This is a genomic window from Streptomyces sp. NPDC033845 (genome assembly GCF_055576225.1).
Genome location: NZ_JBVIRI010000001.1, coordinates 853,617 through 900,119, shown reverse-complemented (window position 1 = coordinate 900,119; position 46,503 = coordinate 853,617). Strand labels below are relative to the sequence as shown.

Genomic DNA, 46,503 nt, shown 5'->3' with positions numbered 1-46,503 from the left:
AATGGACAGGTCCACCCCGTCCAGGACCTTGTGCTCCCCGTATGCCTTGCGCAGACCGGTAGCCGTGATGGCCGTCATGACAATCCTCCTCTGAATGAACTGGAAATTCTGTCGGTCAGGTGAAAGGCGAACTTTCGATGTCTGAAGAAGACCGCGTGGGCGGAGTGCGAGAAAGTCCCGCGCCGGCCCCCGGAATTCATCGCGGCCGGCCCGCTCGGCGCCGGCCGACGAATGCGGCCAGCCGGGCCGCGATCATCCTGGAGACCAGGAGGGCGGCGGCGCGGATCCCCATGTCGAAGTTCGGCGAGAACTGCCGGGTGCCGCCGTGGGTGCTGCTCACGGCAGGCTCGCCATCAGCGTGGCCGCGGCCCGGTGGCGGGCGCAGTCCCGTTCGCTGAAGGACCGGTGCACCCGGTCCTGGATCTCCGGCGCCTGTTCCTGGCTGAGCTTGAACATTCCGTCGGCCCCGGTCACGGTGAACCGGAAGGCCCCCACATCGGGGAGGATCTTGCGGAAGTAGGGGATCGACCCGGTCATGTCCCAGTGGTCCCCGAAGTCCTTCTCGAAGGCCCGCACGGTGGCCTTCACGACCTCCAGGGTGTCCTCGGAGGGGCCCGGGGAGTCGATCTTCTCGATGGTGCCGCGGACGTGCACCGAGGTGAAGTTCCAGGTCGGGGCCGCGGTGGCCTTCCCGTACACGGTGGGCGAGACATAGCCGTGCGGGCCGGTGAAGGTGAGCAGGGCCACCTCTCCGGACTCCACCGCCGCCCAGTGCGGGTTGGACCGGTTCATATGGCCCAGCAGGGTGGAGCCGGCCAGGTCGGGGGCCCACTCCCCGGTCGTCGCCGGATCCCAGATCACCGGCAGGTGGGTGGCGAAGGGGCCGGTGAAGGGGCTTCCGTTGTGGACCATGAGGGCCAGCGGATTGTTCCGTATGAGGTCGACCATCCACGAGCCCGATGGCTCGCGGTATTGGGGGGGTACGAACATCGTGGATCCGTCCTTTCGGCGGCGGGTTGTTCCGTCTGCCGAGAACACTAGGGACGGCTGATTTTGATTCGTTATCGGACCGGCTTCCCCCTTGCCGAAAGGAATCCGATACCGAAAGGGAAACCGCTCGGCCTAGCTTCGCCTTCGGAGTCGGCACCGCTCCGTGTCGAAGTCAGGAGAGAAGCATGTTCCATGTGGATTCTGAGATCGGTGTACTGAAACAGGTCATCCTGCACGAGCCCGGTCTCGCGTTCGAGCGGCTGACCCCGGCCAACAAGGACGAACTGCTCTTCGACGACGTCGTATGGGTGTCCCGGGCCCAGCAGGAGCACCGGGCGTTCCAGCAGCTCATGCGCGACCGCGGGATCACCGTCCACCTGCTGCACGAACTGCTCGCCGAGACCGTCAAGGACGACCGGGCCGTCTCCTTCGTCCTGGACCGGGTCCTCGACGAACGGCAGCCGCACCTCGGCCCCGCGCTCGCCCGGCTCACCGGCCAGGTGCTGTCCGCGATGGGCCCGGACGAGCTGGCCACCCATCTGCTCGGCGGCCTCAACAAGCGCGAGCTGGTGGAGGCCCTGGGCGAGCGCGGCCCGCACGGTCTGCGGTCGCTGGGCCTGGACCTGATGCGCGAGGAGGACTTCGTCCTCGCCCCGCTCCCCAACTCCCTCTTCACCCGGGACACCAGCTGCTGGGTCTACGACGGGGTGTCGGTCAACCCGATGATGATGGCGGGCCGCAAGCGCGAGACCGTCAACTACGAGGCGATCTACACCTACCACCCGATGTTCGCCGAGTCCGGCGCACAGCGCTGGCTGGACGGCGAGGCCACCGCCCCGGCCTCGATCGAGGGCGGCGACGTCCTGGTCCTCGGCCACGGCACCGTCCTCATCGGCCTCGGTGAACGCACCACCCCGGCCGGGGTGGAGCTGCTGGCCCGCCGGCTGTTCCGGACCGGCTCCGCGCACCGGGTCATCGCCGTGGAACTCCCCAAGGCCCGCGCCTACATGCACCTGGACACGGTCCTCACCATGGTGGACCGGGACGCCTTCACCCTGTTCGCCGGACTGGACCGGAACGCGCTCCGCTCCTGGACCCTCACCCCCGGCCGGCACCAGCACCCCCGGGTCACCGAGAACAAGGACTTCTTCGGAGCCGTCGGCGAGGCCCTGGGCCTGGACCGGGTCAGGGTCCTCCAGGCCCGCCAGAGCGGTTACGCGGCCGAGCGCGAGCAGTGGAACGACGGCTGCAACCTGCTGGCCCTCGCCCCCGGCACGGTCATCGCGTACGAGGTCAACGAGAACAGCAACCGGATGCTCCGTGACAACGGCATCGAGGTGCTGGAGATCCGCGGCGACCAGCTCGGCCGCGGCCGCGGCGGCCCCCGCTGCATGAGCTGCCCCATCGAGCGGGATGCCGCCTGAACCGGTGCTGAATGCGGCGATAACCAAACGAAAACCCCGCCGCATAGCGTCGCCGGAAAGAGAGAAATCCCGCCATCCCGCCCTCCGAGAGGAAGAGGACCCTTGTCCGAGCCCCAGCCGATCCGGCCCGCCAGGCGGGCCACCCCCCGCCACTACCTGATGTGCCGTCCGACCCACTTCGACGTCACCTACGCGATCAACCCCTGGATGGACCCCGGGAAGCCGGTCGACACCGATCTGGCGGTGGCCCAGTGGGAGGCCCTGCGCCGGCTCTACCTGGACCACGGCCACACCGTCGAACTGGTCGAACCCCTGCCGGGCCTGCCCGACATGGTCTTCGCCGCCAACGGCGCCACCGTGGTCGACGACCGGGTCCTGATCGCCCGCTTCCGGCACCCCGAGCGCACCGCCGAGGCCCCCGCCTACCACCGCTGGTACACCGACCGCGGCTATCCCGAGGTCACCGAGGCCGAGTACGTCAACGAGGCCGAGGGCGACTACATCGTGGTCGGCCGGACCGTGCTCGCCGGCACCGGGTTCCGCACCGATCCGCGGGCCCACGCCGAGGCCGAGCGGGTGCTCGGCGTCCCCGTCGTCAGCCTCACCCTGGTCGACCCCCGCTACTACCACCTCGACGTGGCCCTGGCCGCCCTCTCGGACACCGAGGTCATGTACTACCCGGGCGCGTTCTCCGAGGAGAGCCGCGCGGTGCTCCGCGAGCTCTACCCCGACGCCGTCCTCGTCGACGACGCCGACGCCGAGGCCTTCGGCCTCAACGCCGTCTCGGACGGCCTGCACGTCTACCTGCCGGAGACCGCCACCGGCCTCGCGGCCCGGCTGCGCGACCACGGGTTCGAGCCCGTCGGGGTCGACCTCTCCGAGCTGCTCAAGGCCGGCGGCAGCGTCAAGTGCACCACCCAGGAGATCCGGCACGCGGCACCCGCCGCGTGAACCCCGGTCCCCAGCACCCGAAATCCACCCCCTCCATGCCCGTGGGAGAGTCATCCATGAACGCTCGCGAACACGAGATCTACGACGTCGTCGGCATCGGCTTCGGCCCGTCCAACCTGGCCCTCGCCATCTCGCTCGAAGAACACCGCGCGAACGTGCTCACGAACCCGATCACCTCGGCGTTCTTCGAGAAGCAGCCCCGCTTCGGCTGGCACCGCAACATGCTGCTGCCGCAGGCGACCATGCAGATCTCCTTCCTCAAGGACCTGGTCACCTTCCGCAACCCGGTGTCCCGGTTCAGCTTCGTCTCCTTCCTGCACTCCTCCGGCCGGCTCGCCCGGTTCGTCAACCGGCAGGACTTCTTCCCGACCCGCGCCGAGTTCCACCAGTACCTGGAGTGGGCCGAGTCCAGCATCAGCAACGCCGTCACCTACTCCTCCCCGGTCACCGGCATACGGCTGCCCCCGGAGGCCGCCCACGGCACCCCCGAGTACCTCCAGATCGACGTCGGCGACCCGGCGGGCGGGGTCCGCACCGTCAACGCCCGCAACGTGGTCATCTCGACCGGCCTGGTCCCACGCTTGCCCGAGGGCATCACACGGCACGAACGGGTTTGGCACAGCTCGGAGTTCCTCGCCCGCTACGCCGAGGCCGAGCCGGACCGGCTCCGCCGGGTCGCGGTGGTCGGGGCCGGCCAGAGCGCCGCCGAGATCACCAAGTTCCTGTACGACAGGCTGCCGCACGCCGAGGTCACCGCGATCATGCCCTCGTACGGCTACTCGGTCGCCGACGACACCCCCTTCGCCAACCAGGTGTTCGACGCGGAGGCGGTCGACGAGTACTACCACGGCACCGAGGAGGCCCGGGACGCCTTCTGGCGCTACCACCGGAACACCAACTACGGCGTGGCCGACGACGCCATCATCCGCGAGCTCTACCAGGTCCAGTACGAGGAGGAGGTCCGGGACAGCCGCCGGCTGTCCTTCCGCAACCTGACCAAGGTCCGCTCGGTGGAGCACACCGCCACCGGCACCCGGGTCCACCTGGCCTCCCAGCTGGAGGGCCGGCCGCCGGTCCTGGACGTGGACCTCATCGTCTTCGCCACCGGCTACGACGCCCTGGACCCGGCCGTGCTGCTCGGCGACCTCGACCGCTACTGCCTGCGCGACGAGTCCGGCCGACACCGCCTGGAGCGCGACTACCGGCTGGTCACCACCCCCGACCTGCCGGTCGGCATCTACCTCCAGGGCGGCACCGAGCACACCCACGGGCTGACCTCCTCGCTGCTGTCGAACATCGCCGTCCGCAGCGGGGAGATCGCCGACTCCATCATCCAGCGACGGGCCGAGCGCGAACTCGCCCCGGCCGTCGCCCTCCAGACGGCCGCCGAGTAACCCGCTCCCGCCGCCGTGCCCCCCGCGCCGACCCGTCCACCCGACGCGGTCCGCGGGGGGCTTTCTGCTGGACCCCGGCCCGCCGGGCAGAAGCCGGAACACCCCGATAGACCACGGAAAACGCCGGAGCACTCCCCGGAAAGCACCGGAGGAAGACGGAGGATTTCCTCCATGGCGCCCGCGCCCGCGCGCGCGTAGATTCGCCGATAATCGCTGCCACTTTCCCACCCGAGAAGGAGTTCGTCATGGAATCCACCGCTGGAGCGGTCCTCGCCGGATCCACCCTGCTGGCCGGCGCCGCCCTGGTCGCCACCAGCCTGCTCTGGCTCTCCAACGGCCTGGCCCGGGAGCGCCGTACGGCAGAGCGCGCCGAGGCCGACCGGCACGCGCTGCGCACCGAGGTGGCCGGCCTGGCGGACCGTATCGGTGCCATGCACCGCCTCCTGGAGGGCGTGGACTGACCCTTCCCCCCGGACCGTCTCTTTCCGGCCCCCGACCCGCCCAGAATTCTCCGCATTCCTTCCGCATCACTCCCCGCGCGCCCCCCCGGAAGTGGACCGATATCGGCCTGATAAGACCTCTGCCTAATGTCTTCCCCATGAAGACGTGACGCCACCCCGGCGCACGCGGAGGCCCAGATCCTGGTGGAGGCGACGCACATGACCGACGACACGGACGAGCACGGCCCGACGGCCGGCGGTCTGCCCGGTACCGATACCGAGCGGAGACTCGCCGGACTGTGGGCCGAGGCGCTCGACGTGCCTGTGCACCGCATCCAGCGCACCGACAACTTCTTCCGGATCGGCGGCACCTCACGGGCCGCCGCCCGGCTGGTGATCGCGCTGGAGCGGCGGCTGTCGATCGACGAGTTCGCCCGCACCCCCACCCTGACCGACCTCGCGGCCCTGATCGACCGGCGCACCGCCGTACCGGTCCCGGGCTGAGGTCCGCCGGGCGTCCACGCGGTACGAAGCCGACGAAACCATGGGAGACAGCGGAAGATGACGACCGTAATCGAAGCAACGGCGGCGGAGCGGTTCCCGGACGCGTCCCCCGTGGGGCCGGCCGCACCGGACGGCACCGACCCGACCGGCACCGACCCGACCGACACCGGACTGTGGACCCCGCAGCGGCGGGCCGCCGCCCAGCAGCCCGACTGGCCCGTACGGTCGGCCGTGGACGTGGTCCGGGCCCAGCTCGACGCGGCCCTCCCGCTGGTCTCCGCGGCGGAGTGCCGGACCCTCAAGGAGCGGCTGGCCGCCGTCTCCCGGGGCGAGGCCTTCCTCCTCCAGGGCGGCGACTGCGCCGAGACCTTCGCCGACGTCACCGCCGAGGCGGTCCGGGCGAAGGTCCGCACCCTGCTCCAGATGGCCCTGGTCCTCACCTACGCGGGCAGCGTCCCGGTGGTCAAGATGGGCCGGATGGCCGGCCAGTACGCCAAACCGCGCTCCCAGCCCACCGAGACCCGCGACGGCATCACCCTGCCCGCGTACCGAGGCGACGCCGTCAACGGCCACGAGTTCACCCGCACCCAGCGCATCCCGGACCCGGGCCGCATGCTGCGCATGTACCAGGCGGCCGCGTCCACCGTGAACCTGGTCCGCGCCTTCACCACCGGCGGCGACGCCGACCTCCACCAGGCCCACCTGTGGAACCGGGACTTCGTCCGGAACTCCCCGGTCGGCGCCCGCTACGCCCGTCTCGTCGACCACATCGACCAGGCCCTCTCCTTCATGCGGGCCTGCGGAGCCGACGAACGCGCCATGCAGGCGGTGGAGTTCTTCGTCAGCCACGAGGGCCTGCTGCTGGAGTACGAGCAGTCCCTCACCCGGACCGACCCGGCCGACGGCCGCCCCTACGCCTCCAGCGGCCACCTGCTGTGGGTCGGCGAGCGCACCCGCGACATCGACGGCCCGCACATCGACTACTTCTCGAAGATCGCCAACCCGATCGCGGTGAAGCTCGGCCCGACCACCACCCCGGACACGGTCCTCGCCCTGATCGACAGGCTCGACCCCGAGCGCGACCCCGGCAGGCTCACCTTCGTGGTCCGGATGGGCGCCGGAGCGGTCCGCGAGCGGCTCCCCGCGCTGGTGGAACGGGTCCGGGCGGAGGGCGCGCCGGTCGCCTGGGTCTGCGACCCGATGCACGGCAACACCTTCCAGGCGCCCTCCGGGCACAAGACCCGGCACTTCGACGACATCGTGGACGAGGTCACCGGCTTCTTCGAGGTCCACCGGGGCCTGGGAACCCACCCGGGCGGAATCCACCTGGAGTTCACCGGCGACGACGTCACCGAGTGCGTGGGCGGCGGGGCCCGGGTCCGCTTCGGCGACCTGACGGACCGCTACGAATCCGCCTGCGATCCGCGCCTGAACCGCTCCCAGTCCCTGGAACTCGCCTTCCTCACCGCCGAGATGTACCGCAGGCGTTGACCCCGATCCAGCCCCCGACCCCGATCCAGCCCCCGACCCCGATCCAGCCCCCGATCCCGATCCAGGTCACGGCCTAAGGAAGTGATCCACCATGAGACTCGTCATCGCCGAAGGCTCCGCGATCCTGCGGGCGGGTCTGGCGCACGTGCTCGGCGACCGGGGACACGAACTGGCGGCGGCGGTGCACGACGCCAGGGTGCTTCCCGCCCTGATCGACACGCATCGCCCCGACGTGCTGCTGGCCAACGTCCGGCTGGCGCCCACCTGGAACGACGAGGGGGTCGGCGCGGCGCTGGCCGCCCGCGAGGGGCACCCGGGCACCGGGGTGCTGCTGTTCTCCTCCGCACCCGAACCCCAGCACGTGGCCCGGCTGTTCGCCGGTGACGGGGCCGGCACGGGCTATCTGCTCCAGGACCGGATGACCGACGCCGAGCAGCTGCTCGGCGCCCTGGACCAGATCGCCCGCGGCGGCACCGTGGTCGACCCGAGGATGGTCGGCGCCCTCGCGACCGGCGCCTCCCACGGCCTCGGCGGCCGCCCGGCCGAAGGGCTCGGGCTGCTCAGCGAACGCGAGCTGGAGGTGCTCTCGCTGATGGCCCAGGGCCGCACCAACAGCGCCATCGCCGAGCGGCTGGTGGTCTCGGCGGGCACGGTGGAGAAGCGGGTCGCGGCGGTCTTCGACAAGCTGGACATCCCCGGCAGCCCCGGTGACAACCGCCGGGTGCTGGCGGTGCTCCGCTACCTCACGGACCGGCAGTCGGCCCGGGCGAACACCGTCGACTTCACCCGGGAGCGCCGCCGCCGGATCCTGGAGCGGGTGGCCTAGAAGCCGGCTCCAGTGCGGCCGGAGAGAACTTGACAAGGTATCAGTGCCCACCTTCAGGCCATGCGGCCTGACGGAAAAGGATGTGTCCTCCAGCGTGCACACAGTCGGCTGAAATGAGGACGTGCTCGTGAACCTGGCCAACAGCACCGGTGTCGGAACGAAAACGCCCGCCCGTCCCGGCCCGCAGGTGTCGAGGCTGATTCCCCCGCAGCGCACGATGCGCCCAGGACAGCCCGGGACCGAGCAGGTGCTCACCACCAGAGTGGGCCTCCAACTGCCCGTGGTGTTCACCTTCGAGGAGTGGCAGCGGGCCGGCCGCCAGCTGGCCGGGGTCGTGGACTCCTCCTCCTGGTGGCTGGGCGACTGGCTGGCCTACGGCAAGGACCACTACGGGGACCGCTACCAGCAGGGCATCCAGGCCGCCGGCCTGCGCTACCAGACCCTCCGCAACTACGCCTGGATCGCCCGCCGCTTCGACATGGGCCGGCGCCGGGCCAAACTGACCTTCCAGCACCACGCCGAGGTCGCCTCGCTGGCGGTGGAGGACCAGGACCGCTGGCTCACCCTGGCCGAGGAGGGCCGGTGGACCACCAAGCAGCTGCGCTCCGCGCTGCGCGAGGCCCGCGGCGTCGAGGATCCGCTGCGCGACCGCCCGGCCCCCCGGCGCCAGCTCGCCGTCCCCGCGGAGCGCTACGCCTCCTGGACGAAGGCGGCCGAACGCCTCGGCACCGACCTGGACGAATGGGTCCTCGCCACCCTGGACTCGGCGGCCGAACGCGTCTTCGACTCCCTGGACCCGGCCGACCCGGCCGCGGTGGACCCGGTGGCGGTGGACCCTGTGGCGATGGCCCCGGTCGTGGTGGACATCGACGAGGAGATCCGCGCCCTGGCCCGCGAATCCCGCCGCACCACCCGTGAAATCCACGGCATAGCCGTCTGACCAGAGGCTTGCGCCACCACTGCGGCGCACCGGTGAGGGTGCCGCTCACCTGCGTGAACGGGTCAGCCCAGCAGTCCGAGCAGCCGCCCCATCGCCTCCACGACGGGCCTGCCCACCTCGCCCACGGTCGCCGCGATCTGCGCGACGGACGCGAGGATCATGCCGCGCTCGCGCAGGGCGTCCCGGTCGGGGGTGAGCGCGGGCAACGCGTTCTCCACGGTTTGGGCCTGGTCCGGGGTGAGTTCGGGGCGCAGCTCCTCCAGGAGGCGGATGAGGTCCCTCACCGCGGCCTGCAGCTCGGTGTCCTGGGCGGTGCCGTGGTTGTGGACGACGGTGCCGTGGTTGACGGCGGTGTTTCCCGTGCCGCCGTTCATGTTGACGACGGTGCCGAAGTTGTTCGATGTGTCGCTCACAGTTTGATCCCCGTGTTTCCTCTGCCGCCGTTCATGTTGATGACGGAGCCGAAGTTGTTCGTGGTGTTGTGCTGTTCGAGGACAGCGGAGAACTCGTACTCCGGGTGGTCGATCGCGTACACGATCTGGCCGGCGATCGCCCGTAGTTCATCCATGGTCGGCAGGGTCAGGACCGCCCTGGAACCGCTGTTCAGCTCCACGACCAGTACCGGCTTCCTCGACGAGAGCAGGACGGCGCAGACCACGACCAAGGCGAACAGGGCGAGGACGGCCGGGCCGGAGCCGCCGATCCGGAGGCCCAGGCTTGTGGAGTCGAGCCGGGAGACCAGGGCGGCGACGAGCACCAGCAGCAGGAAGAAGCCGCCGGCTTTGCCCCAGGCGGGTTTCAGCCGGAACACTTCGACCCAGCTGACATTGCGCAACGGCACCGCAGCCGACCCCACCCACAGGATCTGCCGCTGTACCCGGAGTTCCAGCGGCTTTCCCCTGCGGGGAGGCAGCGGCATCGGAGGGATCTGAGGAGGCGGCTGAGCCGGGGGCCGGGCCGGAAGCTGCGGAGGAGGCCCGGGACGTGTCCCGGGAGGTGGTACGCCGGTGCCGTCTGCGTGATCCATGATCCCCCGTGCTGTCGTCGCCACCGTCTGCGCAGTGCAGGCGCGGGAGCATCATTAAGCCTGTACGGGGGCGGGGGGCGGCAGACGAGATACGGCCAATGTCACCGCCGGCGCGGTGACGAGCAGCCCTTCGCGAGGGGCGTTCGACACCGGCCTTACTTCACCGCTACCCGTGGTGCGCTAGTGTGCCGCTGACCTGCACGGAAGCCCTCCGCTGGGAGGGCTTCGGGGTGGTGCGTGGAGTGCCCCCGGCAGGACTCGAACCTGCGGCCAAGTGCTTAGAAGGCACCTGCTCTATCCACTGAGCTACGGGGGCCGGAAGGTGACCGTGAGCCGGGTCAAGGATAGGGCTCCCGTCGCCTTGTCCCGGTTGCTTCACCCGCGTGCCACGATGTGGAGGTTCGGTGAAGCGGTCCCGATAATCGCAGGCAGATGCGATTCGCGCATCGCTTTTGCGCCGCGTCGCCTCGGGTGTTGTGCACTCGTTATGCCTGCGCCCCAGTCGCACCATGTCTCCGCTATGTCCGTTCGGAGTGGCGGTCGGCGCGCAGAGGGCCTATAAGCTTCAAAAAGGCTCTCAAATTGGGCATTCTTCGCATGTGGTGACCTTGGATGTTCGGCCTCAGCTGCTCGATGCCCTCTCGGCCCTGCGCGACCGGGTCGCCTCCGTGCGTCTGCCGCTGCCCCTTCCGGGCGCTCCGCGCGCCCGCCAGACCAGAACGGAGCTGCTCGCGCAGCTCGACGACTACCTGGTGCCCCGGCTGAAAGCCCCCGAGGCCCCGCTCCTCGCCGTGGTGGGGGGTTCCACCGGCGCGGGCAAGTCCACCCTCGTCAACTCCCTCGTCGGACGGCAGGTCAGCGAGGCCGGGGTGCTCCGGCCCACGACCCGCACCCCCGTCCTCGTCTGCCATCCGGACGACCACCACTGGTTCGCCGGGATGCGGGTCCTGCCCGATCTGATGCGGGTCTGGGGCGACGGCACCGAGGAGGACGGCAGCCTCCTGGGCGGATCCGTCGGCCGCTCCGGCGGCCCCGGCTCCACCTCCGGGGGCAGCCGCACCAGCGGGCGTACCGGCAGCCGCACCGGCTCCGCGACCCGCGGCCGGACCGGCCGCGGCGCCCGGCGCACCGGCCCGTCCGGCGCCGCCGGCCCCCGCGAGCTCCGCATCGAGACCGTCGGCAGCCTGCCCCGCGGCCTCGCCCTGCTCGACGCCCCCGACATCGACTCCCTGGTGGTGGACAACCGGAACCTGGCGGCCCAGCTGATCTGCGCCGCCGACGTCTGGGTCATGGTCACCACCGCCTCCCGCTACGCCGATTCGGTCCCCTGGCACCTGCTGCGCACCGCCAAGGAGTACAAGGCGACCCTGATCACCGTCCTGGACCGGGTGCCGCACCAGGTGCTCGGCGAGGTCTCCCGCCAGTACGGGGCCCTCCTCACCCGGGCCGGACTCGGCGACGTACCCCGCTTCACCGTCCCCGAACTCCCCGAATCGGCCGGCGGCGGCGGACTCCTGCCCGCCACCGCCGTCGCCCCGCTCGCCGCCTGGCTGATCCACCACGCCCAGGACCCGGCCGCCCGCCAGCAGGCCGTCGGCCGGACCGCCAACGGGGTCCTGGACTCCCTCCGCCGCCGGCTGCCTGCCCTGGCCTCCGCCGTCGCCGCCCAGCACGCCGCCGCCGTACGGCTCACCGGCGCCGTCGAGGACGCGTACAAGAAGGAGGGCAAACGGGTCCGCACCCGGCTCGACCAGGGCGCCGTGCTGGCCGGCGACGCCCTCACCCGCTGGCGCGGCTACCCCCTCGACACCAGCGCCGACGAACTCCTCGACTCGCTCGCCGAGAGCCTCACCGCGCTCATCCAGTGCGCCGTGGCCGCCGCCGACGAACGGATCGCCGCCGCCTGGCGCCGCGAACCGGCCGCCGCCGGCATCCCCCTGCCGGGCCCCGACCGGGAGGCGGGCGAACGGATCGGGATGGCCGTCCGGCGCTGGCGCCGGGTCCTGGAGGAACTCGCCGAGGAGGAGGTCTCCCGGCTCGACCGGCAGCCCGCCCCCGACCCCGACGGGGTGGCCGCCCTGCTGGTCGCCGCCCTGCTCGGCGGGAAACGGGCCCGGGCCGCCGGCGAGAAGCTCGCCGAGCGGATGGGCGCCCAGGCCGCACTGCGCCTGCGCGACCGCGGCGGGGAACTCGTCGGCGAGCACCTGGACGCGGTCCTGCGGGCCGAACGCGACCGCAGGCTCGCCCCCCTGGACGCACTCGAAGTCACGGCGGAGCCGCAGGCCGAGCTGATCGCCGCGCTCTCCGTACTCCAGAAGGAAAGGTGATGAGGTGACCGCGCTCACCGAGGACACCGACGACACCGACGACCGCTGGGACGACCGCTGGGACGACGGGCTGATCGCCCGCCGGCTCGCCGAGGCCGAGGACGGGGCGGACGGTGCGGACGACGGCACCGACGAAGCCCTCGTCCGCGCCGTCTCCGGCGCCGGCAGCGACGGCGGGAAGACCCCCGCCCCGCCCCCGCTCAGCCCCGAGGGGCAGGCCCTGCGGACCCGGCTCGACGCGCTGCGCCAACTCGTCGGACTGTCCCGGACCCGCCTCGACGGAAAGACCCTCGCCGAGGCCGGCCGGGTCCTGGACGAGGCCGCGGCCCGCCGCGGACTCTCCTCCCAGCACACCGTGGTGGCCGTGGCCGGGGCCACCGGAAGCGGCAAGTCCACCCTGTTCAACGCCCTCGCCGGGGTGCAGATCTCGGAGACCGGTCTGCGCCGGCCGACCACCGCCGCGCCCATCGCGTGCAGCTGGACCGACGGCGCGGCCGGGCTCCTGGACCGGCTGGAGATCCCCGGCCGGCTGCGCCGCCGCCCCCGCGACACCGCGGACGGCGACCTGCGCGAGACCCTCCAGGGACTGGTCCTCGTCGACCTGCCCGACCTCGACTCCGCGGTCGGCGCCCACCGGGACCACGTGGACCGGGTGCTGGCCCTGGTCGACGCCGTGGTGTGGGTGGTGGACCCGGAGAAGTACGCGGACGCCGTGCTCCACGAGAAGTACCTGCGGCCGCTCGCCGGCCACGCCGAGATCACCTTCGTGGTCCTCAACCAGATCGACCGGCTCCCCGGGGACTCCGCCGACCTGGTCCTCGACGACCTGCGCCGGCTCCTCGACGAGGACGGCATCGCCCTCGGCGAGCACGGCGACCCCGGCGCCACCGTGCTGGCCCTGTCCGCCCTCACCGGCGAGGGGGTCGGCGAGCTCCGCGAACTCCTCGGCCAGTTCACCCAGGAACGCGGCGCCGCCACCCGGCGGATCGCCGCCGACGTCGACCGCGCCGCCGGACGCCTGCGCGCCCTGTACGTGGAGGAGGGGCACACCGCCTTCGCCCCCGAGATCAGCGAGGGCGCCCGCGCCGAGTTCGAGGACCGGCTCGCCGAGGCCGTCGGCGCCTACGCCGCCGGGCTCGCCGCCGAACGGGCCTGGCGGCGCAACGCCGGCACGGCCTGCGGCACCCCCTGGCTGCGCCTGTGGCGCTGGTACGAGGACCGCCGCGCCCCCCGCGGACTCAGCGGGCTCGCCGCCCTGGCGGCTCTCGGCGGCCGGAACTTCGGCGGCGAGCCGGAACCGCCCGCGGAGGAGGAGGTCACCGCCCGGCAGCGGGTGGAACAGGCCGTCCGCACCGTCGCCGACGAGGCCTCGGCCGGACTGCCCGACCCCTGGGCCCAGGCCGTACGGGAGACCGCCGTCCGCGGCGCCGAACGGATGCCCGAGGCCCTGGACGAACTCGCCGTCACCGTCGGGGTGCCCACCGGCAAGCCGCCGCGGCCCGCCTGGTGGCCGGCGGCCGTGCTCGGCCAGGCCGCCATGACCCTGCTGCAGATCTTCGGCGGACTCTGGCTGGTCGGCCAGATCGCCGGACTCCTCGAACCGCGCCTGCTGCCGCCGGTCCTGCTGATGGTCGCCGGGATCATCGGCGGCCCGCTGGTCGAATGGGCCTGCTCCATCGCGGCCCGCGGACCCGCCCGCCGCTACGGCCAGGACGCCGAACGCCGGCTCCGGCAGGCCGCCGCCGGCTGCGGCCGCGCCCGGGTCCTGGAACCGGTCGCCGCCGAACTGCTCCGCTACCGGGAGGTCCGGGAGCAGTACGCCACCGTCGCCGCAGGGGGGAACCGGTTGTCCACAACCCGGCAGTAGTCCACAGGGCGGGAGGGGACGGGGGCGGCCCGGCGCAGCATGGTGATGTGCCGGCCGCCGCGCCGGTGGACGAGACCGAGGGGGAGGGGTTCCCGGATGCACGAGACCGTGGTGACGCTGGTGGGGCATGTGGCCACCCAGGTCGACTATCGCGAGACACCGAATGGAGCATTGGCCAGATTCCGTTTGGCCGTGACCCCGAGGTTCAGGGACCGGCATACGGAATCCTGGGCCGACGGCCCCACCAGTTTCTACACGGTATGGGCCCGCCGGGCCCTCGCGGCGAACCTGGCCGGATCCGTCTCGGTCGGCGAACCCCTTGTGGTGCACGGACGGCTGAGGGTCCGGGAGGGCGAGCGGGACGGCCGGAAATGGCTGTCGGCCGATATCGAGGCCGTGGCCGTCGGACACGACCTGACCCGGGGCACCGCCGCCTTCCGCCGGGTGGTCAAGGCGGACCCGCTGCTGACGGCAGCTCAGAAGGCGGCGGTGGTCTAGGTGTTCGAGACCGCTAGGATTCCCCGGTACTCGCGGACGCCAGGGCCCTGGGCCCGAAGGGGAAGACTGTGTCCTTTGCCGTTCCCGCTCCATCCGGTCCCTCCGTTTCGGCAGGGGTGCGCCGGCCCCTGGCCGTCGCCCTGCTCGCCGCCGCGCTCGCCGCGGCCCCGGGCACGGCGCTGGCCGCCGAGTCCGACGGGGCGGGCGCGCCCACCCGCCCGCAGGAGGGCGCCAGCGCCGTCCTGGACGGACTCAAGACCTACGGCCAGGCCGTCCTGCACGGCACCGACGGCGCCGTCCGCCACATCCCCGCCGGGCTGTACGAGATGCGGGTGGACGGCGGCGGCATGCTCCAGACCTACGGGGTGGGGCTGGCCGGGTTCGCCCAGCCGCAGGAGCGCTACACCGAGACCCCGTGGAGCGGCAGCCCGCTCGCCGGGAACGGCGAGGCGGGCCGGATCCGATGGGTGCTGGAGCACTCCTATCCCCAGCTCAACGACCTCACCGGACTCGCCCGGGCGGCCGGGGCCGGCGCGCTCACCGCGGAGAGCGCGGCGGCCGGCACCCAGGTGGCGATCTGGCGGCTCACCGAGGGGGCCGACGTGGAGGCCACCGACCCGGCGGCCGAGAAGCTCGCCGACTACCTCCAGCGGGCCGCCCGCCGGCTCCCCGAACCGCCCGCCTCGCTGAGCCTCCAGCCCGCCGAGCTCAGCGGCCCGGCGGGCAGCCGGATCGGTCCGGTGACGGTCCGCACCCGGGCGCAGAGCGTCACCGTCACCCCCGACCAGGCGGCCCAGCGGATGGGCGTCCGGATCCTCGGCGCGGACGGGCAGCCGGTCAGCACCGCGGTCGACGGCACCCGGCTGTACTTCGAGGTCCCGGCGGGCACCCCGGACGGTTCGGCGGCGGTCACCGTGCAGGGCGCCACCAAGGTGCCGGTCGGGCGGGTGTTCACCAGTGGGGAGAACAGCCCGGCCCAGATCGTCGCCGGATCCAGCGACTCGGCCGCCACCGCCGTGGCGGCCGCGCTCTGGCCGGAGCCGGGCACGGCCGGGGCGCTCACCGCCCAGGGCGCCCCGGGGGACCCCGGACCCGCGATCGGGATCCCGGCGGCGGCGAACGTCACCACGGGCGCGGGCACCGCGGCCGGCCCGGGCGGCGGAGCCGACGGCCGGGCGGCCGGTGCGGGGTCCTTCCCGGACGACCCGGAGATCAGGCTGGCCACCAGCGGCAGCTCCGAGGCCACCCCGGTGATCGCCTCGCTGGCCGTCGGCCTGGTGGTCCTGGGGGGCCTGGTCGTCCTGCTGCTCCGCAAGCGCCCCCTGGACGAGACGGAGCAGGCCGACCACTGACCGCGCGGGGCGAGCGCCCGGACCGCTCCCGGCCGTCGCCGGGGCTGTCCGGGGGCCGTCCGGGGCCATCCGGGGCCGTGAGATCCATTTCACCGGATGGGGGCCCGGAATGCGGGTAGTGGCTGGGAATGACCAATGACGGTGTGTGGCGCGGGGCGGTCGCCCGATGGGATCTGGCGGCGTTCGGCGCGGTGGCCGGGCGGCACTGGCCCGGCGGGGACCGGGTGCTGCCCCGGCTGGCCCGGGCGGCCGACCACGGGGTGCTCTGGGGATCGATCGCGGCCGGAATGGCCCTGGCCGGGCCCGCCGGGGCCCGGACCGCGGCCCTGCGGGGGGTCGCCTCGCTCGGTCTGGCCTCGGCGGTGGTCAACATCGTCGGCAAGCGCTCGGTGCGCCGGACCCGCCCGGTGCTCGACGGGGTGCCGGCCGTCCGCCAGCTGGCCCGGCAGCCCTGGACCACCTCCTTCCCCTCCGGCCACTCCGCCTCCGCCTTCGCCTTCCTCACCGGCATCGCCCCCGCCGCGCCGGTCTGGGCCCTGGCCGTCGCCCCGGTCGCCGCCGCCGTGGCCTTCTCCCGGGTCTACACCGGGGTGCACTACCCGACCGACGTCCTGGCCGGAGCCGCGCTCGGGGTGGGCGCCGGGCTGGTGGTCCGGCGGATCGCCCGCGGCGCCGAGGAGGCCCGGATCACCGTCGGGGACGAGCGGCCGGCCGCCGCCCCGGTGCTGCCGGACGGCGCCGGGCTGACCGTGGTCGTCAACAGCGCCTCCGGCACCGCCGCTGCCGCCGGCCTGGAGCGGCTCGCCGAGCTGCTGCCCGCCGCCGAGCTCGTCCAGTCCGCCGGCCGGGACCTGGGCGAGGTCCTCACGGAGGCCGCCTCCAAGTCCCTGGTCCTCGGCGTCTGCGGGGGCGACGGCACCATAAACGCGGCGGCGGGCACGGCGCTGCGCGCCGGGATCCCGCTCGCCGTGTTCCCCGGCGGCACCCTCAACCACTTCGCCCAGGACTTCGGAGTGGTCACCGTCGAGGACACCTGCCGGGCGGTCGCCGCGGGGCACGCCGTCCGGGTCGGCGTGGGCCGCTTCACCCCCGGCCCACTCCCCGCGGACCCGGCCGCTCCGGCGGATCCCGCGGCCGCCGCCTCCGGGGGCGCGGCCGACCCGGAGGGACCGCGCGGCACCGTGCCCCGGGACTACGGCGTGTTCCTGAACACCTTCAGCCTCGGCGTCTATCCGGAACTGCTCACCCACCGGCTGCGCTGGGCACCCCGGATCGGCGGCGGCCCGGCCGCCCTGCTGGCCGCCTGGCGGGTGCTGCGCACCGGCCGCCCGGTCCGGCTGAGGCTGGCCGGCCGCCCCCGGAAGGTCTGGCTGCTGTTCGCCGGGAACGGCACCTACCACGGCAACGGCCCCACCCCGCGCCGCCGGCTGGGCCTCTCCGAGTCCCTGCTGGACGTCCGGCTGGTGCACGGCGGCGGCCGCCCCGGCCCCCGGCTGCTCGCCGCCGCGCTCGCCGGGCCGCTGACCCGGTCCCCCGTCCACGTGGCCACCCGGCTGAAGGGACTGCACCTCTCGGACATCCCGCCGGGCACCCCGCTCGCCTACGACGGCGAGTACGGGATCGCCCCGGCCCGTCTGGTGCTGGACAAGCTCCCGGAGGCCCTGACCGTCTACCGCCCCCGCTGAACCACCGACCCGGCCCCGGCTCCGAGAGCCGTCGCGCTCCCGGACCCGAGGTCCGCCCCGACACCCAGGTCCGCCCCGACGCCGAGATCCGCCCCGACACCGAGATCGGTCCGCATCAGGGCCCGCAGCCGCCGCCACTGCTCGACGAAGCCCAGCAGACCGGCGTGGATCTCCGGGAAGGACCCGTCGTCGGCGGGCTCCCCCCGCTCCAGCCGCAGGATCCGGTCGTAGGTGCGGGCCAGGTTCGAGGTCAGCGAGTCCATCTCGGCGAGCACCTGGTCGGAGGCGATCATCTGGGCCTCCGCGAAGGCCGTGTGCATGCCCAGCCGGGCCTCCTCCAGCTCCGCCCGCCCGGTGGCCGGGGCCGCCGGCGCCGGGTTCGGCCCCTCGCCGCGGACCAGCCACAGGTACCTCATCAGCTCGACGCGGTAGCGGCGGTAGCTGGCGTTGGCGGCCACGTAGCAGTCGCGCCGCTTGTCCCGCTCGGCCGCCCGCTGCTCCCGCAGCCACTGGCCCGCCGCGGCCTCCTCGGCCCGTTCGAACTCCTCCGACCGGGCCCGTGTCAGCATGCGCTGGGACAGCACCGGAGCCAGCAGTGTGCCCAGCACACCCACCACGGCGGCCGTCAGCGCGATCAGCGTGTTCCCCATGATCCCCTCCCGCGGACATCCTGCCGGGCGGATCGGGTTTCCGTCACGGGATGGACGTACGGCACTATGGGATGTATCTGCCCACCATCGATCTGCCGGACGGTTTCTCTTGGCTGAGTTCATCTACACCATGCGCAAGACGCGCAAGGCGCACGGCGACAAGGTGATCCTTGACGACGTCTTCCTGAACTTCCTGCCCGGCGCGAAGATCGGTGTGGTCGGCCCGAACGGCGCCGGTAAGTCCACCGTCCTCAAGATCATGGCGGGTCTGGAGCAGCCGTCCAACGGCGAGGCGTACCTCTCCCCGGGCTACTCCGTCGGCATCCTCATGCAGGAGCCCAAGCTCGACGAGTCCAAGACGGTCCTGGAGAACGTCGAGGACGGCGTCGGCGAGATCAAGCAGAAGCTCAACCGGTTCAACGCGATCGCCGAGGAGATGGCGACGAACTACACCGACGAGCTGATGGAGGAGATGGGCAAGCTCCAGGACGACCTGGACCACGCCAACGCGTGGGACCTCGACGCCCAGCTGGAGCAGGCCATGGACGCCCTGGGCTGCCCGCCCGGCGACTGGCCGGTCACCAACCTCTCCGGTGGTGAGAAGCGCCGCGTGGCCCTCTGCAAGCTGCTGCTGGAGGCCCCCGACCTGCTGCTCCTCGACGAGCCCACCAACCACCTCGACGCCGAGTCGGTGAACTGGCTGGAGCAGCACCTGGCCCAGTACAAGGGCGCCGTCGTGGCCGTCACCCACGACCGGTACTTCCTCGACAACGTGGCCGAGTGGATCCTGGAGCTGGACCGCGGCCGCGCCCACCCGTACGAGGGCAACTACTCCACCTACCTGGAGAAGAAGGCCGAGCGCCTCAAGGTCGAGGGCAAGAAGGACGAGAAGCGCGCCAAGCGCCTCAAGGAAGAGCTGGAGTGGGTCCGCTCCAACGCCAAGGGCCGCCAGGCCAAGTCCAAGGCCCGCCTCGCCCGGTACGAGGAGATGGCGGCCGAGGCCGACAAGATGCGCAAGCTGGACTTCGAGGAGATCCAGATCCCGCCGGGCCCGCGCCTGGGCTCGATCGTGGTCGAGGTCAACAACCTCTCCAAGGCCTTCGGTGACAAGGTCCTCATCGACGACCTGTCCTTCACCCTGCCGCGCAACGGCATCGTCGGCATCATCGGACCGAACGGCGCCGGCAAGACCACGCTGTTCAAGATGATCCAGGGCCTGGAGACCCCCGACTCCGGCGAGATCAAGGTCGGCGAGACCGTCAAGATCTCCTACGTGGACCAGGGCCGCGCCAACATCGACCCCAAGAAGACCCTCTGGGCGGTCGTGTCGGACGAGCTGGACTACATCAACGTCGGCAACGTGGAGATGCCCTCCCGCGCCTACGTCAGCGCCTTCGGCTTCAAGGGCCCGGACCAGCAGAAGCCGGCCGGGGTCCTCTCCGGTGGTGAGCGCAACCGTCTGAACCTGGCGCTCACCCTCAAGCAGGGCGGCAACCTGCTGCTCCTCGACGAGCCCACCAACGACCTCGACGTCGAGACCCTGGGCTCGCTGGAGAACGCGCTGCTGGAGTTCCCCGGTGCGGCCGTGGTCGTCTCCCACGACCGCTGGTTCCTGGACCGGGTCGCCACGCACATCCTGGCGTACGAGGGCGAGTCCAAGTGGTTCTGGTTCGAGGGCAACTTCGAGTCCTACGAGAAGAACAAGATCGAGCGGCTCGGCCCGGACGCCACCCGGCCGCACCGCGCCACCTACAAGAAGCTCACGCGAGGCTGAGCGTGGCCAGACACATCTACCGGTGCCCCATGCGCTGGTCGGACATGGACGCCTTCGGGCACGTCAACAACGTGGTCTTCCTCCGCTATCTGGAAGAGGCCCGGATCGACTTCATGTTCCGGCTGGCGCCGGGGAACGGTTCGCAGTCGTTCCAGGGCGGGTCCGTCGTGGCCCGCCACGAGATCGACTACAAGCGCCCGCTGGTGCACCGGCACGAGCCGGTCACCATCGAGTCGTGGGTGACCAAGATAGGCGCGGCCTCGCTGACCATCGCCTACGAGGTCAAGGACGAGCAGGCCGTGTACGTGACGGCCTCCACCGTGGTGGTCCCCTTCGATCTGGAGGCGCAGCGGCCGCGCCGGATCACCGAGGAGGAGCGGCACTTCCTCCAGGCGTACGTCGACGACTCGGCCGGCCCGGCGCGCGCCGCATGAGCGAGGTGCTGCGGCTGGCCGATTCCGGGGAGGCGGCGGACCTCGCCGCCTTCCTCGGCCGGCTCGTGCACTACGACCGGGCCGCCGCCGTCCGCCTCCAGGCGGGCGGCGGCGCGCTCGGCGTCTTCGGGCGTCCGCCCTCCTTCGAGGTCCTCGCGATCCGCACCGCCCGGCTGGCCGAGCCGGCCGCCCTGGACCGCACGGTGTCCGCCGGGGAGCTCCTGGAGTCCGTGGACGAGGCCGCAGGCACCCTGACCGTGCCCGGGGCCGTCACCGGCCCGCCCTGGGCCGGGGTGCTGCCGCCCCGCGGCGGCTGGCGGCTGGTCCCCGGACTGCCCGCACCGGAGGAGGTCCGCCGGGCGCTCGCCGCCGCCGTGGCCGAGTTCCGGGCCCGGGACGAGGCCCTGCCCGCCGCCCACCGCACCCGTACCGAACGGGACCGCATCGGCCGGGAGATCTGGTCGCGGACCCTGGGCGACAGCGAGCTTCCGCTGCGCGCCGCCCACGCCGCCCAGTCCCTGGGCTTCCTGCGACCGGTCCGGTCCACGGTCCCCGAGGACCGCACGGCCGCCCCCGGCGGCGGAACCGAACCGCTCGCGCTGCTCGCCTCCGGGAGCTGGCTGCGGCTGCGCACCCCCTACGGGTCCGTGGTGACCCGCCGCCCCGGCGGCCTGGGCACCCTCGGCCTCCAGGTCCGCCGCGGCTGACCCCCGGAGGGGACCGACCGGCGAGGGGGCTAACCGGCCGTGTTGATCATCGACGCGGCCGCGTAGGTCAGGTACTTCCACAGCTGGGCCTCGTGCTCCGGCGCCAGCCCCAGCTCGTCCACCGCCACCCGCATGTGCGCCAGCCAGGCGTCGTGGGCCGCCGCGTCCACCTGGAACGGGGCGTGCCGCATCCGCAGCCGGGGGTGGCCCCGGTGGTTGCTGTAGGTGGTCGGCCCGCCCCAGTACTGCATCAGGAACAGCGCGAACCGCTCCTCGGCCGGCCCGAGGTCCTCCTCCGGGTACATCGGACGCAGCAACGGGTCCTCCGCGACCCCCTGGTAGAAGCGCCGCACCAGTCGGCGGAAGGTCTCCTCGCCGCCCACCTGCTCGTAGAAGGTCTGCTCCTGAAGCGTGCCCCGCGGAATCTCATTCACCCGACCATCGTCTCAGACGGCCGGACGGAGGACCGGGGTCCTAGGACCCGCGGGCGGACCACCGCTCGCCGCCGGGGGCGAGGCGGCGGACAGTGGAGACATGCCCCTGCCCGCCTCGCCCGCACCGCGCCTCCCGCACCCGGTCGCCCCGGAGCTCGCGCACGCCGCGCAGGTGCGGGAGCTGACCGCGGCCGGGGCGCTCGACGACCCGGCCTGGGCGGCCGCCTTCGCCGCGGTGCCCCGGCACCTGTTCGTGCCGTACTGGTTCACCGGGCGCGGGGCCGGCCACGAGCGGCTGTGGAGCGGGGACCCGGATCCGGCCCAGCGGGCCCGCTGGCTGCGCGGGGTGTACGCGGACGTCCCGCTGGCCACCCGGCTGCGGGACGGGGAGCTGGTGTCCTCCAGCAGCCAGCCCTCGCTGATGGCCCGGATGCTCGAAGCGCTGGAGGTCCGGGACGGCCAGCGGGTCCTGGAGATCGGCTCCGGCACCGGCTACAACGCGGCCCTGCTCTGCCACCGGGTGGGCGACGGACAGGTCACCACGGTGGACCTGGACGCCGACATCACCGAGGCCGCGCGGGCCCATCTCGCGGAGCTCGGCTACCACCCGGCCGTGGTCACCGGGGACGGGGAGCGCGGGGTGCCCTCCCGGGCGCCGTTCGACCGGATCATCGTCACCTGCACCCTGCCGAGGATCCCGTCCGCCTGGCCGGGCCAGTGCGCCCCGGACGCCCGGATCCTGGCACCGCTGGCCACCGGGCTGATCGTGCTGCGGGTGCGGGACCCCGGCTTCGCCGAGGGGCGCTTCCTGCACACCCCGGCCTATTTCGTGCATCTGCGCGGGGCGGGGGCCGCGCCGCCCCCGGATCCGGACGGGCCGCCCGACGACCCGGCGGAGAACGAGCTGTTCCGGTTCATGCGGGTGCTCACCGCGGGGGCGATGCACCCCCGGGAGGCGCTGGACCTGTGGCGGGGCGAGGGCCGGCCGGGCCGGGAGAGGTTCGGGGTGACCGTGACCGAAGCGGGCCAGTGGTCCTGGCTGGACGACCCCCAGGGGCCCTATGCGTGGCCCCTGGGGATCGGCTGACCGGCGGGATGAGCGGCGGGGCGGTCAGCCGCGGCGGACGGTGATGGTGGTCCAGGCGCCGACGTGCACCCGGTCCCCGTCGTTCAGCGGTACCGGCACGTACGGCTGGATCGGCTCCTCGCCGCCGTTGATGGTGGTGCCGTTGGTGGAGTTCTGGTCCACCACCGCCCAACTGCCGTCGGGCTGCTGGACGAGGACGGCGTGCTGGTGGGAGACGCCCGGGTCCTCCGGGGGCACCGACAGGTCGATGTCCGGGGACTCCCCGGTGGAGGCGCGGCGCCGGCCGATGGTGATCTGTCCGCCGGAGAGCGGGAGGTGCTGCTCGGGCGAGTAGGCGGGCAGGTTGAGCCCGGCCGCCTCGGGGCCGCTGCGCTGCATCATCGCCATGAAGTAGGAGCGGTCGGGGCTGATCGTCGCGGACCAGCTGCCGCCGCCCTGCGCAGGGAACCCGGGCTGCTGCGACTGCTCCTGGTGCCCCTGCTGGTGCCCCTGGTACTGCTGCTGGCCCTGGTGGTGCTGCTGCTGCCCCTGGTGCTGGGCCTGGTGCTGTCCTTGGTGCTGCTGCTGTTGCTGGTGGTGCTGCGGGGCCTGCTGCTGGTGCTGCTCGTAGTGCCCCGGGGCCGGCTGGGCGGGCGGCGGGAGCAGCCAGTCGTCCCCGCCGGGCAGCGGCTCGGCCGGCCGGTTGACCTGGGAGGGCCGCGAGCCCTGATAGTCGTAGGGGTCCTGGGAGAACGGCGCCGGGGCCTGCGGCGGCTGCGGGGCGTGCGGGGCCTGCTGCGGTGCGGGCGGCGGCGGGGAGTACGGACTGGCCGTGCGGGTCAGGAAGTTGTACCGGCACTCCTCGCAGAACGGGGCCATGGCCTCGCGCGGGGTCCGGCACTGCGGGCAGAGCTCGGCCTGGGCGGTGGCGTCAGCGCCGGGCTGAGGGTAGCCGTAGCCGTAGGAGGGCGCCGCGGGGGCGCCCGCGGGGGCGGCCATGCGGTGACCGCAGACCTCGCACCAGTCGTCGGAGACCGATTGGTGCCCGTTCGGGCATGTCGGCATGGATCCCCGTCCCCCTTCCCTGCCGCCCCGCGGCAGGCCTCGTCAGTTCTTCTTCACTCGTACGGTCTGAGTGGAACGCGTTTCGAGGGTCATCTCGTCCGCATCCGCCACCTTCGCCTTCAGTCGCACAGTACCCGCAGCCGCGTCCACCACATCCACCACCTTGGCCAGCAGTTTGGCGGTCCCCTCGTTCCCGGATCCGCTGGCCAGCTGGACGGCGCGGCCCAGCTTGGCGGTGGCCCCGCCGATATCGCCCAGTTTGCGGGCTTCCAGGCCCTGTTGGATCACCTGGGCCAGCTCGGCCTGCCCGGTGTAGTGGGCCACCTGCGGGTTGATCGCGGTGGAGGCCGCCAGATCGTCCGTCCAGACCGCCCGGACCAGTCCCTGAGCCAGCGGGGCGGGCGGTTCGCCCGGCGGGCCGGGCCGCACCAGCGAGACCCGGGCGGCCAGCATCTCCTGGCCCACGGAGGCCTCCGGCACCCGCACGCACACGTGGTACTCGCGGACCTCGTCCCCCCAGGACCCGGTGGGGTAGTCCCCGGCCCGCGGGCCGGCCTCGGTGCGCCGGTCCGTCAGGTCCTGGACGGCCGGGGCCACCTGCTTCACGTACCGGACCTCGGCGCCGACCGGGGTCCACAGCCGCAGGCTCACGCCCGCGACCTCCTTCCCCATGGTCTTCTCCATCATGCGGGTGAAGTCCGCGGCGAGTTCGGCCGGATCGGCGACGATGTCGGCGGTGCCGAGCAGGGCGCCCGCGATCCCGGTCACCTCCTTGACCTCCCAGTCGGTGCCCACCCCCCGGGCGTCGCAGGTGAACCGGCCGGCGCAGGCCTCCAGGGTGGCGCGCAGCCGCTCCGGCTCCTCGTGCTCGTTGCGGCCGTCGGTGAGCAGGATGCCGTGCCGGATGGTGGCCGGGCTGCCCCGGAACAGGCCGTCGGCCAGCCGCAGCCAGGTGCCGATGGCGGTGCCCCCGCCGGACCGCAGCAGCCCCATGGCCTCCTTGGCGCCGGCCCGGGTGACCGGGTCGGCGACCGCCAGCCGGCCGCCGCCCGGATACACCTCCTTGGCCACATGGGTGCCGGCGATCACCGCGAAGGAGGTGCCGTCGCGCAGGGTGTCGATGGCGGCGGCGGTGGCCTGCCGGGCGCCCTCCATCTTGGCCGGCGGGTACTCCATCGACCCGGAGGCGTCCACCATGACCACCACGGCGGCGGAGCCGGGCGGGGCGTACGCCCGCGCGGCCGCCGCCCCGCCGGTGGAGGTGACGGTCACGATCGCGTGCACGTCCCGACCGCCCACCGGCAGGAACTCGTTCTGGTACACCTCGGCGGTGAACCTGGGGGCGCTGGGCTTGGCGAAGTTCGCCACGGGTGGGTCTCCTTCGGCTCTCCGTCAGTCCTGCGGGGTGAACGGGACCACGGCCACCGTCACGTTGTCGTGCCCGCCGCCGTCCAGGGCGTGCCCGACCAGCACCTGGGCGCTGTGCAGCGGCCGCTCGGAGGCGTCGGCGGGCAGCACGGCGGCCAGTTCGGCCGCGGCCTCCGCGTAGTTCCACAGGCCGTCGGTGCAGACGACCACCACACCGGGGTGGTCCGGCCGGAAGGTCTTGGTGTGCGGCTCCAGTTCGTACGCGTCGGCGCCCAGCCAGCCGGTGATGGCGTGGGCGCGGACGTCCGCGTAGGCCTCGGCCTCGCCCATCAGACCGGCCGCGACCATCTGGGCGGCCCAGGAGTCGTCCTCGGTGAGCCGGTGGGGGAGCGCGGTCCGGTCGTCGGGCACCCAGTAGGCCCGGCTGTCGCCGACCCAGCCGACGGTCAGCAGCCCGCTGCCGACCACCGCCCCGACCAGGGTGCAGGCGGGCGCGTTCTGGGCCCCGGAGACCTCCGGGGCCAGCGCGTTGACGGCGTCGGCGGCGGCCAGGATCGCCGCGTGCATGGCCTCCTGGGGGTGCGCGCCGCGCGGCAGGGCGTCGAGCAGCGCCTCGTTGGCGGCGGCCGCGGCCGCGGCGGAGGCGTCGTCGGGACGGCTGGCCGAGGAGACCCCGTCGCAGACCACGGCCACGGTGGCGGCGGAGCCGTCGGGCAGGGCGGTCGCGGACACCGCGAAGGAGTCCTCGTTGCGGTGGTGGCGCAGGCCCCGGTCGCTGACCGCGGCCACGCTGCCGAGCTCCTCCTCGACGTGGTCGCGCTCGCGCGGCTGGGCGTGCCCGCAGTTCTCGCAGTACCCGTCGGTGTCCACCCGCCCGGCCCGGCAGGCCACACAGGTCTTCCCGCCGGCCACGGCCTGGGCGGCCGGCGGCTGTGCGGGGGCGGGGGCCGGAGCTGGGGTCGGTGCCGGGGCCTGGGCCGGGGGCTGGGCGGCGGGGGGCTCCGGGCTGTCCGGGTGCCCCGCGTAGGGGTCCCGGGGCCGCTCCGGGCCGGGGGCGGCCGGGCCGCCGTACGGGCCGGGGCCGTCGGGCGCGGAGGCCCCGGGGGCGGCGGCGTGGGCCTCCCCGGCCGGTCCGTCGTAGCGGGTGGGCCGGTGCCCGGCCCAGCCCTCGTCGGGCGGGCCGGTCTCCGGGCCGGGCGCCTCGGCGGCCGCCGGAGCCGGCACGTACGCCGGAGCCGGAGCCGGAGCCGGAGCCGGAGCCGGAGCAGGCGCCGAAGCCGGAGCCGAAGCAGGAGCGGGGGCCGGAGCCTGGGCGGGGGCCGGGACCGCCGGCGGGGCGGGCGGCGGCGTCCAGCCCGCCGGGTCACCGACCAGGGTGGGCGCGGCACCCGCCGCGCTGCCCCAGCCGGGCGCCGGCGCGGCCTGGCCGTACGCCCCGGCCGGGGGACCGGCCACGGCCAGGGTGGGACGGTCCTCCGGCGGTGGCGGCGGCGCGGAGAGGTCGTGTCCGCAGAGGCCGCAGAAGAGGTCGCCCTCCTCCAACGGCTCCGCGCAGCTGGGGCAGCCCGAGGGCTGTTGCATCCGCTCCATCACTCACACCCACGTCCGGGGACGGAAACGGTTTGCCCGTTCCACCAGTTCGATCCGCTCCTCGCCCCGCTGCGCCAGCCGGGCCAGGACGCGGTAGGAGCGTTCCAGGCCGAAGCGCAGCCCCCGCTCGTCGAGTTGACTGCCGAGCAGCGAGGTCCGGCCGGGGTCGGCACCCCGGCTACCCGACAGTACCCAGTCCAGGGCCGAGCCCAGAACCTCGGTGGACAGCTGTTCGTGCCGTTCCGGGCTCAGCCCGAACCGCCGCAGCGCCTCCACCTGCCCGGCGGCCGCCCTCAGGTCGGCCAGCAGGGGCTCCCGCGGGGACCGTTCGCGCAGACGTGCCCGTACCGCGGCGACCCGTGCGGCCGTGTAGTGGATCGAGGACTCCGGTACGGACTCCAGGGTGCGCACCGCCCCGGCCCGGTCCCCGGTGGCCAGCTGCACCCGGGCCAGCCCGAAGGCGGCGCTGACGAATCCGGGGTCGGTGATCCACACCAGCCGGTAGTAGTCGGCGGCGTTGTCCAGCTGGCCCAGGATCTCCGCGCACAGCCCCAGGGCCAGCTTGGGCGCCGGCTCCCCGGGGAACGCGTCGTAGATCGCGTCGAAGGACAGCGCCGCGGCCTCGTCGTCCCCGGTGGCCAGGGCCACGATCCCGCGGGCCCACACCACCCGCCAGTCGTCCGGGTACCGCCGCTCCAGTTCGGCCAGCGGCCCGGCCACCGCCGGTTCGCCGAGCTCCAGCCGGGCACGGAGCTCGCGCAGCCGCAGCTCGGCCGAGTCGGCGGGGGCGGCCGCGAGGGCGCCCAGGAGTTCGGCGGGGGCGGAGGCGAGCAGACCGGCCAGGAAGCCGGCGTTGGGGTCGGCGGGGTCCACCAGCGGCACCGGCAGGGTCAGCGCGGTGTCCCGGGCGTCCAGCCGGGCCAGCCCGCGCAGCCCGCCCGCGGCCACCGGGTCGCCCGGGTCCGGTTCCGGCCGGGGCGCCGGCAGCAGCGGGACCGGCGCGGGCGCGGCCACCGCCACCGGGGCGGCCCCGACGCCCACATGGGTGGCCGTGGTCCCCAGCCCGCCGGTCAGCGGGGCCCCGCCCGGCGGGCCCGCGGCCAAAACCGGGGCGGCCGGGACCCGGGGAGCCGGCTGTGACGGGTCCGGTCGGGGCGGCGGGGGCGCGGCGGCACCGCCGGGCGGCCCACCCGGCAGCGGAAGGCCCGCCGGGCCCGCCGTCCCCCGGGCGGCCCGGCGGCCTGTCCCGGTGCCCCGGCGGGCACCCAGCGCGGACACCTCGGGAGCCGGGTCGGCCGGGAAGAGCAGGGTGTCCGGCACCCGGAGCTCCGGGGCGAACAGGGCGGACAGGTGCGGCCGGGGCCGGCCGCTCTGCAGCGCGACCACCTCCCGCAGCACCCCGGTCAGCTGGTCCGCCATCTCCTGGGCCGAGGCGAACCGCCGGTCCGGGTCGGGGTCGGTGGCCCGCACCAGCAGCCGGTAGAAGGACTCGTACCGGGTGAACACCTCGATGTGCTCGGGGTCCGGCAGGCTGTCCACGAACACGTTGGTGTAGCCCTGGAAGTCGAAGGTGAGCACGGCCAGGGTCCGGGCCACCGTGTACAGGTCGGAGGCCACCGAGGGGCCCAGCTCGGCCACCTCGGGCGCCTGGTAGCCGACCGTGCCGTAGATCGCCGACTCCTCGTCGTCCATCCGCCGCACCGCGCCCATGTCGATCAGCTTGAGCTGGTCGGCCTGCTGGATCGCGTTGTCCACCTTGAAGTCGCAGTACAGCAGGTTCCGGCTGTGCAGGTGCCCGAGCGCCTCCAGCGCCTCGATCCCGTACGCGCAGGCCTGCTCCACCGGCAGCGGGTCCCGGCGGCCGTCCGGCCGGCGCCGCTCGTTGGCGATCTCCTTCAGCGACTTGCCGCCGACGTACTCCATCACGATGTAGCCGTCCAGCGAGCCGGTCCGCTGGTCCAGGTGCTCCACGAAGTTGTAGATCCGCACGATGTTGGAGTGCTCGATCTCCGCGAGGAACCGCCGCTCCGAGATCGCGGCCGCCATCGCGTCCTGGTCCCCGGTGTCCAGCAGGCCCTTCAGCACCACCCAGCGGTCGGAGACCGCCCGGTCCACCGCCAGGTACACCCAGCCCAGACCGCCGTGCGCCAGACAGCCGGCCACCTCGTACTGGCCGTGCACCACGTCACCGCCGCGCAGCTTGGGCACGAAGGAGTACGGATGACCGCACTTGGTGCAGAAGCCCTCGGTGCGGCCCGGCCGGTCCCCGCGCGAACGCCCCACCGGGGCACCGCAGTCCGAACGCGAGCAGAATCGCTTCCGCTCGGGGACCTCCGGGTTCTCCAGGACCGCCGCCGAAGGATCCGGACGGGGCACCTCCGGCACGCTCACCAGCCCGGCCCCGAGCCGGTTGCGCCCCGACCCGCCCGTGCCGGAGCCCGAACTGCGCACCGACACCGACCGGGTGGACACGGCACCCGACAGCGCCCGGGACAGCCGCCCGGACACCGACCGCCGCGAGGACGAGGACCGGGAGGACCGGGACGAGGAACGCGCCGAGGACCGCGAGGAGGACGGGACCGAAGGGTGAGAAGGCTGCGAAGGGTGCGAGGGCCGTGACCCGCCGGCCCCGCCGCGCGCCGCGCTCGTCATCCCGGTCGGCGGCGACACCACCTCCGAGGCGGCCGCCTCCGGCGCCATCCCGCAGCTGTCGCAGTACAGCTCCCCGCCGCCCATGTCCTCGTACGCCCCGGGGCAGTCGGGGCGCCGGCAGGGAGTCCCGGCCAGGCTCATACGTGGTCCTCTCTCGGCGTCAGCGCCTCGGCCGCGGCGTGCTGGTAGCGCAGCACCGCCTGCTCGGCGGCCCGCAGGTCGCAGGGCGCGCTCCACAGCATCCGGCGGGCCGTGTCGTACCGCTCGGTCAGCACCGGGTCCTCCGCCATCCCGTGCCGGGCCACCTTCGCCCGGTACGCGTCCAGCCGGCCGCGCAGCTCGGCCCGCACCGCCAGCGGAGCGGTCACCGCCGTCAGCGACTCGCGGGCCCGGCGCAGCTCGTCCTCGGCCCGCACCTCCAGCGCCTCCAGCAGCGGCGACAGCCGGTGCCAGCGGGCGTGCCGGCGGTGCTCGGCGGCCGCCGCCAACTGCTCCTGAAGCACCGTCGGCGGGCCGCTCACCGCCGGCACCTCGGAGGCGGCGATCTTGGCGAGGACCTCCCCGCGCGCGGTCCGCGCCTCCGCCAGGGTCCGGTCGGCCCGGGACAGCACGTCCCGCAGCGCGATCAGCCGGGCCTCCGCGTCCTGCCGGACGTCCAGCACCGCCTCCACCTCCCGCCGGACCTCCTCCAGGGCCAGCGCCGCCCGGTCGTAGCGGGCGGTGTCGGGCCGGCCGCCGCCGGGCGCCGAACTGCCCGGGACGGCCGCCCAGAAGGCCAGCGGGTCGGCGATCACCTCGGCGCGCAGCGCGGTCAGCTCGGCGGTGATCTCCGCCAGGTCGTCACCGGCCGGGTGCTCGCCCGGCCGGACCCCCACCGAATGGGCCAGCGAGCCGGTCCGGTGCAGTTCGGCGGCCAGCAGGTCGATCCGGGCGGGCAGCGCCGACCAGACCGAGTCGGCGGCCACCACCACGTCCAGCGAACCCGCGTACAGCTCGTTCATCCGGGCGACCAGCTCGGCCAGCGACAGCCGCTCCGCCAGCCGGTCGCCGCTCACCGAGGCGCCCGCGATCAGCACCCCGGGGCCGCGCAGCCGCTCGGTCAGCTCCACCAGGTCCTCCCGGTTGGGCCAGCGCCGCCGCTCACGGATCTCCCGGGCGGCCGACAGCGCCCCGCTGTACGCCTCGAAGTACGTCCACAGCCGGGTGATCGAGGCGTCCGCGGCGGCCCAGCGCTCCCGGGTCTCGCCGGTCAGCGCCGCACCCTCCAGCAGCCGCCGGCCGGCATGGTCCTGGAGGGCGAGCAGCGAGCTCTCCACGGCCTCGTGCTCGGCCGCCAGCCGGCCGAGCGCGCGGTCGACCTCGTCGCGGTCCATCACCGCCTCCGTTCCGGCCACCCCGCTCAGTCCCGGTACTTCGGGGCCGGCGGCGCGGAGACCTCGCCGAGGTCGGCGCCCAGATGGCGGTCGTAGGAGGTCATCCAGGGGCTGGACGCGCCGCCCGCCCGGTAGTCCTCCAGCACCTTGTTCACCCGGCGCACCAGATCGGTCGCCCCCTTGTTCATGGCCACCCCGTAGAACTCCTTGGTGAACGGCCGGCCCACCAGCTCCACCGAGGGGTCCTGGGCGGCCTGGCCGGCGGCGAGCGCGTTGTCCGTGACGATCCCGTCGACCTCGCCCAGCTGGAGCCGCACCAGGCAGTCCAGCTGGTTGGGCACGCTGACCGGCACCGAGCCGAACGACTCGTTCTTCAGCTCCGCCTCCGCGGTGGAACCGGCCGCCGTGCAGATCCGCTTGTCCTTCAGCCGGGCGTCGTAGCCGCTCAGCGCGGAGCCCTTCGGGGCGAGCAGCTGCTGCCCGGCCTCGAAGTAGGCGGTGGAGAAGGCCACCTCCTCCAGCCGCTTGCAGTTGATGGTCATGGTCCGCACCACCACGTCCACCCGCCCCTCCTTCAGGGCCGGCACCCGCTGGCTGGTGGGGATCGCCCGGTATATCACCGCGTCCGGGTCACCGAGGACGTCCTGGGCGATCGCCCGCACCAGATCGATGTCGAAACCGGTCAGCTGCCCGGTGGCCGGGTCCCGGTAACCCCACCGGAAACTGTTCTGGTCCACCCCGGCGACCAGCTTCCCGGCCGCCTTGATCCGCCGGATCGCGGCACCGTCCACCCCGTCCGGGCGCAGACTGGCCGACGGGTCCGCGCAGGTGTCCGCACCCGGCCGGACCGGGGTGACGGCGGGCAGCCGGGCCGCACCGGCGGCCGGCCGGGAGGCGGGCGGGCCGCCGGTTCCCGGGGCGCCGTGCGCCAGCGGCAGCAGCACCGCCGCGGCCGTCACCGCGCAGGCCCCGGCCATCGCGGACACCCCGCCCCAGCCGCGCCAGCGGCTGCGCCGGTGGCCGCCGCGCCGGACCGGGCCCGGCCCGCTGTCGTCTCCGTACCGCCTCATGCGCACCCGCATCTCACCTGTACTCCGAAAGCCGGCGCCCGATGCCGAGCAGCGCCGCCGCCGCGCCCGCCGCCGTGAGCCCCGCCGCACCCGTCACCAGTCCGCCCAGCGCGGCCAGTCCGTCCCCGGCCGCGATGGTGAACTCCCGCTGCTCGTGGGCCACCGCCTGCGCCAGGCTGCCGTCCACGGTGTCGAAGGAGGCACCGCTGCTGGTCCGGTCCCAGGACACCCCGTTCTTGTCGGAGCCGCCGATCACCTGGGGCAGGGCCAGCTCGTAGTCGCCCTTCACATCGCTCTCCCGGGCCGCCGCGTGCCGCTGCTGCCACTGCCCGGCGCCCTCCGCCGCCTGCTCCACCGGGGTCGCCCCCGGGGTGTCGTCGGCCAGCTCCCGGGCGGCCGCCAGGCCCGCCGTCAGATCCTTCATGTTCTGGGCGTAGTCCACGTCGTACTTGTCCGACTTGCCGTCCTCGGCCAGCACGGCACCCCGGGAGATCAGCGTGAGGTTCTCGTTGGCCCGGGCCTGGAGGGAGGCGATCCGGGCGTCGTTGAGGACCTTCAGCGACTCCTGGCCGCGGGCCCGGGCCTCGTCCAGTCCGGACCGGGCCATGGTGTGGCCGGCGGCCAGCCAGAGCAGCAGGGCCGCCGAGGCCGCGGTGGCGGCCACCAGCCCGTGGTTGAACACCCGGTGGGTCCGCCGGTAGTTGCGCCGCTGCGCCCACACCAGCACCACCAGCACCAGGGTTCCGGTGCCCAGCGAGGCCAGCGGCCAGGACCGGGCCGCGTCGTGGTCCGCGTACAGCCGGCGGGTCTCCGACTCGTACAGCCGCTGGGCGGCCGGCAGCAGCTTGCTGCTCATCTGCTCGTTGGCGTACCGCAGATAGGCCCCGCCGAGCGGCAGCCCCTGCCGGTTGGTGGCCCGGGCCTGCTCGATCAGCCCGGTGTACCGCGGCAACTGCTCGCCCAGCAGGGCGATCTCCCGGCCCGAGGCGGAGTTGCCGTCGGTGTGCGCGGCCGCCTTCACCAGCAGCCGGGAGGCCCCCGCGATGTCCTTCTCGTACCGCTCGCGGACCGCCCGCGGCTCCTGGGCGCCGGCCAGGAACCCGCCGGCCGAGGTGGTGTCGGCGTCGGCCAGCGAGCGGTAGATGCTCGCCGCGTCCGCGCTCAGCGGCTGGCTGCGGTTGACCACGTCGTCGGCGGCCGCGGTCCGGTCGGTGATCTGCCAGGCGGTCACCGCGCCGAAGGCCACCACCAGCACGGCCAGCAGGGCCCCGATGATCCGCAGCCGGCCCGGTTCGGTGGTGGCGGCGGCCCGCAGCCGCTCGGCCCCCTCCAGCAGGGCGTTCCGCGGCCTGGGCGGAGGCGCGCCGGTGCCCTCCGGCGCGGGCGCGCTGGTGATCGTGGCCACCTGACCTCCCCCTGGTCGTGGGACTGCTGTCGTCGCAGCAGTATGGCCGACGGACCGGTGTGCGCAGCATCCGATGGCGGATCCCGGGTGATCCGATTCCGGAACGCCCCGATACCGGCACCGGCGCCCCTCCACGTGGCCCCCGTCGCCCCCGTCCCCCCTTTCACCGTCTATACGTCCGCCCGGCCGCCGCGGTTCCCGGCCGGAGCCCTGCCCGCAGGCCCGGGGACGGGGGGGAGGGGGGAACCCGGGGCCGCCCGCTATCCGTGCGCGTCCGGGAAGTGGGTGCGCAGCTTGGCGTGTGCGCAGGGCGGGGCCCCGTGCGCGTCCAGGCCGAGCAGGGCCGCGCCCAGCACCGGCGGGGCGGTCACCACCGACAGCACGGCGCGCGGGGCCCGTTCGGCCAGCAGCGCGGCGATCCGGTCGTTCAGCCGGGGGTGCCGGGCGGCCACCACGCTGCCGCCCAGGACCACCGGGACCTCCTCCGCGAGCAGGTCCAGCCGCTCCAGGGCCACCGAGGCCATGGCCACGACCTCCTCGGCCTGCCGCTCGACCAGGGACCCGGCGACCGGGTCCCCGGCGTCGGCCACCGCGAACAGCACCGGCACCAGCTCGTGGATCCGGGCGGCCGGCAGCCCGCCCAGGTGCAGGGCCTCGATCAGTTCGGCCATGGAGCCGAGCCCGAAGTGCCGGGGCAGCGCCTCCGCCAGGGCGGTGGGCCCGCCGCGGCCGTCCGCGGCCCGGGCCGCGTGCCACAGCGCCTCCCGGGCCAGGCCGGCCCCGCCGCCCCAGTCCCCGGACAGCGCGCCCAGCGCGGGGAACCGGGCGGTCCGGCCGTCGGGCAGCAGACCGGCGCAGTTGATGCCGGCCCCGCAGACCACCGCCACCCCGCGGGCCGGGGCGCCCTGCGGGAGCCCGGCCCGCAGCACCGCGAAGGTGTCGTTGTACACGCGGGTGTGCCGGCCCCAGCCGCGCCGTCCCAGGGCCTCGGCCAGGGCGGCCTCCTCGACCGGCAGGTCGGCGTTGGCCAGACAGGCCGACACCCGGTCCGCGTAGGGGGCTCCGGCCGGTCCGGCGGCCTCCACGGCCTCGGCGACGGCCTCGGCCAGCACGTCCACGGCCGCCTCCACCCCGGCCTCGGCGGGCTGGAACCCGCCAGCCCGCCCGGTGCCCAGGACGGAGCCGTCGGCGCCGATCAGCGCCGCGTCGGTCTTGCTGTTCCCGGCGTCCACGGCGAGCACGGCGGGCCGGGCCGTCCGGTCGGCGGCCCGGCCCGACGGGCTGCCGCCGGTGCTGCTCAGGCCCATGAGAGGTGCTCCTTGTTGTGCGCGAGCAGCCGGTCGGTGAGCCCCTCGGCCTTGTCGTACTGGCCGACCAGCGGGTGCGAGAGCAGGGCCCGGAAGACCCGCTCGCGGCCGCCGCGCAGGGCCGCGTCCAGGGCCAGGTCCTCGTAGGCGGTGACCTGGGCGATCAGACCGGAGTACAGCGGGTCCAGACGGGGCACCGGCAGCGGGACCGGGCCGTCCGCGCCGATCCGGGCCTGCACCTCGACCACGGCGTCGTCGGGGAGGAAGGGGAGGGTGCCGTCGTTGCGGGTGTTGACCACCTGCAGGGGGGAGCCGCCGTCGCCCAGCAGGGCGGCCGCCAGGTCCACGGCGGCCTCCGAGTAGAAGGCGCCGCCGCGCTTGGCCAGCAGTTCGGGCTTCTCGTCCAGGGCCGGGTCCCCGTACATCTCCAGCAGGCTGCGCTCCATGGCGGCGACCTCGGCGGCCCGGGAGGGCTTGGAGCCGAGCTCGCGGACCACCTCGTCGTGGGCGTAGAAGTAGCGGAGGTAGTAGGAGGGGACGACGCCGAGCCGGTCCAGCAGGGGACGGGGCAGGTGCAGGTCGGCGGCGACCGCCTCGCCGTGCCGGGCCAGCAGCCCGGGCAGCAGGTCGGGGCCGTCCGGGCCGCCCCGGCGCACCCCGAGCTCCCAGGTCAGGTGGTTCAGCCCGACGTGGTCCAGGTGGAGTTCGGCGGGGGCCAGGCCGAGCAGTGCGGCGAACTTCCGCTGGAAGCCGATGGCCACGTTGCACAGTCCGACGGCCTTGTGGCCGGCTTGGAGCAGGGCTCGGGTGACGATCCCGACCGGGTTGGTGAAGTCGATGATCCAGGCGTCCGGGTTGGTCCGGCGGACCCGTTCGGCGATGTCCAGGACCACCGGGACGGTCCGCAGGGCCTTGGCGAGGCCGCCCGCGCCGGTGGTCTCCTGGCCGACGCAGCCGCATTCCAGCGGCCAGGTCTCGTCCCGCTGCCGGGCGGCCTGTCCGCCGACCCGCAGCTGGAGGAGGACGGCGTCGGCGCCGGCCACCCCGGCGTCCAGGTCGGTGGTGGTGGTGACCTTCCCGGGGTGGCCCTGCCGGGCGAAGATCCGCCGGGCCAGGCCGCCGACCAGCTCCAGCCGGTCGGCAGCCGGGTCGACGAGGACCAGTTCGGTGACGGGCAGGGTGTCGCGGAGCCGGGCGAACCCGTCGACGAGTTCGGGGGTGTAGGTGGAGCCGCCGCCCACCACTGCGAGTTTCATGCTGGCTAGCCTTTCGTTCCGGTCAGGGTGACGCCCTCGACGAACGCCTTCTGGGCGAAGAAGAAGAGGACGATCACCGGGGCCATGACCAGCACGGTCGCGGCCATGGTGAGGTTCCAGTCGGTGTGGTGGGCGCCCTTGAAGGACTCCAGCCCGTAGCTGAGCGTCCAGGCGGCCGGGTTGTCGGAGGCGTAGATCTGCGGGCCGAAGTAGTCGTTCCACAGGCAGAAGAACTGGAACAGGGCGACCGCGGCCACGGCCGGCTTCGCCATCGGCAGCACCACCTTGACCAGGGTGCGGAACTCCCCGCAGCCGTCCACCTTCGCCGCGTCCAGACAGGCGTCGGGGATGGTGAGCAGGAACTGCCGGAGCAGGAAGATGGAGAAGGCGTCGCCGAAGGCCAGCGGGATGATCAGCGGCCACAGCGAGCCGGACAGGTCCAGCTGCTTGGCCCAGAACAGGTACATCGGGATGATCACCACCTGGGGCGGCAGCATCATCGTGGCGATCACCACCAGCAGGGACAGCCGGCGGCCGCGGAACCGGAACCGGGCGAGCGCGTACGCCACCGGGACGGAGGAGAGCAGGGTCAGCAGGGTGCCCAGTCCGGCGTACAGCAGGGTGTTGCGCCACCAGGTGAGGAAGCCGGGGGTGTGCCACACCCGGGTGTAGTTCTCCCAGACCCAGGTGTCGGGCACCAGGTCGCGGGTGAGCGCCTGTTGATCGCTCATCAGCGAGGTCAGCAGGACGAACACGAACGGCAGGGTGAAGAACAGGGCGGCCGCGATCGCCAGCGCGTGCACGGCGATCCAGTGGAGTACGGCGTGGCGCCGGTGCGGGTTCATCGGGCCTCGTCTCCGAGCAGGCCGCCGCGGCGGCGCATCAGCAGGGCGGTGAAGGCCATGCAGAGGGCGAACAGGACGAGCGCGAGGACCGCGGAGGAGCCGTAGTCGAAGCGCTGGAAGCCGAGGTTGTAGATGGTCTGCGGCAGGGTGAGGGTGGACTTGTCGGGGTAACCGGGCTCGAACTGCTGGCCGGAGCCGCCGATCACACCGGCCGCGACCTTCCCGGCCACCAGCGGCTGGGTGTAGTACTGCATCGCCTGGATCACCCCGGTGACCACCGCGAACAGGATGATCGGGGAGATGTTCGGCAGGGTGATGTGCCGGAACCGCTGCCAGGAGCCGGCCCCGTCCAGCGAGGCCGCCTCGTACTGCTCCTTCGGCACGTCCAGCAGCGCCGCCATGAAGATCACCATCAGGTCGCCGACCCCCCACACCGCCAGCAGGGTCAGCGCGGGCTTGGACCAGTCGGCGTCGGTGAACCAGCCGGGCTGCGGCAGCCCCACCCCGTCCAGCAGGGTGTTGACCGGCCCGGTGCCGGGGTTCAGCAGGAACACGAAGGCCAGGGTGGCGGCCACCGGCGGGGCCAGGTACGGCAGGTAGAACAGGGTGCGGAAGATCCCGGTGCCCAGTTTCACCCGGGTGATCAGGAGGCCGACGCCCAGCCCGAAGCCGACCCGGCAGACCACCGTGACCACGACCAGCCACAGGGTGTTGCGGATCGCCGGCCAGAACATCGGGTACTGGGTGAACACGTACGTCCAGTTGTCCAGCCCGTTGAAGACCGGCGGCCGGAAGCCGTCGTAGCGGGTGAAGGAGAAGTAGACCGTGGACAGCAGCGGGTAGAGGAAGAAGACGCCGACCCCGATCAGCCACGGGGACAGGAAGGCCAGCGTGCGCAGTGCCGCGGCCCGGTGCTTGGCCCGCAGCGCGGGCGGGGTGCCGTGGGTGGTCATCGGGGGCTACTTCGCCTTCGCGATGTCCGTGTCGATCTGCGCGTCGGTCCTGGCGAGCGCGGCCGGCAGGTCGGAGACGGCGCCCTTCTCGTGGGCGTAGGCCAGGTCGGTGAAGGTCAGCTGGTAGGTGCCGCCGTCGGCCTGCGGCGGGGTGGTGGAGGACTTGGGGTGCCGGGCGATGTCGATGAACGTCCGGAAGTTCGGGTCCGCCTGGAGCTTGGGGGAGGCGAGCGCCCCGAGGGTGGAGGGGACGTTGTGGATGGCGTTGGCGAAGGCCACCACGGCCTCGGTGTCGGTGGTCATGTACTTCACCAGCTCCCAGGAGGCGTTCTGCTTCCGGCTGCCGGAGGCGATGCCCATGATCGTGCCGGAGACGTAGCCCTTGCCGTAGTCGGCGGCCTGCTCGTCGGGGACCGGGAGCGGCGCGGTGCCGATCTCGAAGTCGACGCCCGCCTCCTTCGCCATGTTGGGCCGCCACTCGCCGTCGATCTGCATGGCGACCTTGCCCTGGTGGAAGGGGTGTTCGGCGCCCCACTCGTCCCCGAAGCCGGCCCGGAAGCGCTCCAGCTTGGCGTAGCCGCCCAGCTGTTCCACCAGGGCCTTCTGGGCCTTCAGCATGCTGGTGAAGGCGGGGTCCTTGGCCAGGTTGGAGCGGCCCTCGGCGTCGAAGTAGGTGGGGCCCCACTGGGCGGCCAGCCGCATCGGGGTGGTCTCGTAGCCGTGGAAGACGGGCATCAGGCCGACCTGCTCGTAGGAGTCGCCCTGGTGCTTGGTGAGCTTCTCGGCGACGGCGGTGAACTCGCTCCAGGTCTTCGGCGGGGCGGTGATCCCGGCCGCCTTGAAGGCGTCCTTGTTGTAGACCAGCCCGTAGGCGTCGTTGAGCAGCGGCAGGGTGCACTGGTTGCCCTTGAACTGGGTGTAGTCCAGCAGGGACTTGGGGAACACCTTGGTCTTGTCCAGCCCGGACTTCCGCAGGAAGGGGTTCAGGTCGGTGAAGGCGCCCGAGTTGCAGAACTTGCCGACGCTGTCGGTGGTGAAGGAGGAGACCACGTCGGGGGCCTTGTCGCCGCCGGCCCGCAGCGCCTGGTTGATCTTGTCGTCGGTCATGTTGCCGGTGACCTTGACCTTGATGTGCGGGTGCGCCGCCTCGAACCGCCGGATGTTCTCCTCGATGGCCTTGACCTCGCCGGGCGCGGACCAGCCGTGCCAGAAGCCGATGGTGACGTCCTGGTTCGGATCGTCGGTGGCCCCGTTCCGGGTGGACCCGGTACAGGCGGTGGCCAGTACGGATATCGCGGCGGCGAACAGCACGGCGGCGGCCGGGCGGGAGATTGCGGGCATGGCGGTGTCACTCTCTGCGCGGGGGACGTCCTTGAGGGGTGCAGCGGGGTGGTGGAGCGGGTGCGGCGGATGGGGCGGGCGCGGTGGACGGGGTGTCGGGGGGCGGGGGTTCAGCGCCGGGAGGTGTCGAAGACCTCGTCCCGGGTGGCGGCCAGGGCGCTCTCCAGCGCCCCGCGGAGCACCGGGTGCTCCCGTACCTCGCCGACCACCAGCCGGGGCCGACAGGGCGCCAGGTCGGCGAGTTCGGTGGTGAGGAGCTCGTGCAGCGGCTCCCCGCCGGCGGCGATCACGGCGCCGGACAGCACCACGATCTCCGGGTCGAGCACGGCCACCAGCGAGGCCAGACCGGTGGCCAGGGCGGTGGCGTAGGAGCTCAGCAGCCGGAGACCGGGCCCCTCGGGGTCGGCGGCGGCCCGGCGCAGCAGGGCCGCGGCGGCCTCCACCCCGGTGCCCTCGTCGGGGCCCGCGGGCTCCATCCCGGCCTCGGCCGCCAGCCGGGCGACCACCTGGTGGCCGGCCAGCTCCTGGTAGCCGCCGGAGTTGGCCCGGGTCACCCGGCGGACCAGCGGATGGCCGGTGACCGGCAGGAACCCGACCTCGCCGGCGCCGCCGGTCCAGCCGCGGTGCAGCCGGCCGCCGAGGACCAGCGCGGCGCCCAGGCCCTCCTCGTTCCACAGCAGCACGAAGTCCTCGTGGCCGCGGGCCGCGCCGAGCCGCTGCTCGGCGACGGCGGCCAGGTTGACGTCGTTCTCGTACTCCACCGGCATCGGCAGGGCGGCGGCCAGCTCGGCCAGCAGGGTGGGGGAGTGCCAGCCGGGCAGGTGGCTGGCGTAGCGGAGTGCGCCGGTGTGCGGGTCGAAGGCGCCGGGGGTGCCGATGACCAGGCGGTGGACGTCCGGCAGCGCCAGCCCGGCCGCGCCGACCGCACCGGCGAGGGCCTCCGCGACCTGCTCGGGGACCGGACCGGGGTGGTTGCGGGTGGGGAGTTCGAAGCTGCCGCAGAGGGTGCCGGTCAGATCGGCCACCCCGGCCCGGATCCGGTCCGGGGTGACGTCCAGTCCGGCCACGTGCGCGGCCCCCGCGTTCAGCGCGTACAGCTGGGCGTTGGGGCCGGGGCGGCCGCTCGCGGTGCCGGTGGCGACCACCAGTCCGGCGGCCTCCAGCCGGGCCAGCAGCTGGGAGGCGGTGGGCTTGGACAGTCCGGTGAGGCGGCCGATCCGGGTCCGGGAGAGCGGGCCGTGCGCCAGCAGCAGTTCCAGGGCGGCCCGGTCGTTCATGGCGCGCAGCAGGCTGGGGGTTCCGGGGGTGATGCTGGCCAAGGGACCGGGCTCTCTTTCACGCGGAGGGGAACTGTTAGGGAAGTTTCCTGTCAGTGGGAGGCCGCTGTCAATGGCCGACACCCCCGAACATGCCGCTGCCCCGCCGGACCGTGGGTCAGGCGGGGCAGCGGCAGGGGCGGGGGACGGTTACTTGGTCATCCGGACGCGCTCCCCGGGCGCGGGCGGGATCGGGCTGGCCGCCAGGGACTGCGGGGAGGTCGGGTTGGCGTGTGCCGAGGGCGGGGCCACCGAGGCGGACGGGTCGGGGGCCGGGCCCTCCTCCTCCGGGTCCGGCAGACCGCCGACGATCCGGATGCCGGCCTCGTCGAAGGCCTCCTTGATCCGCCAGCGCAGCTCCCGCTGCACCGCGAACTGCTTGCCCGGCATGGTCTTCGCGGAGATCTGCACGGTCATCGAGGCCAGCAGCACCTCGTTCAGGCCCAGCAGCTCCACCGGACCCCACAGGTACTCGTCCCAGGGGTCCTCCTTCGCCATGGTGTCCGCGACCCGCTGGATGACCTCGCGGACCTGCTTCAGGTCCTCGGTCGGCTTCACCGTCACGTCCACCATCGCGGTGGCCCAGCCCTGGCTGAGGTTGCCGATCCGCTTGATCTCGCCGTTGCGGACGTACCAGATCTCGCCGTTGTCCCCGCGCAGCTTGGTGACCCGGAGGCCGACCTCGATCACCTCGCCGGAGGCCACCCCCGCGTCGATCTTGTCACCGACCCCGTACTGGTCCTCCATGATCATGAAGACCCCGGACAGGAAGTCCGTCACCAGGTTCCGCGCACCGAAACCGATGGCCACACCGGCCACACCGGCACTCGCCAGCAGCGGGGCCAGATCGATCTTCAGGGCGGCCAGCACCATCAGCGCCGCCGTCCCCAGGATCAGGAACGAGGCCACCGAGCGGAGCACCGAACCGATCGCCTCCGAACGCTGCCGCCGCCGCTCCGCGTTGACCAGCAGCCCGCCCAGCGCGGTGCCCTCCACGGCCTCCGCACCGCTGTTCATCCGGGTTATCAGCTTGGTCAGCGCCTTGCGGACCACCGAGCGGACCACACCCGCGATCACGATGATCAGCAGGATCCGCAGGCCGACGCTCAGCCAGGTGGCCCAGTTCTCCTCGATGAAACTCGCGGCGTTGGTGACGCTCTCCTGCGCCTCTTGGACGCTGCTGGGCGCGTCCGGTCCGTCCGGGACGGTGGACGCGGACGCCAGCGGCAGCAGGGTGGCGGGCCAGGGCACGACGGGAACCTCCAGGTATGGCCGTCTGCCCGCGGACAGAGGGGTGCTTGCGGGCAGGCCATCCACACTAACCGGGCCCGCGCAGGAGTCCGGTGCCCTGCCGGGGGGAGAGACCGGACTCACCCGGGAAGGAAGGTGCTGTGGTGGAAAACACCCCGGACCCGTTACGGGCGCGTGGTGGCGTTCCCACCAGCCCTGAGGGGAGACTGAGAGCAGATCGTCCCGGCGCGAGCCACGCGCCGCCGGCGTACAAGGAGGCATCCGCGTGCCACACGTCCTGGTCCTCAACGCGTCGTACGAGCCCCTCGGCGTCGTACCGCTCCGCCGCGCGCTCGTCCTCGTCCTGGAGAACAAGGCAGTCTCCCTGGAGGAATCCGGCGCCTTCCTGCACAGCGCGACCCGGGCCGTCCCCGCTCCCAGCGTGGTCCGGCTCAAGCGCTTCGTGCGGGTCCCCTACCGGGGGCCCGTTCCGCTCACCCGGCGCGCCCTGTTCGCCCGGGACGGCGGCCGCTGCATGTACTGCGGCGCCGTCGCCACCAGCGTCGACCACGTGATCCCGCGCAGCCGCGGCGGGCAGCACGTCTGGGACAACGTGGTGGCCGCCTGCCGCCGCTGCAACCACACCAAGGCCGACCGGCACCTGGTCGACCTCGGCTGGCGGCTCCGTCACCAGCCGGCCCCGCCCTCCGGACTGGCCTGGCGGATCATCGGCACCGGCCACCGGGATCCCCGCTGGATGCCCTACCTGGAGCCGTACGGGGCCGACGACGCGCTGTCCCGGATCGGGATCGGCAGCCCGGTGACGGCCGTGGCCACGGGGTGAGCGGCCCGTTCCCGGAGGCGGCCCGCCCCACCGGGCGCGGCCCGGTCACGGGGTGACCGCGTAGGCCTCCGCGGACCACAGGGAACAGCCGTACTCGGTGGCCCGGGTCTGGCACACCACCCGCAGGAAGCGGGTGCCCGGCGCGTCCATCCGGACCGACTCGCGGCCGCCCCGGGCATCCGTGACGGCGGCGGCCGTCCGCCATGACACCCCGTCGGCCGAGGTCTCCACCCGGTAGGCCGACGGGTAGGCGTCCTGCCAGTGCAGGACCAGCCGCCCCAGCCGCACCGGCGCGGCCAGTTCGGCCTGCCACCAGGCGCCGTCCTCGGCCGGCGAGGACCAGCGGGTGGTCGCCAGACCGTCCAGCACGGCCGAGGCCGGGAAGTCCGGGGTCTCGTCCGCCGAGGAGGAGGCGGTGGCGGTCCGGGCCAGATCCGGGCCGCCGGTGCGCGGGAAGGCCCGCACGGTCAGCGTCCGGGACTCCCCGCCGAAGCTCACCGGCACCTCGTACACCCCGGCCGGGGTGCCCTCGGGCACGGTCACCTCCACCGGGACGGCCACCGCCGTGCCCCTGGGCACCGTGGTCCTGGCCGGCACCCGCACCGTGATGCCCCGCGGGGCCTTCACCGACAGCGAGCCGTGCACCGCGCCGGGCCGCAGCCCGGCCAGCTCGGCGGCCACCCGCTGCGGGCCGCCGCCGATCTCCGCGTCCGCCCGGCCGCCGTCCCCCAGCTCGAACCGGGCCTGTGGACCGTCGGCGAACCACGGCACCAGCCCCCGCACCACCGGGGCCTCACCGGCCCACACCAGCCGCACCGCGTCCGCCGTCAGCCCCGCCGTCTCGGCCTGGGTCCAGCCGGAACCCGCCGCGTCACCGACCTTCCGCCAGCCCGAACCGGGCACGTGCGCCTCCACCGAGGCGCCCCGGGCCCCGCCGGCCAGCGGCTCCGTCATCACCGTCACCGCCGACACCGGGCGGGCCCGGTCCAGCCGCAGGGTCCAGGACCCGGCCTCCCGGCGCACCGCCCCGGCCGACGGCAGACCCGCCCCGGTCCAGCTGTCCGCCGCCTCCGCCGCCCGGTCCAGGAACGGCTCCAGTACGGCCCGGTCCACCCCCGCGCCCGGCGCGGCCGCGGCGATCCGGGCCCGGTCCAGTGCCAGCCGGGCCCGCCAGGCCGCCGGACCGTCCCCGTGCGCCTGTGCCCGCAGGGTGTCCACGGCCAGCTCACCGGCCGTGCCGTAGCGGGCCAGTCGCTCCAGCCAGGGCCCGCCCTCCTCGGCCGGCCGCCCACCCGCCGGCCCGCCGTCGGCCGGCCCGCCGTCGGCCGGCCCACCGTCGTCCGGCCGTCCGTCGTCCGGCCGCGCATCGTCCGACCGGCCCCCGCCCGGCCGTTCACCGGCGGCCAGCCGCTCCCCGGCCTCCCGCAGCACCGTGAACGCCGCCCGCAGCCGGTCCGCCGCCCGGTCCAGGGCGGCCCGGTCGCCGGCCCGCCGGGCCCGCCAGAACTCCTCCACCAGCGGCCGCAGATACGCCGATTCGGGCTGGCCCAGCGCCGAGGACGCGGTGTTCCCGGCCAGCGCGGTCAGCGCCTCCCGGACCCGCTCGTCCCCGCCGGCCAGGTCCGCGACCGCCGCCTCCCAGGAGGCCCCGGACCGGTAGCCGCGCGGGTTCCAGGCGAAGTCCGCGGCGGTGAACAGCGGGATCCGGGACAGCGTGCCCTGCTGGGCGGCGGTGGCCATCAGCCCGGCCCCGCCGGCCGCCACCACCGGGTCCCGGCCGGTGTAGGCCCCCAGCGAGATCCGGCCCGGCTCCCAGTCGTTGACCGGGTAGTTGTCCATGGTGACCAGCGGATGCCCGAAGGCCGCCCGGGCCCCGGAGAACTCCCCGCCGGTGATGGTGCGGGGCACCACCCCCACCCCGGTCCAGGCCACCTCCACCCGCCCGTCCAGCGCGGCCGCCAGCGCGGTCCGGTACTCGGTCGCGCCCTCCTGGTAGTACTCGGTCGGCAGCAGCGACAGGGCGGGTGCGCCCGGATGGCGCCGGGCCAGCCCGGCCGCCAGGGCACCGGCCACCTCCGCGTGCGCCCGCGCCGCCGCCGCGGGACCGCGGCCGTACCGCTCGCGGTCCGCCGCACAGCCCCACTCCGTGTAGCTGACGTCCTGGAACTGCAGCTGGAAGGCGCGGAAGCCCAGCTCCCACATCGCCTCGGTCTTGCGCAGCAGCGCCGCGCGGTCGGCCGCCGAGGACAGGCACATCGACTGCCCGGGGGCCACCGCCCAGCCCAGGGTCACCCGGTTGGCCTCCGCCCGGGCCGCCAGCGCCCGGAACCCGGCCCGCTGTTCGGCCGGGTACTCCTCCCGCCAGCGGGCCTGCCGGAACACGTCGTCACCCGGCGCCAGCAGATACCGGTTGAGCTTGGTGCGGCCCATGAAGTCCAGCTGGCCGAGCCGCTGCTCCGTGGTCCACGGCTCCCCGTAGAACCCCTCGGTGATCCCGCGCACCGGCGCCGAGGGCCAGTCCCGCACCAGGGCCCCCGGGATCCGCCCCGGGGTGCCGGCCAGCAGCTGACGCAGCGTCTGCGCGGCGTGGAACAGCCCGTCCGGGCCGGTCCCGGCCAGTGCCACGGTGTCCCGGCCGGCCTCCCGGCCCACCGCGATCCGGTAGCCGCCGGCCGGCAGGTCCCCGGGGGGCCCGGCGCCCAGCGAGACCAGTGCGGCCTCGGCGTCCGCGCCCTGCATCCGGAAGACGGTGCCCCCGGCGGGCAGCGGGACGTACGGGTGCTGCTCGCGCAGGCTGCGGACCCCGGCCGCGCGCAGCGCCTCCCGGACCACCGCCACGGCCCGCGGGTCGGCCTCGTCGAGCGGCACCACCAGGACGGCCTCGGCACCGAGCGGGACCTCGCGGGAGCGGTCGGCGGTCAGCGACTGGGGGCGCGGCCAGACGGCGGGACCGGGCGGGGCGGCCACCGGGTCGGCGGCCGGACCGCCGGCCACCGTGCCGGCCGGCGGCGTGCCCGCCGGGGCGCCCGGCTGTCCGGACGGGACGCCCGCCGCCGGGCCGGACGCCGTGGAGCCGTCCGCCGCTGTGCTGGAGCCGTCCGCCGCCGTGCCGGACGCCGTCGTGCCGTTCGCGGGGCTGCCGGCGGCCGGGGCCGGGTCGGCCACCGCGGCCGGGCCGCCGGCCGCGGCCCCGCCGAGCAGGGTGCCCGCGACGGCGACCGCCAGGGCCGTGGTCCGCTTCCTACCGCTGAGCTGCACGCTGTCTCCTCGGCCCGGGGTAGGGGTGGTGCGCTCGTACGAATGAGCCAGAGCCCACCACTCGTCCGGCTGGAGTGTCAATGCACGAACGTGATCTGACCGTTATGCCCCAGGAATGTGTGGCGGAGGGATGGGTAAGGGTGCGGTGTTCCGCCGTCCGTGGCGCGGCCCCGGTATTCCGGGCCTCCGCCCGGCGTCCCGCGCAGATCCACGAGGGAGCTCCCGATGCCCGTACGACACCGTTCCAAACCCTCCGCCGCCCCTCTGGTGCGGCAGCCCCCGTTCCGTTCGACCGCCCGGTCGGGTGCCCCCGTGACCACCCCGCCGGCCGGCCCGTTGACCAGTGAGCCCCCGCTCGCCGACACCGCGCACGCGCCGCTCACCAGCGAACCCCCGCTGACCGACGAGGCGCCCCTGACCAGCGAGCCGACCACGCCCGCCGCGGCGGCGGGCGCTTCCTAGTCGACGCGCCGCCCGAAGCGGCCCCACGGAACCCCGAGGACCCCCATGGACGTCCCTGCCGACCTCGCCCGGCTCGCCGCCCGCTACGGCGTCGCCACCACCCACCAGCCGGCCGAGGGCGTCACCGTCCCGGTCCCGGAGTCCACCGTGCGGCAGGTGCTCGGGCTGCTGGGCGCCTCCGTCGGCGGCCCGGGGGAGATCCGGGAGTTCCTCGCCGCCGCCGAGCGGGCCGACGCCGACCGGCTGCTGCCGCCCACCCTGGTGCAGTGGGCCGGCGGGCCCGCCCCGGCGCCGCTGGCCGCGCTGCCGCCCGGCAGCACCGTGCGGGTCCTCCCGGAGGATCCGCACGGCGCCGTCGGGCGGTCCGGGGCGGAGCGCGACTGGGCG

The 46,503-nt window shown here is 74.1% G+C and carries 41 protein-coding genes and 1 tRNA gene (1 of these 42 cut by a window edge); 20 read left to right on the top strand and 22 right to left on the bottom strand.

The genetic code is table 11. The features are described from left to right. Nucleotides 1-196: 196 nt before the first annotated feature. Nucleotides 197-340 carry a hypothetical protein gene (locus ACZ50K_RS04115; protein ID WP_468897117.1) on the bottom strand — a complete coding sequence of 48 codons (144 nt, stop codon included), beginning with the start codon at nucleotides 338-340 and terminating at the stop codon, nucleotides 197-199. Then, the gene (locus ACZ50K_RS04110) at nucleotides 337-990 is read right to left on the bottom strand and encodes an FMN-binding negative transcriptional regulator (RefSeq protein WP_468897115.1); all 654 of its coding nucleotides are present in this window, start codon (nucleotides 988-990) and stop codon (nucleotides 337-339) included. Before ACZ50K_RS04110 ends, ACZ50K_RS04115 begins: the two co-directional genes overlap by 4 nt. 185 nt (nucleotides 991-1,175) lie before the next feature. Between ACZ50K_RS04110 and ACZ50K_RS04105 the strand changes: the two genes are divergently transcribed. The 8 genes from ACZ50K_RS04105 (at nucleotide 1,176) to ACZ50K_RS04070 (ending at nucleotide 8,960) form a co-directional block, all read left to right on the top strand. Continuing rightward, nucleotides 1,176-2,414, top strand: coding sequence for an arginine deiminase (locus tag ACZ50K_RS04105; protein ID WP_468897113.1), 1,239 nt, complete (start codon nucleotides 1,176-1,178; stop codon nucleotides 2,412-2,414). A gap of 102 nt (nucleotides 2,415-2,516) precedes the next feature. Continuing rightward, nucleotides 2,517-3,365, top strand: coding sequence for a dimethylargininase (gene ddaH / locus ACZ50K_RS04100; protein WP_468897111.1), 849 nt, complete (start codon nucleotides 2,517-2,519; stop codon nucleotides 3,363-3,365). A 56-nt stretch (nucleotides 3,366-3,421) separates the two neighbouring features. Further along, nucleotides 3,422-4,759: a lysine N(6)-hydroxylase/L-ornithine N(5)-oxygenase family protein gene (locus ACZ50K_RS04095; protein ID WP_468897110.1), complete on the top strand. Its 1,338-nt coding sequence runs from the start codon at nucleotides 3,422-3,424 to the stop codon at nucleotides 4,757-4,759. Nucleotides 4,760-5,004: 245 nt separating this feature from the next. Next, nucleotides 5,005-5,220 (top strand): hypothetical protein, encoded by a 216-nt coding sequence (locus tag ACZ50K_RS04090; RefSeq protein ID WP_468897108.1) that lies wholly within the window; start codon nucleotides 5,005-5,007, stop codon nucleotides 5,218-5,220. Nucleotides 5,221-5,418: 198 nt separating this feature from the next. Next, nucleotides 5,419-5,703 carry an acyl carrier protein gene (locus ACZ50K_RS04085; protein WP_468897106.1) on the top strand — a complete coding sequence of 95 codons (285 nt, stop codon included), beginning with the start codon at nucleotides 5,419-5,421 and terminating at the stop codon, nucleotides 5,701-5,703. 57 nt (nucleotides 5,704-5,760) lie between these two features. Next, a complete protein-coding gene (locus tag ACZ50K_RS04080; protein ID WP_468897104.1) occupies nucleotides 5,761-7,194 on the top strand; it encodes a class II 3-deoxy-7-phosphoheptulonate synthase in 1,434 nt (477 codons plus the stop codon). Between the two features lie 91 nt (nucleotides 7,195-7,285). Then, a complete protein-coding gene (locus tag ACZ50K_RS04075; RefSeq protein ID WP_468897102.1) occupies nucleotides 7,286-8,020 on the top strand; it encodes a response regulator transcription factor in 735 nt (244 codons plus the stop codon). A gap of 247 nt (nucleotides 8,021-8,267) precedes the next feature. Next, a complete protein-coding gene (locus tag ACZ50K_RS04070) occupies nucleotides 8,268-8,960 on the top strand; it encodes an LmbU family transcriptional regulator (protein WP_468897100.1) in 693 nt (230 codons plus the stop codon). Between the two features lie 62 nt (nucleotides 8,961-9,022). Here the strand turns inward: ACZ50K_RS04070 and ACZ50K_RS04065 are convergent, their stop codons facing one another. From ACZ50K_RS04065 to ACZ50K_RS04055, 3 genes are all read right to left on the bottom strand, one after another. After that, complete coding sequence (locus ACZ50K_RS04065) at nucleotides 9,023-9,373, bottom strand: hypothetical protein (protein ID WP_468897098.1); 351 nt, start codon at nucleotides 9,371-9,373, stop codon at nucleotides 9,023-9,025. Next, nucleotides 9,370-9,879, bottom strand: a complete 510-nt coding sequence (locus tag ACZ50K_RS04060) for a DUF6232 family protein (RefSeq protein ID WP_468897096.1) — start codon at nucleotides 9,877-9,879, stop codon at nucleotides 9,370-9,372. The genes ACZ50K_RS04065 and ACZ50K_RS04060 overlap by 4 nt, the downstream gene beginning before the upstream one ends. 351 nt (nucleotides 9,880-10,230) lie before the next feature. Next, nucleotides 10,231-10,303, bottom strand: a tRNA-Arg gene (locus ACZ50K_RS04055). Nucleotides 10,304-10,595: 292 nt separating this feature from the next. Between ACZ50K_RS04055 and ACZ50K_RS04050 the strand changes: the two genes are divergently transcribed. The 5 genes from ACZ50K_RS04050 to ACZ50K_RS04030 all read left to right on the top strand — a co-directional run bounded on the left by ACZ50K_RS04050 (nucleotide 10,596) and on the right by ACZ50K_RS04030 (nucleotide 17,716). Beyond that, nucleotides 10,596-12,314, top strand: a complete 1,719-nt coding sequence (locus ACZ50K_RS04050) for a dynamin family protein (RefSeq protein WP_468897094.1) — start codon at nucleotides 10,596-10,598, stop codon at nucleotides 12,312-12,314. A gap of 4 nt (nucleotides 12,315-12,318) precedes the next feature. Continuing rightward, a complete protein-coding gene (locus ACZ50K_RS04045; RefSeq protein ID WP_468897092.1) occupies nucleotides 12,319-14,181 on the top strand; it encodes a GTPase in 1,863 nt (620 codons plus the stop codon). Between the two features lie 96 nt (nucleotides 14,182-14,277). After that, nucleotides 14,278-14,679 (top strand): single-stranded DNA-binding protein, encoded by a 402-nt coding sequence (locus ACZ50K_RS04040; protein WP_468897090.1) that lies wholly within the window; start codon nucleotides 14,278-14,280, stop codon nucleotides 14,677-14,679. A gap of 116 nt (nucleotides 14,680-14,795) precedes the next feature. Further along, entirely contained in the window at nucleotides 14,796-16,031 is a 1,236-nt protein-coding gene (locus ACZ50K_RS04035; RefSeq protein ID WP_468897088.1) for a thioester domain-containing protein, read from the top strand. Between the two features lie 128 nt (nucleotides 16,032-16,159). Then, nucleotides 16,160-17,716, top strand: a complete 1,557-nt coding sequence (locus tag ACZ50K_RS04030; protein ID WP_468897086.1) for a phosphatase PAP2 family protein — start codon at nucleotides 16,160-16,162, stop codon at nucleotides 17,714-17,716. Here ACZ50K_RS04030 and ACZ50K_RS04025 read toward each other — a convergent pair. Further along, entirely contained in the window at nucleotides 17,701-18,366 is a 666-nt protein-coding gene (locus ACZ50K_RS04025; RefSeq protein WP_468897084.1) for a hypothetical protein, read from the bottom strand. The genes ACZ50K_RS04030 and ACZ50K_RS04025 overlap by 16 nt on opposite strands. A 109-nt stretch (nucleotides 18,367-18,475) precedes the next feature. On the opposite strand from ACZ50K_RS04025, the gene ettA reads away from it, so the two are divergent. Genes ettA through ACZ50K_RS04010 form a run of 3 tightly spaced genes read left to right on the top strand, consistent with a single transcriptional unit; the run spans nucleotide 18,476 to nucleotide 21,281 of the window. Then, nucleotides 18,476-20,140 (top strand): energy-dependent translational throttle protein EttA, encoded by a 1,665-nt coding sequence (ettA, locus tag ACZ50K_RS04020; protein WP_468897082.1) that lies wholly within the window; start codon nucleotides 18,476-18,478, stop codon nucleotides 20,138-20,140. Nucleotides 20,141-20,142: 2 nt separating this feature from the next. Beyond that, the gene (locus tag ACZ50K_RS04015) at nucleotides 20,143-20,574 is read left to right on the top strand and encodes an acyl-CoA thioesterase (RefSeq protein ID WP_468897080.1); all 432 of its coding nucleotides are present in this window, start codon (nucleotides 20,143-20,145) and stop codon (nucleotides 20,572-20,574) included. After that, entirely contained in the window at nucleotides 20,571-21,281 is a 711-nt protein-coding gene (locus ACZ50K_RS04010) for a DUF8010 domain-containing protein (protein WP_468897078.1), read from the top strand. The genes ACZ50K_RS04015 and ACZ50K_RS04010 overlap by 4 nt, the downstream gene beginning before the upstream one ends. Nucleotides 21,282-21,310: 29 nt before the next feature. Here the strand turns inward: ACZ50K_RS04010 and ACZ50K_RS04005 are convergent, their stop codons facing one another. Continuing rightward, nucleotides 21,311-21,715, bottom strand: coding sequence for a globin (locus ACZ50K_RS04005; RefSeq protein WP_468897076.1), 405 nt, complete (start codon nucleotides 21,713-21,715; stop codon nucleotides 21,311-21,313). A 100-nt stretch (nucleotides 21,716-21,815) separates the two neighbouring features. Between ACZ50K_RS04005 and ACZ50K_RS04000 the strand changes: the two genes are divergently transcribed. Then, nucleotides 21,816-22,802: a methyltransferase domain-containing protein gene (locus tag ACZ50K_RS04000; protein WP_468897074.1), complete on the top strand. Its 987-nt coding sequence runs from the start codon at nucleotides 21,816-21,818 to the stop codon at nucleotides 22,800-22,802. A gap of 24 nt (nucleotides 22,803-22,826) precedes the next feature. On the opposite strand, the gene ACZ50K_RS03995 is transcribed toward ACZ50K_RS04000, so the two are convergent. The 14 genes from ACZ50K_RS03995 to ACZ50K_RS03930 form a co-directional block, all read right to left on the bottom strand. Next, nucleotides 22,827-23,780: an FHA domain-containing protein gene (locus ACZ50K_RS03995; protein ID WP_468897072.1), complete on the bottom strand. Its 954-nt coding sequence runs from the start codon at nucleotides 23,778-23,780 to the stop codon at nucleotides 22,827-22,829. A gap of 108 nt (nucleotides 23,781-23,888) precedes the next feature. Continuing rightward, nucleotides 23,889-25,214, bottom strand: coding sequence for a vWA domain-containing protein (locus tag ACZ50K_RS03990; protein ID WP_468897070.1), 1,326 nt, complete (start codon nucleotides 25,212-25,214; stop codon nucleotides 23,889-23,891). 24 nt (nucleotides 25,215-25,238) lie between these two features. After that, nucleotides 25,239-26,804 (bottom strand): protein phosphatase 2C domain-containing protein, encoded by a 1,566-nt coding sequence (locus ACZ50K_RS03985; protein ID WP_468897068.1) that lies wholly within the window; start codon nucleotides 26,802-26,804, stop codon nucleotides 25,239-25,241. A 3-nt stretch (nucleotides 26,805-26,807) separates the two neighbouring features. Beyond that, nucleotides 26,808-29,597, bottom strand: a complete 2,790-nt coding sequence (locus ACZ50K_RS03980) for a serine/threonine-protein kinase (protein WP_468897066.1) — start codon at nucleotides 29,595-29,597, stop codon at nucleotides 26,808-26,810. After that, on the bottom strand, nucleotides 29,594-30,829 hold the full coding sequence (locus tag ACZ50K_RS03975) for a hypothetical protein (protein ID WP_468897064.1): 1,236 nt from the start codon (nucleotides 30,827-30,829) through the stop codon (nucleotides 29,594-29,596). Before ACZ50K_RS03975 ends, ACZ50K_RS03980 begins: the two co-directional genes overlap by 4 nt. Nucleotides 30,830-30,855: 26 nt before the next feature. Next, on the bottom strand, nucleotides 30,856-31,899 hold the full coding sequence (locus tag ACZ50K_RS03970) for a glutamate ABC transporter substrate-binding protein (protein WP_468897062.1): 1,044 nt from the start codon (nucleotides 31,897-31,899) through the stop codon (nucleotides 30,856-30,858). A 13-nt stretch (nucleotides 31,900-31,912) separates the two neighbouring features. Then, a complete protein-coding gene (locus ACZ50K_RS03965; protein WP_468897060.1) occupies nucleotides 31,913-33,304 on the bottom strand; it encodes a hypothetical protein in 1,392 nt (463 codons plus the stop codon). Between the two features lie 260 nt (nucleotides 33,305-33,564). Next, nucleotides 33,565-34,611: an N-acetylglucosamine kinase gene (locus ACZ50K_RS03960; RefSeq protein WP_468897058.1), complete on the bottom strand. Its 1,047-nt coding sequence runs from the start codon at nucleotides 34,609-34,611 to the stop codon at nucleotides 33,565-33,567. Continuing rightward, nucleotides 34,602-35,867 carry a 6-phospho-beta-glucosidase gene (locus ACZ50K_RS03955; RefSeq protein ID WP_468897056.1) on the bottom strand — a complete coding sequence of 422 codons (1,266 nt, stop codon included), beginning with the start codon at nucleotides 35,865-35,867 and terminating at the stop codon, nucleotides 34,602-34,604. Before ACZ50K_RS03955 ends, ACZ50K_RS03960 begins: the two co-directional genes overlap by 10 nt. Before the next feature lie 5 nt (nucleotides 35,868-35,872). Beyond that, entirely contained in the window at nucleotides 35,873-36,712 is an 840-nt protein-coding gene (locus ACZ50K_RS03950; RefSeq protein WP_468897054.1) for a carbohydrate ABC transporter permease, read from the bottom strand. Next, nucleotides 36,709-37,665 (bottom strand): carbohydrate ABC transporter permease, encoded by a 957-nt coding sequence (locus tag ACZ50K_RS03945; RefSeq protein WP_468897052.1) that lies wholly within the window; start codon nucleotides 37,663-37,665, stop codon nucleotides 36,709-36,711. Before ACZ50K_RS03945 ends, ACZ50K_RS03950 begins: the two co-directional genes overlap by 4 nt. Before the next feature lie 6 nt (nucleotides 37,666-37,671). Beyond that, nucleotides 37,672-39,006: an ABC transporter substrate-binding protein gene (locus ACZ50K_RS03940; RefSeq protein WP_468897050.1), complete on the bottom strand. Its 1,335-nt coding sequence runs from the start codon at nucleotides 39,004-39,006 to the stop codon at nucleotides 37,672-37,674. Nucleotides 39,007-39,116: 110 nt separating this feature from the next. After that, complete coding sequence (locus ACZ50K_RS03935) at nucleotides 39,117-40,283, bottom strand: ROK family transcriptional regulator (RefSeq protein WP_468897216.1); 1,167 nt, start codon at nucleotides 40,281-40,283, stop codon at nucleotides 39,117-39,119. A 189-nt stretch (nucleotides 40,284-40,472) separates the two neighbouring features. Continuing rightward, on the bottom strand, nucleotides 40,473-41,573 hold the full coding sequence (locus ACZ50K_RS03930) for a mechanosensitive ion channel family protein (RefSeq protein ID WP_468897048.1): 1,101 nt from the start codon (nucleotides 41,571-41,573) through the stop codon (nucleotides 40,473-40,475). Between the two features lie 265 nt (nucleotides 41,574-41,838). On the opposite strand from ACZ50K_RS03930, the gene ACZ50K_RS03925 reads away from it, so the two are divergent. Then, nucleotides 41,839-42,396, top strand: coding sequence for an HNH endonuclease (locus ACZ50K_RS03925; RefSeq protein WP_468897047.1), 558 nt, complete (start codon nucleotides 41,839-41,841; stop codon nucleotides 42,394-42,396). 45 nt (nucleotides 42,397-42,441) lie between these two features. Here the strand turns inward: ACZ50K_RS03925 and ACZ50K_RS03920 are convergent, their stop codons facing one another. Then, nucleotides 42,442-45,654 (bottom strand): beta-N-acetylglucosaminidase domain-containing protein, encoded by a 3,213-nt coding sequence (locus tag ACZ50K_RS03920; protein ID WP_468897045.1) that lies wholly within the window; start codon nucleotides 45,652-45,654, stop codon nucleotides 42,442-42,444. Nucleotides 45,655-45,879: 225 nt separating this feature from the next. On the opposite strand from ACZ50K_RS03920, the gene ACZ50K_RS03915 reads away from it, so the two are divergent. Then, a complete protein-coding gene (locus tag ACZ50K_RS03915; RefSeq protein WP_468897043.1) occupies nucleotides 45,880-46,116 on the top strand; it encodes a hypothetical protein in 237 nt (78 codons plus the stop codon). 45 nt (nucleotides 46,117-46,161) lie between these two features. After that, nucleotides 46,162-46,503 carry the start of a 4-alpha-glucanotransferase gene (locus ACZ50K_RS03910; protein WP_468897041.1) on the top strand. 1,719 nt of this gene lie beyond the right edge of the window, so the window shows 342 of its 2,061 coding nt (coding positions 1-342); its start codon is at nucleotides 46,162-46,164; the stop codon falls past the right edge of the window.

Excerpts from the sequence above, each read along its gene's own strand:
- ACZ50K_RS04000 (WP_468897074.1), top strand. The coding sequence starts at position 21,816 with ATGCCCCTGCCCGCCTCGCCCGCACCGCGCCTCCCGCACCCGGTCGCC.
- ACZ50K_RS03975 (WP_468897064.1), bottom strand. The coding sequence starts at position 30,829 with ATGGACCGCGACGAGGTCGACCGCGCGCTCGGCCGGCTGGCGGCCGAG.
- ACZ50K_RS04085 (WP_468897106.1), top strand. The coding sequence starts at position 5,419 with ATGACCGACGACACGGACGAGCACGGCCCGACGGCCGGCGGTCTGCCC.
- ACZ50K_RS04040 (WP_468897090.1), top strand. The coding sequence starts at position 14,278 with ATGCACGAGACCGTGGTGACGCTGGTGGGGCATGTGGCCACCCAGGTC.
- ACZ50K_RS03940 (WP_468897050.1), bottom strand. The coding sequence starts at position 39,006 with ATGCCCGCAATCTCCCGCCCGGCCGCCGCCGTGCTGTTCGCCGCCGCG.
- ACZ50K_RS03950 (WP_468897054.1), bottom strand. The coding sequence starts at position 36,712 with ATGAACCCGCACCGGCGCCACGCCGTACTCCACTGGATCGCCGTGCAC.
- ACZ50K_RS04080 (WP_468897104.1), top strand. The coding sequence starts at position 5,761 with ATGACGACCGTAATCGAAGCAACGGCGGCGGAGCGGTTCCCGGACGCG.
- ACZ50K_RS03995 (WP_468897072.1), bottom strand. The coding sequence starts at position 23,780 with ATGGCCGCCCCCGCGGGCGCCCCCGCGGCGCCCTCCTACGGCTACGGC.
- ACZ50K_RS03980 (WP_468897066.1), bottom strand. The coding sequence starts at position 29,597 with ATGAGCCTGGCCGGGACTCCCTGCCGGCGCCCCGACTGCCCCGGGGCG.
- ACZ50K_RS04075 (WP_468897102.1), top strand. The coding sequence starts at position 7,286 with ATGAGACTCGTCATCGCCGAAGGCTCCGCGATCCTGCGGGCGGGTCTG.
- ACZ50K_RS03945 (WP_468897052.1), bottom strand. The coding sequence starts at position 37,665 with ATGACCACCCACGGCACCCCGCCCGCGCTGCGGGCCAAGCACCGGGCC.
- ACZ50K_RS04025 (WP_468897084.1), bottom strand. The coding sequence starts at position 18,366 with ATGGGGAACACGCTGATCGCGCTGACGGCCGCCGTGGTGGGTGTGCTG.
- ACZ50K_RS03970 (WP_468897062.1), bottom strand. The coding sequence starts at position 31,899 with ATGAGGCGGTACGGAGACGACAGCGGGCCGGGCCCGGTCCGGCGCGGC.
- ACZ50K_RS04030 (WP_468897086.1), top strand. The coding sequence starts at position 16,160 with ATGACCAATGACGGTGTGTGGCGCGGGGCGGTCGCCCGATGGGATCTG.
- ACZ50K_RS04105 (WP_468897113.1), top strand. The coding sequence starts at position 1,176 with ATGTTCCATGTGGATTCTGAGATCGGTGTACTGAAACAGGTCATCCTG.
- ACZ50K_RS04060 (WP_468897096.1), bottom strand. The coding sequence starts at position 9,879 with ATGCCGCTGCCTCCCCGCAGGGGAAAGCCGCTGGAACTCCGGGTACAG.
- ACZ50K_RS03935 (WP_468897216.1), bottom strand. The coding sequence starts at position 40,283 with ATGAACGACCGGGCCGCCCTGGAACTGCTGCTGGCGCACGGCCCGCTC.
- ACZ50K_RS03960 (WP_468897058.1), bottom strand. The coding sequence starts at position 34,611 with ATGGGCCTGAGCAGCACCGGCGGCAGCCCGTCGGGCCGGGCCGCCGAC.
- ACZ50K_RS04095 (WP_468897110.1), top strand. The coding sequence starts at position 3,422 with ATGAACGCTCGCGAACACGAGATCTACGACGTCGTCGGCATCGGCTTC.
- ACZ50K_RS03915 (WP_468897043.1), top strand. The coding sequence starts at position 45,880 with ATGCCCGTACGACACCGTTCCAAACCCTCCGCCGCCCCTCTGGTGCGG.
- ACZ50K_RS03985 (WP_468897068.1), bottom strand. The coding sequence starts at position 26,804 with ATGGAGCGGATGCAACAGCCCTCGGGCTGCCCCAGCTGCGCGGAGCCG.
- ACZ50K_RS04110 (WP_468897115.1), bottom strand. The coding sequence starts at position 990 with ATGTTCGTACCCCCCCAATACCGCGAGCCATCGGGCTCGTGGATGGTC.
- ACZ50K_RS03955 (WP_468897056.1), bottom strand. The coding sequence starts at position 35,867 with ATGAAACTCGCAGTGGTGGGCGGCGGCTCCACCTACACCCCCGAACTC.
- ACZ50K_RS04090 (WP_468897108.1), top strand. The coding sequence starts at position 5,005 with ATGGAATCCACCGCTGGAGCGGTCCTCGCCGGATCCACCCTGCTGGCC.
- ACZ50K_RS04010 (WP_468897078.1), top strand. The coding sequence starts at position 20,571 with ATGAGCGAGGTGCTGCGGCTGGCCGATTCCGGGGAGGCGGCGGACCTC.